Origin of the sequence: Isoptericola sp. NPDC058082 (assembly GCF_042885055.1) — a bacterium.
Lineage (GTDB): Bacteria > Actinomycetota > Actinomycetes > Actinomycetales > Cellulomonadaceae > Isoptericola.
Genome location: NZ_JBHVSQ010000003.1, coordinates 146,719 through 187,230 on the forward strand (window position 1 = coordinate 146,719; position 40,512 = coordinate 187,230).

General features: G+C 74.5%; 36 protein-coding genes. 19 read left to right on the top strand and 17 right to left on the bottom strand.

From position 1 onward, the window contains the following. Positions 1 to 109 precede the first annotated feature (109 nt). From ACFVS0_RS05655 to ACFVS0_RS05665, 3 genes are read left to right on the top strand one after another with little or no spacing between them, the layout of a single operon-like run. A complete protein-coding gene (locus ACFVS0_RS05655) occupies positions 110 to 1,339 on the top strand; it encodes an XdhC family protein (RefSeq protein WP_430587399.1) in 1,230 nt (409 codons plus the stop codon). Then, positions 1,330 to 2,184, top strand: a complete 855-nt coding sequence (locus tag ACFVS0_RS05660) for an FAD binding domain-containing protein (protein ID WP_430587400.1) — start codon at positions 1,330 to 1,332, stop codon at positions 2,182 to 2,184. The genes ACFVS0_RS05655 and ACFVS0_RS05660 overlap by 10 nt, the downstream gene beginning before the upstream one ends. Further along, a complete protein-coding gene (locus tag ACFVS0_RS05665) occupies positions 2,181 to 5,120 on the top strand; it encodes a molybdopterin-dependent oxidoreductase (RefSeq protein ID WP_430587401.1) in 2,940 nt (979 codons plus the stop codon). Before ACFVS0_RS05660 ends, ACFVS0_RS05665 begins: the two co-directional genes overlap by 4 nt. Before the next feature lie 21 nt (positions 5,121 to 5,141). On the opposite strand, the gene ACFVS0_RS05670 is transcribed toward ACFVS0_RS05665, so the two are convergent. After that, on the bottom strand, positions 5,142 to 5,786 hold the full coding sequence (locus tag ACFVS0_RS05670) for an NTP transferase domain-containing protein (RefSeq protein WP_430587402.1): 645 nt from the start codon (positions 5,784 to 5,786) through the stop codon (positions 5,142 to 5,144). A 181-nt stretch (positions 5,787 to 5,967) separates the two neighbouring features. Between ACFVS0_RS05670 and ACFVS0_RS05675 the strand changes: the two genes are divergently transcribed. Together ACFVS0_RS05675 and ACFVS0_RS05680 are read left to right on the top strand one after the other, a co-directional pair. Then, positions 5,968 to 7,128, top strand: coding sequence for an SPFH domain-containing protein (locus ACFVS0_RS05675; protein ID WP_430587403.1), 1,161 nt, complete (start codon positions 5,968 to 5,970; stop codon positions 7,126 to 7,128). After that, a complete protein-coding gene (locus ACFVS0_RS05680; RefSeq protein WP_430587404.1) occupies positions 7,125 to 8,201 on the top strand; it encodes a hypothetical protein in 1,077 nt (358 codons plus the stop codon). Before ACFVS0_RS05675 ends, ACFVS0_RS05680 begins: the two co-directional genes overlap by 4 nt. Positions 8,202 to 8,204: 3 nt before the next feature. Here the strand turns inward: ACFVS0_RS05680 and ACFVS0_RS05685 are convergent, their stop codons facing one another. Continuing rightward, entirely contained in the window at positions 8,205 to 8,642 is a 438-nt protein-coding gene (locus ACFVS0_RS05685; RefSeq protein ID WP_430563906.1) for a winged helix-turn-helix transcriptional regulator, read from the bottom strand. A gap of 158 nt (positions 8,643 to 8,800) precedes the next feature. On the opposite strand from ACFVS0_RS05685, the gene ACFVS0_RS05690 reads away from it, so the two are divergent. The 4 genes from ACFVS0_RS05690 to ACFVS0_RS05705 all read left to right on the top strand — a co-directional run bounded on the left by ACFVS0_RS05690 (position 8,801) and on the right by ACFVS0_RS05705 (position 12,554). Then, positions 8,801 to 9,682, top strand: a complete 882-nt coding sequence (locus tag ACFVS0_RS05690; protein WP_430587405.1) for an SDR family oxidoreductase — start codon at positions 8,801 to 8,803, stop codon at positions 9,680 to 9,682. Between the two features lie 84 nt (positions 9,683 to 9,766). Continuing rightward, positions 9,767 to 10,744 carry a bile acid:sodium symporter family protein gene (locus ACFVS0_RS05695; protein WP_430587406.1) on the top strand — a complete coding sequence of 326 codons (978 nt, stop codon included), beginning with the start codon at positions 9,767 to 9,769 and terminating at the stop codon, positions 10,742 to 10,744. 52 nt (positions 10,745 to 10,796) lie between these two features. After that, positions 10,797 to 11,084: a DUF3175 domain-containing protein gene (locus ACFVS0_RS05700; RefSeq protein WP_430587407.1), complete on the top strand. Its 288-nt coding sequence runs from the start codon at positions 10,797 to 10,799 to the stop codon at positions 11,082 to 11,084. Positions 11,085 to 11,285: 201 nt separating this feature from the next. Next, positions 11,286 to 12,554: a GAF domain-containing protein gene (locus ACFVS0_RS05705; RefSeq protein ID WP_430587408.1), complete on the top strand. Its 1,269-nt coding sequence runs from the start codon at positions 11,286 to 11,288 to the stop codon at positions 12,552 to 12,554. Positions 12,555 to 12,557: 3 nt separating this feature from the next. On the opposite strand, the gene ACFVS0_RS05710 is transcribed toward ACFVS0_RS05705, so the two are convergent. Continuing rightward, positions 12,558 to 12,947: a hypothetical protein gene (locus ACFVS0_RS05710; RefSeq protein ID WP_430587409.1), complete on the bottom strand. Its 390-nt coding sequence runs from the start codon at positions 12,945 to 12,947 to the stop codon at positions 12,558 to 12,560. A 180-nt stretch (positions 12,948 to 13,127) separates the two neighbouring features. On the opposite strand from ACFVS0_RS05710, the gene ACFVS0_RS05715 reads away from it, so the two are divergent. From ACFVS0_RS05715 to ACFVS0_RS05725, 3 genes are all read left to right on the top strand, one after another. Then, positions 13,128 to 14,651: an aldehyde dehydrogenase family protein gene (locus ACFVS0_RS05715; protein WP_430549594.1), complete on the top strand. Its 1,524-nt coding sequence runs from the start codon at positions 13,128 to 13,130 to the stop codon at positions 14,649 to 14,651. A 4-nt stretch (positions 14,652 to 14,655) separates the two neighbouring features. Continuing rightward, positions 14,656 to 15,069: a DUF779 domain-containing protein gene (locus tag ACFVS0_RS05720; protein ID WP_430587410.1), complete on the top strand. Its 414-nt coding sequence runs from the start codon at positions 14,656 to 14,658 to the stop codon at positions 15,067 to 15,069. 106 nt (positions 15,070 to 15,175) lie between these two features. Continuing rightward, positions 15,176 to 16,465, top strand: coding sequence for a YeeE/YedE family protein (locus ACFVS0_RS05725; protein ID WP_430549596.1), 1,290 nt, complete (start codon positions 15,176 to 15,178; stop codon positions 16,463 to 16,465). A gap of 27 nt (positions 16,466 to 16,492) precedes the next feature. On the opposite strand, the gene ACFVS0_RS05730 is transcribed toward ACFVS0_RS05725, so the two are convergent. Then, positions 16,493 to 16,858, bottom strand: coding sequence for a DoxX family protein (locus ACFVS0_RS05730; RefSeq protein WP_430549597.1), 366 nt, complete (start codon positions 16,856 to 16,858; stop codon positions 16,493 to 16,495). Positions 16,859 to 17,030: 172 nt separating this feature from the next. Between ACFVS0_RS05730 and ACFVS0_RS05735 the strand changes: the two genes are divergently transcribed. Continuing rightward, positions 17,031 to 18,023: a hypothetical protein gene (locus ACFVS0_RS05735; RefSeq protein ID WP_430565114.1), complete on the top strand. Its 993-nt coding sequence runs from the start codon at positions 17,031 to 17,033 to the stop codon at positions 18,021 to 18,023. Positions 18,024 to 18,056: 33 nt separating this feature from the next. On the opposite strand, the gene ACFVS0_RS05740 is transcribed toward ACFVS0_RS05735, so the two are convergent. Next, on the bottom strand, positions 18,057 to 18,536 hold the full coding sequence (locus ACFVS0_RS05740) for an HNH endonuclease (RefSeq protein WP_430587411.1): 480 nt from the start codon (positions 18,534 to 18,536) through the stop codon (positions 18,057 to 18,059). 134 nt (positions 18,537 to 18,670) lie between these two features. On the opposite strand from ACFVS0_RS05740, the gene ACFVS0_RS05745 reads away from it, so the two are divergent. After that, positions 18,671 to 19,327 (top strand): dihydrofolate reductase family protein, encoded by a 657-nt coding sequence (locus tag ACFVS0_RS05745; RefSeq protein WP_430587412.1) that lies wholly within the window; start codon positions 18,671 to 18,673, stop codon positions 19,325 to 19,327. 2 nt (positions 19,328 to 19,329) lie between these two features. On the opposite strand, the gene ACFVS0_RS05750 is transcribed toward ACFVS0_RS05745, so the two are convergent. Both ACFVS0_RS05750 and ACFVS0_RS05755 read right to left on the bottom strand, forming a co-directional pair. Further along, positions 19,330 to 19,752 (bottom strand): hypothetical protein, encoded by a 423-nt coding sequence (locus tag ACFVS0_RS05750; protein ID WP_430549601.1) that lies wholly within the window; start codon positions 19,750 to 19,752, stop codon positions 19,330 to 19,332. Positions 19,753 to 19,805: 53 nt separating this feature from the next. Further along, entirely contained in the window at positions 19,806 to 22,406 is a 2,601-nt protein-coding gene (locus ACFVS0_RS05755) for a LuxR C-terminal-related transcriptional regulator (RefSeq protein ID WP_430587413.1), read from the bottom strand. 258 nt (positions 22,407 to 22,664) lie between these two features. On the opposite strand from ACFVS0_RS05755, the gene ACFVS0_RS05760 reads away from it, so the two are divergent. After that, positions 22,665 to 25,796: an Ig-like domain-containing protein gene (locus ACFVS0_RS05760; protein WP_430587414.1), complete on the top strand. Its 3,132-nt coding sequence runs from the start codon at positions 22,665 to 22,667 to the stop codon at positions 25,794 to 25,796. 83 nt (positions 25,797 to 25,879) lie between these two features. Here the strand turns inward: ACFVS0_RS05760 and ACFVS0_RS05765 are convergent, their stop codons facing one another. The 4 genes from ACFVS0_RS05765 to aceA form a co-directional block, all read right to left on the bottom strand. Continuing rightward, positions 25,880 to 26,008 carry a hypothetical protein gene (locus ACFVS0_RS05765; RefSeq protein WP_430587415.1) on the bottom strand — a complete coding sequence of 43 codons (129 nt, stop codon included), beginning with the start codon at positions 26,006 to 26,008 and terminating at the stop codon, positions 25,880 to 25,882. Positions 26,009 to 26,120: 112 nt separating this feature from the next. Beyond that, complete coding sequence (locus ACFVS0_RS05770) at positions 26,121 to 27,047, bottom strand: DinB family protein (protein ID WP_430587416.1); 927 nt, start codon at positions 27,045 to 27,047, stop codon at positions 26,121 to 26,123. A 110-nt stretch (positions 27,048 to 27,157) separates the two neighbouring features. After that, positions 27,158 to 28,897, bottom strand: a complete 1,740-nt coding sequence (aceB, locus tag ACFVS0_RS05775; RefSeq protein WP_430587417.1) for a malate synthase A — start codon at positions 28,895 to 28,897, stop codon at positions 27,158 to 27,160. A gap of 59 nt (positions 28,898 to 28,956) precedes the next feature. After that, positions 28,957 to 30,270, bottom strand: a complete 1,314-nt coding sequence (gene aceA, locus ACFVS0_RS05780) for an isocitrate lyase (RefSeq protein WP_430587418.1) — start codon at positions 30,268 to 30,270, stop codon at positions 28,957 to 28,959. A gap of 150 nt (positions 30,271 to 30,420) precedes the next feature. Between aceA and ACFVS0_RS05785 the strand changes: the two genes are divergently transcribed. Then, the gene (locus ACFVS0_RS05785) at positions 30,421 to 31,920 is read left to right on the top strand and encodes a helix-turn-helix domain-containing protein (protein WP_430587419.1); all 1,500 of its coding nucleotides are present in this window, start codon (positions 30,421 to 30,423) and stop codon (positions 31,918 to 31,920) included. Positions 31,921 to 31,999: 79 nt separating this feature from the next. Here ACFVS0_RS05785 and ACFVS0_RS05790 read toward each other — a convergent pair whose 3' ends face one another. After that, positions 32,000 to 32,692, bottom strand: a complete 693-nt coding sequence (locus ACFVS0_RS05790) for a helix-turn-helix domain-containing protein (RefSeq protein ID WP_430587420.1) — start codon at positions 32,690 to 32,692, stop codon at positions 32,000 to 32,002. A gap of 219 nt (positions 32,693 to 32,911) precedes the next feature. Between ACFVS0_RS05790 and ACFVS0_RS05795 the strand changes: the two genes are divergently transcribed. Beyond that, positions 32,912 to 34,258 (top strand): MFS transporter, encoded by a 1,347-nt coding sequence (locus tag ACFVS0_RS05795; RefSeq protein ID WP_430587421.1) that lies wholly within the window; start codon positions 32,912 to 32,914, stop codon positions 34,256 to 34,258. A gap of 13 nt (positions 34,259 to 34,271) precedes the next feature. On the opposite strand, the gene ACFVS0_RS05800 is transcribed toward ACFVS0_RS05795, so the two are convergent. The 5 genes from ACFVS0_RS05800 to ACFVS0_RS05820 are packed head-to-tail and all read right to left on the bottom strand — an operon-like array spanning position 34,272 to position 38,435. Further along, positions 34,272 to 34,772 carry a hypothetical protein gene (locus tag ACFVS0_RS05800; protein WP_430587422.1) on the bottom strand — a complete coding sequence of 167 codons (501 nt, stop codon included), beginning with the start codon at positions 34,770 to 34,772 and terminating at the stop codon, positions 34,272 to 34,274. Between the two features lie 41 nt (positions 34,773 to 34,813). Beyond that, entirely contained in the window at positions 34,814 to 35,470 is a 657-nt protein-coding gene (locus ACFVS0_RS05805; RefSeq protein WP_430587423.1) for a 3-oxoacid CoA-transferase subunit B, read from the bottom strand. A gap of 3 nt (positions 35,471 to 35,473) precedes the next feature. Then, positions 35,474 to 36,277 (bottom strand): CoA transferase subunit A, encoded by an 804-nt coding sequence (locus tag ACFVS0_RS05810; protein ID WP_430587424.1) that lies wholly within the window; start codon positions 36,275 to 36,277, stop codon positions 35,474 to 35,476. Beyond that, a complete protein-coding gene (locus tag ACFVS0_RS05815; RefSeq protein ID WP_430587425.1) occupies positions 36,274 to 37,053 on the bottom strand; it encodes a 3-hydroxybutyrate dehydrogenase in 780 nt (259 codons plus the stop codon). Before ACFVS0_RS05815 ends, ACFVS0_RS05810 begins: the two co-directional genes overlap by 4 nt. Beyond that, entirely contained in the window at positions 37,050 to 38,435 is a 1,386-nt protein-coding gene (locus tag ACFVS0_RS05820; RefSeq protein ID WP_430549613.1) for an MFS transporter, read from the bottom strand. Before ACFVS0_RS05820 ends, ACFVS0_RS05815 begins: the two co-directional genes overlap by 4 nt. 150 nt (positions 38,436 to 38,585) lie before the next feature. Here ACFVS0_RS05820 and ACFVS0_RS05825 point away from each other — a divergent pair, with 150 nt between their 5' ends. Together ACFVS0_RS05825 and ACFVS0_RS05830 are read left to right on the top strand one after the other, a co-directional pair. Further along, positions 38,586 to 39,503, top strand: a complete 918-nt coding sequence (locus ACFVS0_RS05825) for a LysR family transcriptional regulator (RefSeq protein ID WP_430587426.1) — start codon at positions 38,586 to 38,588, stop codon at positions 39,501 to 39,503. An 85-nt stretch (positions 39,504 to 39,588) separates the two neighbouring features. Next, positions 39,589 to 40,512, top strand: a 924-nt coding sequence (locus tag ACFVS0_RS05830) for a DedA family protein (RefSeq protein WP_430587427.1), incomplete at its 3' end; no start/stop codon positions are given.

Below are 40,512 nucleotides of genomic sequence, written 5' to 3' on the forward strand. Positions count from 1 at the left end.
TGGGTTCGGCTTGGTTGCTCTTTTTCTCGGGGCGTCGTTCGGTAGAGAATGTTTGGTGTCGCCTCCCCCCCCGCCGAGCGCTCCCCCCCGACGGGGAGGGACCCCTGAGATGCTCACCCTGGCTGACCAGCTCGCCGCGTGGCTCGTGCCCGGCGCGGTGCCGTTCGCCGTCGCGACCGTCGTCGGCGCGTCCGGCTCGGTGCCGCGGCCGGTCGGCACCGCGATGGCCGTGCGCGCCGACGGCGCCGTGATCGGCAGCCTCTCCGGCGGCTGCGTGGAGGCGGCCGTGCACGCGGCCGCGCTCGACGCGATCGCCGTCGGCGAGTGCCACCGCGAGACCTTCGGATACTCCGACGACGACGCGTTCGCCGTCGGGCTCACGTGCGGCGGCAGCCTCGAGGTGCACGTGCAGCCCGTGCGCCCTGGCGACGAGGGCGACCCCGCCGCCGTCGCCCTCGCCCGCCTGGCTGGCGCCGGCGGCGACTCCGCCGCGCTCGTGCGCCGGCTCGACGTCGCGCGCCCGACCGCCGTCCTCCTGCGGGACCTGTCAGGGCCAGAGGGCGGTATGCCCGGCGCCGGCCCTGACAGCTCGCTACGAGGGCTGGTCGACGACGGCGCGCTGCCGGCCGTGTCCGCCCAGGTCGCGGCCGTGCTGCGGGCGGGTGGCGCCGCGGCCGTCCACGCGGCGCCCGGCGTGCCCGACGGCGCGTGCGACGACGGCGCCCCGGAGGAGCCCGTGACGCTGCTCGTCGAGACCCGGCTCCCGCCGCCGCGCTTCGTCGTCGTCGGCGCCAACGACTTCGCGGGCGCGCTCGTGCGTGCCGTGCACCTGCTCGGGTACCGCGTGACGCTCGTCGACGCCCGCGAGGTGTTCGCCGCGCCCCGCCGGTTCCCGCAGGCGGACGAGGTGGTCGTGGACTGGCCGGACCGCTACCTCGCCGCCGAGGCCGCGGCCGGGCGGCTCGACGCCCGCACCGCGGTCGCCGTCCTCACCCACGACGTGAAGTTCGACGTCCCGACCCTGCGGCTCGCGCTCGGGCTGCCGCTCGCGTACGTGGGGGCGATGGGCTCGCGCCGCTCGCACTCCCAGCGGCTGCAGGCCCTGCGCGACGAGGGCGTCACGCCCGACCGGCTGGCGCGGCTGCGCTCGCCGATCGGGCTCGACCTCGGCGCCGTGACGCCGGAGGAGGTGGCCGTGTCGGTCGTCGCCGAGCTCGTCGCGGTGCGCTACGGGCGGGACGCCGCCGTCCCTCTCAGCCGCACGGACGGGCCGCTGCACGCGGCCGGCGGCACCACCCCCGGCACGACCCGGAGCAAGGAGCACCCCCGGTGGACATGAACACCGTCACCGACCTGGTCCCCACCGCCGACCCCGCCGACTGGCGCGAGGGCGACGCGTGGCTGGCGGGCGGCACCGTCCTGTTCTCGTACGGCAGCCAGACGCTGCGCCGCCTGCTCGACCTCACGAGCGCCGGCTGGCCGGCGCTCACGGTGACCGACGACGGGCTGGAGATCGCCGCGACCTGCACGGTCGCCGAGCTGTACGCCTTCCCGGCGGCCGCGGCGTCGGCCCCGGTGCGCGCCGCGTGGCCCGCGCTCGCCCTCGTGCGCCCGTGCTGCGACGCGTTCGTCGCGTCGTTCAAGATCTGGAACACGTCGACGGTCGGCGGGAACGTCGTGACGTCGTTGCCCGCGGGGCCGATGACGTCGCTCACCGCGGCCCTGGACGGCGTCGCCGAGGTGTGGGGGCCGGGCGGGGCGCGGCGCACCGAGCCCGTGGCCGAGCTGGTCACCGGCGAGATGCGCAACACCCTGGCACCGGCCGAGCTGCTGCGCGCGATCCGGCTCCCGGCCGCCGCGCTGCGCGCCCGCACCGCTTTCCGGCGGCTGTCGCTGTCGAACCTCGGCCGCTCCGGCGTGCTGCTGATCGGCCGGCTCGACGCGCCCGATGACGGCGGCGCGCTCGTCATCACCGTGACCGCGTCGACCCGCCGGCCGGTCCGGCTGCGGTTCCCCGCCGGCACGCACCCCGACGCCGCGGGACTGGCCGCCGCGATCGACGCCGCCATCCCGTCCGACCTCTACCACGACGACATCCACGGCCTCCCGGCCTGGCGTCGTGACATGACCTACCGGCTCGCGGAGGAGATCCGCGCCGAACTGACCGACGGAGGCCGGCGATGACCGACGCGACCACCCGCCCCACGACCCTCTCCCCGGGCGCCTCGCCCGTGCTCCGGGTGGACGGCCGCGACGTGGACGCCGTGCCGCGCGCCGGCCAGTGCCTGCGCACGTTCCTGCGGGAGCAGGGCTCGCTCGGCGTGAAGAAGGGCTGCGACGGCGGCGACTGCGGCGCGTGCACCGTGCACGTCGACGGGCTGCCCGTGCACAGCTGCGTGTACCCCGCGCGGCGCGCGGCCGGGCGCGAGGTGACCACGATCGCCGGGCTCGCGGCCACGGCCGAGGAGCCCACCGCGGAGGGCCTGCACCCGGTGCAGCAGCAGTTCCACGACGCGCAGGGCTTCCAGTGCGGCTTCTGCACGGCGGGCATGATCATGACGGCCGCCACCTTCGACGACGACCAGCGCGCGAACCTGCCCCGCAACCTCAAGGGCAACCTGTGCCGGTGCACGGGCTACCGGGCGGTCGCCGACGCGGTGCTCGGCGACGACGCGTGCGGCACGGCCCACCCGGCCGGGGCCGCGCCCTGCGACCACGCCCACGACGGGTGGACGCCGCAGCGCTCCCGCGGCGTCGGGGACCGGCCGGCCGGCTCCGCCGCGTCGGGCACTGCGTTCGGCACCTCGGAGCCCGCCCCCGCGAGCCGCGGCGTGGTGACCGGCCAGGTGCGCTACACGCTCGACGTCGACCCGGAGGCGTACCCGGGCCTGCTGCACCTCAAGCTGGCGCGGTCGCCGCACGCGCACGCGCGCATCCTGTCGGTCGACGCCTCCGACGCGCTCGCCGTGCCCGGCGTGCGGGCCGTGCTCACGCACGAGGACGCGCCGTCCGCCCGGTTCAGCACGGCCCAGCACGAGCTGTGGACCGACGACCCGGATGACACCCGGGTCCTCGACGACGTCGTGCGGTACGTCGGGCAGCGGGTGGCCGCCGTCGTCGCGGACTCGGTGGCCGCGGCGGAGGAGGGCGTGCGCCGGCTGCGCGTCGAGTACGACGTGCTGCCGGCGCTGATCGACCCGGAGCAGGCGATGGCGCCCGGGGCCCCGCTCGTGCACCCGGACCTGGACGCCGTCACCGCGCGCGTGTCGCGGCCGGGCGCCAACGTCGTCGCCGAGCTGCACAGCGAGCTGGGCGACGTCGAGGCGGGCCTCGCGGAGGCCGACGTCGTGCACGAGGCGATGTACCGCACCCAGCGCGTGCAGAACGCGGCGCTCGAGACGCACGCCGCGATCGCGTCCTTCGACGACGACGGCCGCCTGGTCGTGCGGTCCTCCACCCAGGTGCCGTTCCTCGCGCGCCGCCACCTCGCGCGCGTGCTGGACCTGCCCATGGACCGCGTGCGCGTGGTGTGCGAGCGCGTGGGCGGAGGCTTCGGCGGCAAGCAGGAGGTGCTCGTCGAGGACGTCGCCGGGCTCGCGGCCCTGAAGCTCGGACGCCCCGTGCAGCTGGAGCTCACGCGCACGGACACGTTCGTCGGCACGACGACGCGGCACCCGTTCCGCATCAAGGTCCGTGCCGGCGCGCGCCGCGACGGGACGCTGACCGCGCTGCACCTGGACGTGCTGAGCAACACGGGCGCGTACGGCAACCACGGGCCGGGCGTGATGTTCCACGGCTGCGGCGAGTCGATCGCCGTCTACTCCTGCGCGAACAAGAAGGTCGACGCGCACTGCGTCTACACGCACACGCTGCCCGCAGGCGCCTTTCGTGGGTACGGGCTGAGCCAGATGATCTTCGCCGTCGAGTCGGCGATGGACGAGCTGGCCCGGCAGCTGGGCATGGACCCGCTGGAGCTGCGGCGCCGCAACGTGGTTCGCCCGGGCGTGCCGATGCTGTCCACCGCGCCCGAGCCCGAGGAGGACGTGCTGTACGGCAGCTACGGCCTCGACCAGTGCATCGAGCTGGCCGACGACGCGCTGGCCCGCGGTCGCGCGCGCGACGTCGCGGCGTACGGTGCTGACCCCGCCGACCCGGCCCGCCCGTGGCTCGGGGCGGAGTGGGGCGTCGGCGAGGGCGCGGCCCTGTCGATGATCGACACCGTGCCGCCGCGCGGCCACGTGTCGCACGCCCGCGCCCGGCTGCGCCCCGACGGCGTGGTGGAGGCCGAGGTCGGCACCGCCGAGTTCGGCAACGGCACCACGACCGTGCACGCGCAGCTCGTGGCCAGCGCGCTGGGGCAGCGGGCGGCCGACGTCGTCGTCCGGCAGTCCGACACCGACCTGGTCGACCACGACACCGGCGCCTTCGGGTCCACCGGCACGGTGGTGGCGGGCAAGGCGTCGCTCGCGGCGGCGACCGAGCTCGCCGAGCGCGTGCGGGTGGTGGCGTCGTCGCTCACGGGCACGCCGTCGGCAGACTGCACGCTGGTGCCCGGCGGGGTCGAGTACGGCGGCGGCTCGGTGGTGCCGCTGGCCGAGGTGGCGCGCCATGCCCGGGCCGCGGGCGTGCGGCTCGAGGCCGAGGGACGCTGGGGCGGCACGCCGCGGTCCGTCGCGTTCAACGTGCACGGCTTCCGCGTGGCCGTGCACCGCGGCACCGGCGAGATCCGCATCCTGCAGAGCGTCCAGGCCGCCGACGCCGGGGAGGTCGTCAACCCGCGCCAGTGCCGCGGCCAGGTGGAGGGTGGCATCGCCCAGGCGCTCGGTGCCGCGCTCTACGAAGACGTCGTGATCGACGACACGGGCCGCGTCACGACCGACATCTTCCGCCAGTACCACCTGCCCACCTTCGCGGACGTGCCGCGCAGCGAGGTGTACTTCGCCGAGACCTCGGACTCCACCGGGCCGATGGGGGCGAAGTCCATGAGCGAGAGCCCGTTCAACCCCGTCGCCCCGGCGCTCGCGAACGCGCTGCGCGCTGCGACCGGGGTGCGGTTCACCGAGCTGCCGCTCGCGCGCGACAAGGTCTACCTGGGCATCAAGGCGGCCGCGGCGTCGTGACCGCCGGGGCCTTGTGGACGGTCAGGCGAGCAGGTCGAGGTCGGCCTCGGTGTCGACGTCGCGCCCGTCGCCGGGGTGCGTGACGACGTCGATCAGGTCGGCGTGCGCGCGCAGGAACGCGCGCGCCCCGGCGTCGCCGACGGCGCTCGCGGCGGCCGGCCCGGCGAGCGCGGCGTCGAGGACGAGCGGGTGCGACCAGCGCGGCCGGTCCCGGTCGGGAGCGTCGGCCCAGCGCGACGCGGTGACGTGGCCGGGGCGGTGCGCGGCCAGCAGGCGCGCGACGTCGTCGGGCGTCACGCCCGGCTGGTCCACGTGCGCGACGACGAGCCGCGCCGGCGGCACGCCGTCCCGCGGCTCCAGCGCGGCCGCGACGCCGGCACGCAGGGACGAGGCCATGCCCGTGGCCCAGCCGGGGTTGAGCACGACGCGGACCCCGGGGCCGTCGAGCGACGCCGCGGCACGCACGCGCTCCGCCCCCGCGCCGAGCACGACGACGACCGCGTCGCACCCGCCGGCGAGCAGGACAGCCGTGACGTGCTCGACGAGCGGGCGGCCGCGATGGGGCAGGAGCGCCTTGGGGCCGCGTCCCAGTCGGGTCCCCGCGCCGGCCGCGAGGAGCACCGCGACGTCGGAGGTCCGGTCCGGGAGCAGAGGCGCGGCAGGCACCCGGCCAGGATAGGTCGCGGGCGGGTGCGCTCGGGCGCCGCCGGGCCGACCCGCGGCGACCTGGGGATTTTGCCGGGACTTGGCCCCGTCATCGGCGGCGGCAGACACCGCTATGCTCAGCGCGGCCCAGCGGCCGCGCGACTCGAACTTCCCCGACCCGCACGACACCGAAGGATTCCGGATGAGCTTCTTGGAGAAGCTGCGTGGACAGCTGATCGACATCGTCGAGTTCCTCGACGAGAGCCGGGACACGATCGTCTGGCGCTTCCCCCGCCAGGGCAACGAGATCAAGAACCAGGCCAGGCTGGTCGTGCGCGAGGGGCAGGCGGCGGTGTTCGTCAGCGAGGGCCGCCTCGCCGACGTCTTCGGCCCGGGCACGTACACGCTGGAGACGAAGAACCTGCCGATCCTGTCCACGCTCCAGGGCTGGAAGCACGGGTTCAGCTCGCCGTTCAAGGCGGAGGTCTACTTCGTCGCGACCCGCCAGTTCACGGACCTCACCTGGGGCACGCAGAACCCGGTGATCCTGCGCGACCCCGAGCTCGGGGCGGTCCGTGTCCGCGCCTTCGGCACCTACGCGCTGCGGGTGGTGGACCCCGCCGCGCTCCTGCGGCAGCTCGTGGGCACCGACCCGCAGTTCCGCACGGACGAGATCGGCGACTACTTCCGCAGCCTCGTCGTGGGCCGGCTCGGCCCGGCGCTGGCCGAGGCGGGCGTCGCCGTGATCGACCTCGCCGCGAACCAGCGCGAGATCGCCGGCCGCCTGGCGGACCAGCTCTCCGAGGACCTGACGGAGTACGGCGTCGCCGTGCCGCGGTTCGTCCTCGAGAACGTCTCGTTCCCGCCGGAGGTCGAGGCGGCGCTCGACAAGCGGACCCGGATGGCCGTCGTCGGTGACCTGGACCAGTACACGAAGTTCCAGGCGGCGGCGGCGATCGAGACCGCCGCCGCCAACCCGGGCGGGGCCGGCGAGGGCCTCGGCTCGGGGATGGGCGTGGGGATGGGCCTGGCGATGGGGCAGCAGATGGCCCAGGCGCTGGCGCCGTCGGCGCCGCCCGCGGCGGCCGCGCCGCCGCCCGCGGGCCCGCCGCCCCTGCCGGTCGCCGAGTCCCCGTGGTTCTGGTCGGCCGCCGGGTCGCAGGCCGGCCCGGGCACCGCGGCGGACCTCGCCGCGCTCGTGGGTACCGGCGACCTCACGCGCGAGACCCTCGTGTGGCAGCAGGGCATGGCCGCGTGGACGCCGGCCGGGCAGGTGCCCGTGCTCGCCCCGCTCCTCGCGGCGACACCGCCCCCGCTGCCGCCGCAGGCGGGGCCGTCGAGCGGGACCGGGGGCCGGTCGTGAGCGACGTGCGGGACGACCTCGTGCGCACGCGCTGCGACGCGTGCGGTTCCCAGCTCGCCTACGTGCCCGGCACGCAGCACTTGCGGTGCGGGGCGTGCGGCGGTGAGGTGGAGATCGTCCACGCGGCGGGCGACGCCGTCGACGAGCACTCGTTCGACGCGTGGGCCGCCGCGCAGGACGCGACGCGCGCGGGCCTCCTGGAGGACCGCCTGCTCACGTGCGACGGGTGCGGCGCGACGACGCGCGGCACGGACCTGTCCGCGGCCTGCCGCTTCTGCGGCGGCCACCTCGTCGCGGTCGCGGAGGCGGACGGGCTCGTGCAGCCGGAAGCGGTCGTCCCGTTCGGCGTGGAGCAGGCGCGGGCACGCGAGGCGTTCCGCCGGTGGGTGCGCTCGCGACCGTTCGCGCCGAGCGAGCTCAAGAAGGTCGGCGACACGGAGTCGCTGCACGGCTCGTACGTGCCCCACTGGACCTTCGACGCCGAGACGTCGTCGTCGTACACGGGTCAGCGCGGCGACGAGTACCACGTCACCGTGAAGGACGGCGACGAGGAGCGCCAGGAGCGGCGGGTGAGCTGGACGCCGGTCTCGGGCCGGGTCGAGCGGTCCTTCGACGACGTCCTGGTCCCGGCCTCGTCCCAGGTGTCCGAGACCGATCTGCGCCGGCTCGGGCCGTGGGCGCTGGAGGACGCCGTGCCGTTCCGGGCGGAGTACCTGGCCGGGTACTCCGCGGCGCGGTACGAGGTGGAGCCCGCCGCCGGCCTCGAGCGGGCCAAGGCGACGATGGCGAAGGCCATCACGGCCGACGTCCGGCGGGACATCGGTGGCGACGAGCAGCGGGTCGGCTCGGTGGCGACGGCGTACACCGACGTGATGTTCAAGCTGGTCCTGCTCCCGCTGTGGATCGCGACCTACGTGTACGCGGGCCGGCAGTGGCAGGTCATGGTCAACGCGAACACGGGGCAGGTGGTCGGGAGGCGGCCGTTCAGCGCGGTGAAGATCACGGTCGCCGTGCTCGTCGTGCTCCTCGTCGTCGTCGCGCTGGTGCTCTGGTACGTGACCTCGCGGACGTGAGGCTCAGGCGTCCCGGCGCGCGTCGTACGCCCGCTGGGCCGCGCTGACCTCGTCGACCGAGCCCTCGAGGACGTCGAGGAGCCCGACGAGCCGGTCGGCGACGCGGCGGCCGAGGTCGGTGAGCGAGTACTCGACGTGCGGGGGGATGGTCGTGCGGACCTCCCGGGCGACCATGCCGTCGCGCTCGAGCGTCTGCAGCGTCTGGGCCAGCATCTTCTCGCTCACACCGTCGATCCGACGGCGCAGCGCGTTGAAGCGCACGGCGCCGTCGCGCAGCCCGGCCACGGTCAGGACGCCCCAGCGGCCGGTGACCGCCTCGAGCGCCTGGCGCGAGGTGCAGCCGCGGGAGAACACGTCGGCGATCATCGCGTCGGTCGGGCCCGGGGCGACGTCGTCGCTGCGGACGCCGTCGAGAGCGGCTGCGGGGGAGTCGGTGGTCACCCGCCCAGGATACGGCGCGGCGCGGAGGCGGGCACTGTGACGATCACCGCACCTGCGGTGGGTTGGCACTTACGAAAAGTAAGTGCATGCTGGCGGGGTCGGCCCGGCACGGGCCGGCCGCGATCCCGACCTGAGCCTGCCTCCGAAGGAGCATCACCATGACCATCGCCGTCACCGGTACCAGCGGCCACCTGGGCCGCCTCGTCGTCGAGTCCCTCCTCGCCCGGGGCGCCGCGCCCGCCGACGTCGTGGCCCTCGCCCGCTCGACGGCGAAGGTCGCCGACCTCGCGGGGCCGGACGGGCCCGGCGTCGTGGTCCGCGAGGCCGACTACGACCGCCCCGAGACCCTGGTCCCCGCACTCGACGGCGTCGAGGTGCTGGTGCTCGTCTCCGGCTCCGAGGTCGGCCGCCGGGTGCCGCAGCACCAGGCCGTGATCGAGGCGGCCAAGGGCGCCGGCGTCCGCCGCGTCGTCTACACGAGCGCCCCGCACGCCGACACCTCGCCCCTGATCCTCGCCCCCGAGCACAAGGCGACCGAGGAGCTGCTCGCGGCCTCGGGCCTGTCCACCACGGTGCTCCGCAACGGCTGGTACACCGAGAACTACCTCGGCGACGTGCAGCAGGCGCGCGAGTCGGGCGAGATCGCGCGCAGCGTCGGGGACGGCCGCGTCGCCAGCGCGAGCCGCGCGGACTACGCCGAGGCCGCGGCCGTCGTCGCCCTCGACGCGCGCCGTGACGGCGCCCACGACGGCGCCGTGTACGAGCTGTCCGGGGACGTGGCGTGGGACTTCGACGAGCTCGCCGCCGCGGCCGCCGAGATCGTCGGCCGGCCCGTGACGTACCGGCGGCTCACCGCCGACGAGCACCGCGAGCAGCTGCTCGCGGCAGGCCTGGACGAGGGCACCGCCGGGTTCGTCGTCGCCCTCGACGGCGACACGCGCGCGGGCCTGCTCGCCGAGACGTCGGGCGACCTCGCCCGCCTGATCGGTCGCCCCACCACGCCGCTCCTCGACGGGCTGCGCCAGGGCCTGGAGGCCTGACCCGGCGGTCGGCGACCGGGGCGCGGCACCCGCACCCCGCGGACGTGTCCGTGCCCCGGGCGCGAGACTCCCTACACTCGCCCGGTGCGTCGTGTGCTGAGCCGTTGGGTGGACCCGTTCGTCGTCACGCTGGTCGTGGTGATGGTGCTGGGGCTGGTGGTGCCCGTCGGCCCGGGCGTGCAGCAGGTCGTCGACGTCGCGGCCGACGTCGCGGTGACGATCCTGTTCCTCGTCTACGGCGCGCGCCTCTCGACCCGTGAGGTGTGGGCGGGCCTGCGCAACTGGCGCCTGCAGGGCGGCATCCTCGTCGCCACGTACGTGCTCTTCCCGGTGCTCGGGCTCGTCGTCGCGTGGGCGATCGCCCCGCTGGTCGGCGCTCCGCTCGCCGCCGGGATGCTCTACCTGTCCCTGCTGCCGTCCACGGTGCAGTCGTCGGTGGCGTTCACGTCCGTGGCGCGCGGCAACGTGGCGGGCGCGATCTGCGGGGCCACGGTGTCGAACGTGCTCGGCATGGTGCTCACGCCGCTGCTGGTGCTGTGGCTCATGACCGACGCGGAGGGCGGGAGCGCCACCGCCGGCCACGGCCTCGACGGGCTGCAGACGGTGCTGCTCCAGCTGCTGCTCCCGTTCGTCGTGGGCCAGCTGCTGCAGCCCTGGGTGGGCGACCGGCTCCGCGCGCGGCGCTGGCTCACCCTGTCGGTCGACCGCGGCACCATCCTCGTCGTGGTGTTCTCCGCCGTGGCGGCGGCGAGCTCCGCGGGCGTGTGGGCCGGCATCTCCGGCTGGGCGATCGTGGCGCTGCTGGTGGTCAGCGGCGTGTTCCTCGCGATCATGCTGGGCCTCACGTGGTGGGGCGGGGCGGCCCTCAAGCTGCCCGCCGAGGACCGGATCGCGCTGCTCATGTGCGGGTCCAAGAAGTCCCTCGCCACCGGCCTGCCCATGGCCAGCGTGCTGTTCCCCGTCGCCGCGGCGGGCGTGATCGCGGTCCCGGTGATCATCTTCCACCAGCTCCAGCTCGTGGTGTGCGCCGTGCTCGCGCGCCGTCTCGCGCTGCGCGACTGAGCGGCGCCGGCGGGGCTGCGAGCATCCTGGCCCCGCGTCTAGCGTCGAGGGCATGACGAAGGGCGACGACGGCGAGCGGTGGTCGCAGGACGTGACCGAGCACTCCGACGCGCTCGACCTCGAGGACGACGTCTTCACCTGGGACGACCCGGCGCGCATCGCGGCATCCCTGAAGCGGTCGGCCGAGGCGAGCGACCGGCGCAAGGGCTCGGCGTACCGCTCGGCCATGTCGATGCTGACGTTCTACGTCAACCGCGCCGGGAAGAACCTCCCCGCCGCGCAGCGCGACGTCCTCGAGCGCGCGAAGGACGAGCTGCGCAAGACGTTCGGGCGCGCCTGACCCCGCCTCGGCCGAACGCGACCCCGGTGAGCTCCTCGGCATCGCCCACGGCCACCTTGGTCGGGGTGAGGTCGTGCGCGCTGCGTGCCATGGGCACCACGCTGCCCACGGCTCGGGGGTGATCCAGGGTCCGGCGATCCGTGGCCGGGCCGTCCGCCCCCTAGACTGGCGGCGCCCGGACGACGACGTCGGGAGGTCGCGATGCAAGGGGACAGCTTCTCCGCGGGGCACGGCCCGCGCGGGGTCGGGGTGCGTCGTGACCCGCGCACCGTGCGCGCCGCGTACGAACGCTTCCTCGGCACGGGCGAGCCGCCCGGCGGCATCGACCCCGTCGTCGCCGACTCCTGGCGCCGCTCCCTGCGCAACGGCGTCGACCCGGACACCCCGCACCCGCAGGTCGCGCTGGCCGACGCCGAGCTCGCCGCCTACCGCGCCGCCCACCCGCTCGCCGCCGTCATGCCGGTCGTGCGGGAGCTCGTCGTCGACGGCGCGGCGGACGACGGCCTGGTCGTCGCCGTCTCCGACGAGATCGGCCGCCTGCTCTGGGTGGAGGGGAACCGTCGCCTCCGCGGCGCGGTCGACCGCGTGGGCTTCGTCGAGGGCGCCGTGTGGGGCGAGGAGAGCGTGGGCACCAACGCGCCGGGCACGGCGCTCGCGACCCGCAGGGCGGTCCAGGTGATCGGCGCCGAGCACTTCTCCCGACCCGTGCAGGAGCTCAGCTGCGCCGCCGCGCCCATCCGCGACCCCGCCACGGGCCGGGTGCTCGGCGTCCTCGACGTCACGGGACGGCGGGCCGCGGCGACGCACGTCGTGCTGTCGCTCGTGCGGGCCACCGTCGCGACCGTGGAGCGCGAGCTCGCGACCCGCGCCGCCGCGGCCGCGCACCCGGCAGGCGTCGGCCCCGTCGACCTCCGCGTGCTCGGGCGGCCCGTGCTGCGGACGCCCGCAGGGGAGCGGTCGTTGTCGCTGCGGCACGCCGAGATCCTGCTGCTGCTCGCGGAGCACCCGTCGGGCCTCGCCGCCGACGAGCTCGCCGTGCTGCTGCACCCCGGGGAACTCTCCGACGTCACCGTGCGGGCCGAGGTCTCCCGGCTGCGGCACGTCGTCGGCGCGCTGCTGGCCGGGTCGCGGCCGTACCGGCTCGCCCGCCCCCTGCGCACCGACGCGGGCGACGTGCGCGCGGCCCTCGCCGACGGCGACGCGCGCGCCGCCGTCGACGCCTACGCGCCACTGCTGCCGCGGTCCGTGGCCCCGGGCGTCGAGCGCCTGCGCGCCGAGCTCTCGGCCGAGGTCCGTGCCGCCGTCCTGGCCGCCGGCGACCCGGACGCCCTGGACGCGTGGGTGCGCGGTGCCGACGGCGCCGACGACCACGCCGCCTGGACCCGCCTGCTCGACGTCGCCCCGGCCGGCAGCCCGCAGGCCGTGCGCGCCCGCGCCCGTGCCGGGCTGCTCGACGCCGAGCTGGGCTGAGGGTCAGCAGCGCTCGAGCGCGCCCTCGAGGTCGTCGCCGGGGCAGACACTGCGGCTCCAGGTGCCCGACCCGTAGGTGTCGCCTGTCGTGTCGCGGAAGATCTCGAGGCCGCCGCCCCCGACGCGGTAGTAGGTGAACGTCGGGTCGCCCTCGGTGGTCGGAGTCATCACCGTGAGCTCGGCCCCGGACTCCCACGCCGCGTCGAGGCAGTCACGCGCGTCGGCAGGGATCCCGCCACCCTGCGCGCCGTGCTCGACCTCGCCGCAGGAGGTGCGCTGCTCCCGGAGGACGAACAGGGATCGGGCGAGCGCGCCCGGCGTGAGCACGAAGGCGCCCACCACCACGGCGAGCACCACTCCCGCGCCGATCAGCAACCGCGACCTGCCGCGCATCGACGCCTCCCGTCCCGTCGCGGGCCGGCTCCTGGCCCTCCGGCGATCCTGCGGTCCGCTCGGGCCAGGGTCCAGCCCGGACCGTCGTGCGGACCGCACTGCAACGGAACTGCAACCCTGCGCCTCCTACCGTCGCGTCCATCGCGGCGCGACGAGGCGCCGCACGTGCGAGGAGGCAGCATGACCGTCTACGCAGCCCCCGGTCAGCCCGGGGCGATCGCCGAGTACCGCGCCCGGTACGACCACTGGATCGGCGGGGAGTATGTCCCGCCGGCGAGCGGGCAGTACTTCGAGAACCCCAGCCCGGTCACGGGGCAGACCTTCACCGAGGTGGCGCGCGGGAACGCCGAGGACATCGAGCGCGCGCTCGACGCCGCCCACGGAGCGGCGCCCGCGTGGGGGCGCACGTCCGTCACGGAGCGGGCGAACGTCCTCAACAGGATCGCCGACCGCATGGAGGCGCACCTCGAGGAGATCGCGGTCGCCGAGACCTGGGAGAACGGCAAGCCCGTCCGCGAGACCCTCGCCGCCGACATCCCGCTCGCCATCGACCACTTCCGCTACTTCGCGGGCGCCATCCGCGCGCAGGAGGGGTCGATCTCGGAGATCGACGAGGACACCGTCGCGTACCACTTCCACGAGCCGCTCGGCGTGGTCGGGCAGATCATCCCGTGGAACTTCCCGATCCTCATGGCCACGTGGAAGCTGGCCCCGGCGCTCGCGGCGGGCAACGCCGTCGTGCTCAAGCCGGCCGAGCAGACCCCGGCGTCGATCCTGTTCCTCATGGACCTCATCGGCGACCTGCTGCCGCCCGGCGTGGTCAACGTCGTCAACGGGTTCGGCGTCGAGGCGGGCAAGCCGCTCGCGTCGAGCTCGCGCATCCGCAAGATCGCGTTCACCGGCGAGACGACGACCGGCCGCCTGATCATGCAGTACGCGTCGCAGAACATCATCCCGGTGACGCTGGAGCTCGGCGGCAAGAGCCCGAACATCTTCTTCTCGGACGTCGCGTCGGCGAAGGACGACTACTACGACAAGGCCCTCGAGGGGTTCACGATGTTCGCCCTCAACCAGGGGGAGGTGTGCACCTGCCCGTCGCGCGCGCTGATCCAGGCCGACATCTACGACCAGTTCCTCGGCGACGCCCTGGAGCGCACGAAGGCCGTGAAGCAGGGCAACCCGCTGGACACCGACACGATGATCGGCGCGCAGGCGAGCAACGACCAGCTCGAGAAGATCCTGTCGTACATCGACATCGGCAAGGCGGAGGGCGCCAAGGTCCTCACGGGCGGGGGTCGCGCGGAGATGGACGGCGACCTGGCGGGCGGCTACTACGTGACGCCCACCGTCTTCGAGGGCAAGAACTCGATGCGGATCTTCCAGGAGGAGATCTTCGGGCCGGTCGTGTCGGTGACGGAGTTCGCGGACTTCGACGACGCCATGAAGATCGCCAACGACACCCTCTACGGGCTCGGCGCGGGCGTCTGGTCCCGGCAGGGCGAGACGGCGTACCGCGCGGGGCGCACCATCGAGGCCGGGCGCGTGTGGACGAACTGCTACCACGCGTACCCGGCGGCCGCGGCGTTCGGCGGGTACAAGGGCTCCGGCGTCGGGCGCGAGAACCACAAGATGATGCTCGACCACTACCAGCAGACGAAGAACCTCCTGGTCAGCTACTCGGGCCAGAAGCTCGGGTTCTTCTAGACCGATGACCGACGACACGATCTCCCGTGTCGCCGTGACGGACGCCGCAGCCGAGCTCCTCGCCCGGCTGCGGCGCCAGCACGGCGAGCTGATGTTCCACCAGTCCGGCGGCTGCTGCGACGGCTCCAGCCCCATGTGCTACCCCGACGGCGACTTCCTCCTCGGGGACGCGGACGTGCACCTCGGGGACCTCGCCGTGACCGACGGGCCGGCGGACGAGCCCGGCGCGACGGGGGAGACCTTCGCCGTGCCGGTCTGGATGAGCCGCGCGCAGTTCGAGTACTGGCGGCACACGCACCTGACGATCGACGTCGTCCCCGGCCGCGGCGCAGGGTTCAGCGTGGAGGCGCCGGAGGGCGTGCGGTTCCTCATCCGGTCGCGGCTGCTCACCGACGCCGAGTGGGGAGCGCTGCGCTGAGCGCGGGCGGTCCCATGATGTGGGACGGCGCGGCCCGGACCTAGAGACCGACGGTTGCCGAGGGGTACGGTCCGACCGTCCGCACCCCCGTCCCGAGGAATCCGTCGTGACCACCGCCGCCCCCGTCCGTCCGCAGCGCTCCCTGCGCGCGCCCGCCCCGACCAGCGTGCCCGCCCCGGCCGCGCCCCCGGCGCCGCCCGTGTCCCGGGTCCCGCTGGCCGTGAGTGCCGTCGTCGGCGTCGCGCTCGTGGCCTGGACCGCGGCGCAGCACGGCGTCAAGCCCGCCGTGCTGCTCCTCCTGGGCATCGGCCTGGGCACGGCGCTCTTCCACTCGCGGTTCGGCTTCACGTCCGCGTGGCGGCGCCTCGTGGCCGTCGGGAACGGCGCCGGGCTGCGCGCGCACACCGTGCTGCTCGGCGCGACGGCGGTGCTGTTCGCCCTGCTCATCGGCTCCGGCGCCGGGCTGTTCGGCTCGGTGCCCGCGCCCAGCGCCGGGACCATCGGCGTGGGCCTGCTGCTCGGCTCGTTCCTTTTCGCGGTCGGGATGCAGGTCGGGGGCGCGTGCGCGTCCGGCACGCTGTTCGCCGTCGGCTCGGGGCAGACGTCGATCGTGCTCACGCTCGGCGGGTTCGTCGTCGGGTCGACGCTCGCCGCCTGGCAGGCGCCGCTCTGGCAGGACCTGCCCGCGCTCGAGCCGGTGCTGTTCGCGGACTGGTTCGGCGGCAGCGGCTGGGCGTGGGCCGGCTCCCTGGCCGTCACGCTGGCGCTGCTGTCGCTGGTGTGGGCCGCGTCGCGCGTCGTGCAGGCCCGCCGCACGCCGCCGCCCGAGGGTGCCGTCCCGTCCGCCCGCACGCCGTGGGCGCGCGTCGTGCGCGGGTCGTGGCCGCTGGTCGTGGGCGCCCTCGTGCTCGCCGTGCTGGGCGGGCTGGTGATGCTCGTCTCCGGGGGTGCGTGGGGCATCACCAGCGCGTTCGCGCTGTGGGGCTCGAAGCTCGTGGGGCTGCTCGGCGGCAACCCCGAGGCCTGGGCCTACTTCCAGCCGGAGCCGCAGGCCGCTGCGCTCGCCGGCCCGGTGCTCACCGACAAGACGAGCCTGACCGACATCGGCATCATCGTGGGCGCGGCGCTCGCGGCGTCCGCGGCCGGCGTGTGGAAGCTGCACACCCGCGTGCCCGCCCGGCTGGCGCTCGGCGCGGTCCTGGGCGGCATCGCGATGGGGATCGGCGCGCGCATCGCCGGTGGCTGCAACATCGGCGCCTATCTCGCCGGCATCGCGTCCGGGTCGGCGCACGGCTGGATCTGGGGCGCGGTCGCGCTCCTCGGCACCTGGGTGGGGCTCCGCCTGCGGCCCCTGTTCGGTCTCGGGGTGCCGGCGCCGCGCGACAGCGTCTGCTGACGGCCGGGGCCCGGCGGCGCACGGCTCCTACCAGCCGGCGAACCGCCCCACGGCCACGAACGCCGCGGCGAGCAGCAGGAGCACGTTGACCCACAGCTGCGCTAGCTCGCCACGGCGGACGTGCACCGAGATCGCCAACGCCTGCAGCACGACGAGGCAGGTCGCGGCGGTCGCGGTGAGCCACGGCTGGACGTCGGCGGCCAGGGGGAGGATCAGGCCCAGCGCGCCGGCGATCTCCGCCAGGCCGATGAAGCGCACCACGACGACCGGGAAGTCCTCCACCCACCCCATGGACGCGCGCAGGCGCTCGCGGCCGCGGGTCAGCTTGACGAAGCCCACCGCCAGGTAGAGCAGGGCCAGCAGCCCGGCGGCGACCCACAGTCCGATGTTCATCCGTGCCTCCTCGCGGCAGAAGCTCGTCGGCGGGGCGGCGGCGGTGCCTGGTGTCGTGCACGGTGCGGAGCGGCGACGCCGTCGTGCCTGCTGGGAACCTAGCGCGGGGACGTCGCGACCGGAACGACCATGCCCGTGGTGTCGGAGGGTCGGCGCCCGATATGTTCTCCCGGTGACCCGAGAGACCCTCCCCTCCCTGTCGGCGCTGCCCGCGTGGCTCGTGCCGTCCGTGTTCCTGCACTGGTCGGCCGACTGGCTGACGGAGTCCGTCGCGATCGCGACCCGCTCGCCCGAGCACCGGCTGCCGGCCGGCCCGGACGGTCCGCAGCGCGGGGACGTGGTCGTCACGGTGCTCGGCGATGCCGGTGTGGTCGCCGCCGTCGAGCTCATGGGCGCCAGCGACGGCGAGAGCTGGGTGAGCGACGACCTGTTCGGCCCGGACCGGCCGATCGTCTGGGCCGACCTGTTCGAGGGCGCCGACACCTACACGGGCACGTCCGGCTGGCTGCCGCCCGAGCACGCGCGCCTCGTGCTCGACGGTGTCGCGGACCAGTTCCGCGGCGGGCCTGTCCACACGCTGGACCCGGGCGACTGCGGAGCCGGCGCCACCGCGCCCGACGTGCACGCCCTGCGCATCCTCGGCCACCGGGCGGTGACGGGCTGGTCGATGCGCCGCGAGGAGCGCTGCGCCACCTGCGAGCGGTTCGTCGACGTGCACCGCATGCAGGCCCACGACGACGGCGCCGTCCGCCTCGGCACCACCACTGCCGGCGGGCGCACCCTCGAGCAGCTCGTGCGCGACGTGCACCTGCTGTGCGGGCAGTGCCACGACCTGCTGCACGCGCACACCGTGGCGTCGCAGCGCGCGCGGATGCGGCCCCAGTGCCCGGGCTGCGGCGCGCGCGGCAAGACCAAGCGGATCGTGTGGGGCATGACGTTCCAGGACGACGTGATGAACGCCGAGCCGGACGTCGTGTACGGCGGCTTCGAGGTGCCCGTGCCCACGCCCGAGTGGTACTGCACCGAGTGCCACGCGAACTTCGCGAGCAGCGTCATCGCGTCCCGTGCCCTCACCCCGGCGGACCACGGCGGCGCGAACGCGCTGCCCGCCACCGGGTCGCTCACGGTGGTGCCGGACCTGCCGGACGACGCCCCCGCGGCCTGACGGCCCGCCGACGCCCCGGCTGGTGCCGGGGCGTCAGGCCGCCGCGGTCACGGCGGTGCGCCGTCGACGGCGCACGATCCCGTGCTCCGCGGGCGGGACGAACGGCGCGAGCAGCAGCGGCATGCCGGCCTCCAGCGGCGTGCGGTCGGCCTTGCGCCCGTTGCACGCCTCGCAGGCGGCGACGAGGTTCAGCCACGACGAGTCGCCACCGCGGGAGCGGGGGATCACGTGGTCCACGGTCTCCGCCGGGCCGCCGCAGTAGGCGCACGCCCCGTCGCGACGCTTCACGCCGTCCTTGGTGACCGCCGGCCGGCCGGCGCTGCGGTACCGCCAGCGCATCGCGACGTACCGCACCAGGCGCAGCACGCGGGGCATCGGGTACGGGCCGAAACGGTGGCCCTCGACCGCCTCCTCGATGACCGCGACCTCGCGGACCAGCATCGTGATGGCGTGCTTGACCGACACGCGGTGCAGGGGCTCGTAGCCCGCGTTGAGCACCAGCACGTCGGCCACGGCCCGGCTCCCTCCTCGACGGTCCGGTAGCGTGTGTGAATCCGGTCACAGCATGCTGCCGAGGTGAAAGTATGCCGCCGAGGCGCGGAAGTCCAGGGCAAAGGCCGGCCGGGTGGTCGATGACGGAGGATCCCATGCGGCTCAGCGTCAACATCTTCACGTCGCTCGACGGGGTGGTGCAGGGTCCGGGCGGGCCCGAGGAGGACACCCGCGGCGGCTTCACCGAGGGCGGCTGGTTCGTCCCGTTCACCACGGACCCGGTGTTCGGGGAGGTCGTGGACGGCTGGTTCGCCGAGGTCGACGCCTTCCTGCTCGGCCGCACCACCTACGACATGTTCTGGGCGTCGTGGGGGCAGGTCACCGACCCGGACGACGCCCTCGCCGCCCGCATCGACGCCGGGCCGCGCTATGTCGTGTCCTCGACCCTGCGCGACCCGGCGTGGGCGGGGACGACCGTCATCGACCCCGCCGGCGACGCCTCGCTGGCCGCCCAGGTGCAGGCCCTCAAGGACGGGCGCGACGGCGAGCTGCAGGTGCACGGCAGCGCGCGTCTCGCGAGCACCCTGCACGACCTGGGGCTCGTCGACGTCTGGCGCCTCGTCGTCGCGCCCGTCGTCGTCGGCTCCGGCGCGCGCCTGTTCGACGCCGGCGCCGCGCCGTCCGGGTTCGCCGTCACGTGGTCGCGCATCGGCGACAGCGGGCTGGTGTTCCTGGAGCTCGAGCCGCGGCCGCTGCGGCACGGCACCGCCGACGTCGTCGACGGCAGCCAGTCGGTCCGCGTCGAGGACTGAGGTCACGCGTCGTCGAGCGCCAGCGGCCGCACCTGGCCGCCGGCGGCGACGAAGAACCCGCGCAGCCGCACGCCCTGGGCGTCGGCCTGCTCGCGCAGGTCGCGGTTCCAGGCGCGGTCGTCGACGGTGAGCGTCGCGTCGCCGGGGCGCTCCAGCACGACGACGGCGCAACCGCCGGGCGCCTCGTCGTCGACGACGCTGCGTAGCACGGTGCCCAGACCGACGAGGGCCGCGGCGTCGGGGCGCAGCGGAACGTCCTCGATCGGCAGGGCGAGGCCGAGGAGCCGGTCGTCGGCGTCGAGCCAGGTCACGGTGAGCGTGCGCCCCCGGGGGTGGACGCCTCCCGCGAGGAAGTGGGCGAGCTCCAGCAGCTCGGCGTCGTCGGCGACCTCGTCGCCCGGGCGGAACGGGGTGATGGTGTCCATGCCTGGCCACCCTGCCGGAGCCGACGAGGGCTCCGCTGCCGTTATCCACAGGCTCAGGTGCCCAGCAGGTCCGGGGTGAGCTCGTTGCGGCTGTCCACGCCGAGCTTCGCGACGACCCGGCCGAGCGTGTTCTGCACGGTGCGGACGCTGAGGTGCAGCTGGCGCGCGATCTCCTCGTTCGAGGTGCCGGCGGAGACGAGCGAGGCGAGCTGCCGCTCGCGGGGCGTGAGCCCCACGGCGCGGTCCACCGGCCGCACGATCGCCCCGGGCTCGCCCCCGTGCCTGCGCACCAGCTCGCGGGCCTCGGCGAGGGTCCGGCGCACTGCGGTCGCGTCCCCGGTGTCCTGCACGCGGCCGGCGGCGTGCGCGAAGGCGCGGGCGCCGAGGAGGACCTGCCCTTCGGTGACCAGCTGGCGTCCGATGTCGAAGGCCTCCTCCGCGGTCGCGTCCGACGCGTGCGCGAGCTGCACCAGCGCCGACACCAGACCGGAGCTCGTCGAGGAGCGCAGCGAGTCGAGGGTGGCGAGCCGCTCGGCGTCCACGGCGAAGTCCACGGCGAGGCTCCCGGCGACGCTGCCCGCCAGGATCGCGCCACGGCCGAACAAGGTCTGGGCCTCCGCCCACAGGTCGTCCGCGGCACGACGGCGGGAATCGGTGGACTCGCCGTGAGCCCGGGTGTCCAGCAGCCCCGCCGCCCAGGTGGGCGTCGTGAAGGGGTAGGGGCCGAGCGTGCCGTGCTGTTGGTACGCCTGCTGCACGAGCACGCTCGCGGACTCCCTCCGCCCTTCCATGGCGGCGAGCGCTGCTGCGACGGACCGGTTCCCGGCCTCGAACTGCCGGTGCAGCGTGGGACGCAGCCCCGTGGAGAGCACCGTCCCGAGATGGGTGTGCAGCTCGCTCATGCGCGCGCCCAGGAAGAGGGCAAGCGACACCACGTAGCCGTGCCCGTGGATCACGTCGGGGTCCAGCTCGGCCCGACCTCGTTCGAGGAGGGCCCGCGAGACCTTCAGGGCCTCGTCGTGCCGGCCGGCCGCGACGAGGGCGACCCCGCGGACGACGCCGGACCACACGGTCTGCTCGACGTCCTGTCCAGGGGCCGAGGCCGCGTCCCAGGCGAGCGCCCCCACGGCGTCGGCGGACGCGAGCCGGCGCTGGGTCTCGACCCGCTCCACCGTCTGGCGTGCCACCTCGGGCACCGCTGGGGCGTCCAGCTCCTGGGCGCCGAAGGGCACCCGGTCGTGCAGGATCCGCAGCCGGCGCTCCTCGGCCTCGAGCCACGGGGCGAGGTCGCCCGCCGTCGCCCGCGCCACGGCGAGGGTCGCAAGAGCGCCCGACAGGTCGTCGTCCACCTCGGCCGCGACGTTCGCGCACCAGATGGTCCATCGGGTGCGCCAGACCGGGTCGTCGCCCGGGGGCGTCGCGTCGATGACGGCGTGGACGGAGGCGGAGTCCGCAGCCCCGATCACCAGCGTGCGGATGTAGGGGATCGCCGTCTTCGGGGACGGGCCCGCCTCCCACTCGTGCCGGCGGGTGAGCGTCGAGCGGTACCACTCCTCGGCGAAGAGCCGGTTGAGCACCGTGCCCGCCTCCTCAGGTCCCTCGTCCGAGAGGAACGGGTCGACGAGGGTCGAGGGGAGCGGAAGGCGCACCGGCAGCGGGCGGTCTATCGGGGCCGGGCGGCCCTCGGGACGCACGGCCCCCAGCCGCTCGTCGAGCTCGAAGCGGCGGATGCGTGGCAGGACGTGGCGGAGGTACTCGGCGACGGCGTGCGGGAAGAGGCCGACGACGAGATCCTCGCCCCGGGTCCCGTACCGGAGCAGGCCGGCTGCCTCGAGCTCCGCCAGGGCTTCCGTGGACGTGAGATCTCGAGCAGTGGCGACCGGCAGCGTGCCGGCGACCGCGAGAGTCTCGATCGCGGAGCGGGCGTGGGCGCCGAGCCCGTCGAGGAAAGGCTCGAGCGCAGGTGCCAGCTCGAGCGAGAACAGGTCGCCGTCGAGGTGCCAGGTCCCGTGATCCTGCCGCACGTCGCCTCGCCGCTGGGCGATCGACAGCATCGCCAGCGCGAGCCGCGGCAGGCCGCCCGACATGGTGAACAGCCTTCCCGTGAGCGACGCGGACACGGAGCCGGGCAGCACGCCGGCGACGAGGTCCTGCAGCGCGTCCAGGCCGAGGGCCGACAGGGTGACCCGGGTCGCCGGCTGGAGGTCGACCCCGGGAATGAGGTGCGCGCCGCGGCGGGGGCGTGAGGTCGTCAGGATCGGGAACGCGTGGCGCGCGTGCGTCGCCGCGACGACACCCGCCGACGTCTCGTCGATCGCGTCGACGTCGTCGATGACGAGGACCGCGCGGTGCGGTGCGAGCGCCGCCTCGAGCTGCGCGGACGCCACGGCCACGGCAGAGCTGCTGCGCGCGTCCGAGCGGGGGACCAGACCGGCGAGGGCGAGCACCTCGAGCGGGCGGTTCTGGAGCACACGGACCCCGTAGACGCGCAGCACCGTCCAGCCGGCGTCCTCCAGCGCGGCGGCGACCGCGCCGGCGAGAGTGCTGCGGCCCGAGCCCGGAAGGCCCACGATCTCGACGCTCGTGCCCGCCTGCAGCTGTCTGACGATGCCGTCGCGCATCCCCCGGTGCAGCAGTTCGGGTCCGGTGGCCACGGCCACACGCTAGCCGCGGCGGGACGGCACGGCGCGGGGAGGCTCGCACGCCCGGCCTGCACGAGTCGGCCCCACGGCGCACGGCGGCGTCGCTCGGCGCACGACCAGGTGGCCATCGAGGCACGTGCTGCGAGCAACCGGTCGTGCATCGCGCATCGGCGCTTTGAATCGATTCGAGGCCGCGACCCCGAACGCGAGGGCAGCAGGCCGCCGCAGACGTCGCGAGGGAGAGCCCTCGCAGGACAGGAAGAGAACACCATGTCGAACAGAACGACGCGTCCGGTCCGCAACGGCCGGCGCATGGCACGTGCGGCGGGAAGCTCGTTCGTCGCAGCAAGCATCGCGCTCTCCGGCGCCGCGCTCGGGAGCATCCCGGCGCAGGCCGACGAGGGCGTCACGCAGGACGACGTCGTCGCGACGTCGACGGAAGACGGCGCCGGCTCCGACGACTCGGCCGGCTCCGACGACTCGGCCGGATCCGAGGACTCGGCCGGATCGGACGATTCCGGAGACGGCGCTGAGACGTCCGAGAGCTCCGAGAGCCCGGCCACCGGCGCGGACGAGGGCTCGGCGGCCGACAGCGGCGCGACCGAGCAGAAGGCCCAGCGCTCCAGCTCGCAGAAGACCGAGGACCCCCAGACCCAGGAGAAGGAAGCCCGGGTCTCTGCCTCCGTCTCCGTCAGCAGCGTGACGGTCGAGGAGGGAAAGTCGGTCGTCGTCACCGGGACGACCACTCGGGCCGGGCTCGGCTTCAAGACCGTCGTGACGGTGAACGGCAAGTCCAAGGAGGTCAACTCGAAGAACTGGTCCGCCGACTTCGGCACGCTCAAGGCGGGCACGTACACGGTGAAGGCCGTGACTTACCAGAGCGCGCTCCTCGTGTGGGTCCCGATCGGCCAGGACACCGGCACTGTCAAGGTCAACGCGGTGCAGGTCCCGCCGACGCTCGGCGCGCCTAGCGTGACGTCGACCAGCTCGAACGACGGCGGCCACTACACGGACGAGTCCATCACGGTCTCCGCGAACGTGACCAAGGGCTCGTCGGCCATCAGCAGCGTGACGCTCCAGCTGAACGGCACGTCGTACCCGATGACGGCGTCCTACGGCTCCTCCACCTACAAGGCGAGCCTGGGCAAGCTGCAGGCGGGCACGTACTCCGGCACGATCACGGCGACCGGCAAGGACGGGCAGAGGTCGACTCAGCAGGTCGCGTTCGAGATCCTGAAGGTCGAGAAGCCCGCGATCGAGATCGGCAAGATCGCGGAGATCACCGAGGGTGACACCGCCACCATCTCCGGCACCTCGACGCAGGGCCGGGACGGCAGGGGCGTGACCGTCGTCCTGTCGAAGGCGGGATCCTCGCCCAAGACCCTCCAGCCCAAGGTCGGGGCGGACGGCTCCTGGTCGGTCCAGGCCTCCGGCCTGAGCGCGGGTACCTGGACCGTCACGGCGAAGGTCGTCGGCACGCAGGCCGCCGACACCGGGACGCTCGTGGTGTCGAAGCTGGTGAAGCCCACGGCCGGCAGCCCCGTCGTGACCTCGGCTGGTGCGGACGACGTGCACTGGACCGACGAGAAGGTCACCTTCTCGGGCACGGTCATCCAGGGCTCCCACGCCGTGGACCACGTCCTGGTGAGCATCGACCGTGGCAAGTCGCAGAAGGTCGCTGTCAGCGGCGGTGCATGGACCCTGACCAAGGATGGCCTCTCGGCCGGCAAGCACACCGTGTCCGTCACGGCGGTCGACGTCAAGGGCAACGAGTCGTCGGCCAAGAGCACGCCGTTCGAGGTCAAGAAGTACACGGCGCCCCAGGTCTCCGTGAACGGTGGCCAGGTGTTCGAGGGCAGCTCCACCGTGATCACCGGCTCGGTGTCCGGGGACGTGAAGCCCCGGACCCAGGCGACCGTCACCCTGTCGCGGGGCGGCGTCGTCGTCGCGACCCTGACTGCGAACATCACCAAGGGCGGCTTCTCGGTCACGACTCCGACGGACCTGGAGCCGGGCAGGTACGACGCCGTCGCTTCGGTGACGGACGTCCGTGGCGGCACGGTGAAGTCCAGGTCTGCGAAGCTCGAGGTCGTCGCGAAGGCGACCCTCGCGGCGAGTGCGAAGGTCGTCGCGAACGAGGGCAAGGAGACCGTGTCCGTGGAGGGCACCGTCACCTACACCGGCCCGGACGGCGCCACCGTCGTCATCGTCAACCCGTTCGGTCGGGACAAGGTGGTGAAGGGCGTCAAGAACGGCGACGTGCTGGAGTACTCGTTCGACTCGGGCAAGGCCTGGGTCTCCGCCGGGACGATCGACGTGGTCGCGTCGGTGGGCAACAAGCCGATGGGGCAGCGCGTCACGGCCAAGGCCCCCTACGAGTCGGGCCACGCGGTCAAGGTGACCGGCATGGTGGTCGCGGAGTCGTCGCTGGACGCGCACGGCGAGGTCATCCTCGCGGGCACGTTCACCAACACGAGCTCGGGTGCGGTCAAGGCCGTGCTGAGACTTCCGGACGGCACGACGATCGACCTCGGCGTGGTCCGCGCCGGCGAGGAGGTGCCCTGGCAGAAGCTGCTGACGGGGATCCGCAGCGTCGAGGCGGGTGACGTGACGGTCGACATGACCCGCGTGGTCCGCGACGGCCGCCAGGTGCAGAAGTTCACCGGTACGGCCTCGGGTGCGTACGCGGCGATCGGGTACGTGGCCCCGCAGATCCAGATCACCACCCCGAAGCACGGCGCGACGTTCACCACGGACGACGCGGTGCAGGTCGGCTCGGCCCTCACCAAGGGATCCCACGGGATCCAGTCCGTGACCATCACGGCGGTACGGGACTCCGGCGAGCAGTTCGTGCAGAGCCTGAAGGTCGCCGAGACCGACAGCCCGGTCGCCCGGGCCGCGGCACAGGCGACGACCTACGACGCCCTGTTCCGTGACCTGCCGGTGGGTTCGTACGAGGTGACGGCCACGGCCGTCGACTCGACGGGCGAGGTGGTCGACAACTCGGTGACCATCGAGGTCACCCGGGCGAAGGTTCCGGGTGGTGACGACGGCACCGACGGCACCGACGGCACCGACGGCACCAACGGCGCTGACGGTGAGAACGGCACCGACGGCACCGACGGTGCTGGTAGCGCCGGTGGCACGGACGGATCGAGCGCCGGCACGGTCGGATCGAGCGCCGGCTCGGGTCTCGGTTCGGGCGGCTCGGACGGCGGCTCCGGTGCGGTGGAGTCCGGTGTCGTGGGCTCCGGCTCGCAGGACGCGACCACCGGCACCAGCGGGACGCTGCCGCGGACCGGAATGGACACCGGGGGCCTGCTGGCCCTGGTCGGTGCGCTGCTCGCCTCGGGCCTGGCGGCCCTGGGCATCCGGCGCCGCAAGGGCCACACCGAGGCATGACCCTCGGAGGATCTGAGCACATCGGCTGAGACCCATCTGCGAAGCCCCCGCCACGGGAGACCGTGGCGGGGGCTTCGTGCTGCTCACGCCTCGTCGAGCGCCAGCGGCCGCACCTGGCCGCCCGCCGCGACGAAGAACCCGCGCAGCCGTACGCCCTGGGCGTCGGCCTGCTCGCGCAGGTCGCGGTTCCAGGCGCCGTCACCCTGCCGCACCGGAGAGGCCGCCCGCCGTGGTGATCCACAGGCCACACCACCCCCCCGCTGCCGAGCATGCGGTGGCGCACGTTCTGAGCGCTCAGAAGGTGCGCCACCGCATGCTCGGCGGTCAGGGGGTGAGCACCTCGGCCAGCTCCGTGCGGCCGAGGAATCCCGCCCAGCCGGCCGGCGTCGTCCCGAAGCGGCCGTCGACGGCCGCGGGGTCGGCGCCGTGGTCGAGCAGCCGCCGGGCGTCGCCCGGGGTGCCGGTGGTGGCCGCGAAGTGCAGTGCCGTGGCGCCGTCGTCGGCCGCGACCGTGACCGGGAAGCCGCGCTCCACGAGCGACCGGACCGCGTCCCAGCGGCCCAGCCCGGCCAGCTCGACGACCAGAGTCGGGTGCCGGTCGGGCAGGTCGCCCAGCCCGCCGTCGAGCCGGAGCATCCGCTCGAGGTCGGCCGCGCTGCCGCCGAGCGCCGTCGCGACGAGGGGGTCGCGGCGCTGACTCTGCGCGCGGTAGAGGTCGCGCAGCAGGCAGATCTCGGCGCCGTGCGCCATCGCCTCGCGGTTGAGGTGCACGACGAGGGCGGCGAGCGAGTCCTCCGCGTACGGCCCGCCGCGGGGCCCGAGCGGCGCGGCGAGCGCGTCGTCGTCGAGCCGCGAGAGGTGATCGCGCCACAGCTCGTACCCCTCGCGCAGGAGGTCGAGGCCGCCGCCGGCGGTCAGTGGGAGGGGCTCCGGCCAGTGCCGTGCGTCGAACATGTCGGCGTCCGCGGGGGCGGGCGTGGGGCCGAAGAGCGCGCGGCCCCGCTTGCCCCAGACGTCGCGCCCCAGGTGCGCGCAGCGCCACGCGATCGTCGTCACCGGCGGCACGGGCGGGTCCACCGGCGTCAGCTCGATCCGGACGGTGCCGCCGTCGTCGCGCCGCAGGCTCCACGCGCCGTCGACCGGCTCCCAGAGGTACTCGTCATCCGTCAGGCCATGCAGCCGCGGCCACAGGTGCACGTCCCAGTAGAACTCGACCTGGCCCAGCAGGAGCTCGCGCAGCGTCGTCGTCATCCCTCGATCCTGCCCGAGGCAACGCCGAACAGGCGGTTGCCACCGTTGTCGGCCCCGCTGGGTCGCGATCACGGTGTCAACCGCCTGTTCGACGACAGACGGCAGGGCGCTCAGCCGGCCAGGTAGCGGGCGTACGCGCCGGTGGTGAGGAACGGCGGGAACTCCTCGCCCAGGGCCACCTCGCGGAACAGTGCCGCGGCGTCCTCGAAGCGGTCGCCGGCGAACCGGGGCAGGCCGCGCAGGACGTCGCGCAGCACGGCCTCGCAGCGCACGCGGGTGATGGGCAGGCCGTCGTCCGTGGTCGTGCCCGACGCGACCCACTGCCACACCTGCGACCGGGAGATCTCGGCCGTGGCCGCGTCCTCCATGAGGTGGTCGATCGCCGCCGCGCCGGTGCCGCGCAGCCACGACTCGATGTACCGCAGCCCCACGGACACGTTGGTGCGCAGCCCGCCCGCCGTCACGGTGGCGCCCCCGCGCCGGGCGGAGGCGACGTCGAGCAGCTCCGCCTGCCCCACCTCGACGTCGTCGCGCAGGCGGTCGGTCTGGTTCTCGCGGTCGCCGAGCACCTCGTCGAAGGCCCCGCGCGCCACCTCGACCAGGTCCGGGTGGGCCACCCAGGTGCCGTCGAAGCCGTCGTGGGCCTCGCGCGTCTTGTCGGCCCACACCTGCTCGACGGCGCGCTCGGTCACCTCGGGGGAGCGGCGGTCGGGGATGAAGGCGCTCATGCCGCCGATGGCGTGCGCCCCGCGCTTGTGGCACGTGGCGACCAGCAGCTCCGTGTACGCCCGCATGAACGGCGCGGTCATCGTCACCTGCCCCCGGTCGGGCAGCACGTACGACGACCCCCGCTTCCGGAAGCACTTGATCACGCTGAACAGGTAGTCCCAGCGTCCCGCGTTGAGGCCGGCGCAGTGGTCGCGCAGCTCGTAGAGGATCTCCTCCATCTCGAACGCGGCCGGCAGCGTCTCGATGAGGACGGTCGCGCGGATGGTGCCGCGCGGGAGGCCGAGCGCCTCCTGCGCCGCCTCGAAGACCTCGTTCCACAGCCGCGCCTCGCGGTAGCCCTCGAGCTTCGGCAGGTAGAAGTACGGGCCCCGACCCCGGGAGACCAGCTCGTGCGCGTTGTGGAACAGGTACAGGCCGAAGTCCACCAGCGAGCCCGACGCCGGCTGGGTCGAGCCGTCCGGCCCGGTGTACGCCAGGTGCGACTCGAACAGGTGCCAACCGCGCGGGCGGAACACGATCGTCGGCAGCTCGGTGAGGTCGGTGGAGCGCAGCGCGTACTGCTTGCCCGCCGGGTTGGTGAACGTCAGCGTGCCGCGGATCGCGTCGCGCAGGGCGAGCTGCCCCTCCACCACGTTGCGCCACGTCGGGGACTGCGCGTCCTCGGCGTCGGCCAGCCAGCACCGGGCGCCCGAGTTCAGCGCGTTGATCGTCATCTTCGGGTCCGTCGGGCCCGTGATCTCGACCCGTCGGTCGCTCAGCCCCGGCGCCCCGGCCGCGCCCGCGACCCGCCAGGACGGGTCGTCGCGCACGGGCCGGGTGGCGGGGTTGAAGTCCGGGTCCTCGCCGTCCGCGACGCGTCGCATCCGCCGCTGCCGCTCCAGCAGCAGCCCGGTGCGGTCGTCGGCGAACCGGTCGTGCAGCATCGCCAGGAACGCCAGCGCCTCCGGGGTGAGGATCTCCTCGTCGCGCGCCTCCAGCGGGGCGGTGACGGTGAGGTGCCCCTCCGCGAGCGACGTCCCGCCCCAGACGAACGGGTCGGTCGCGGTGTCGGCGAGGGGGGTGCCGACGGCGGGCGCGACGGCGGGCACCGGGGCGGTGGTCGGGGACGTGAGCGTGGTCATGGCGTGCCTCCGGTCTGTCGGGGCTGAGCGGGTGGGGGAGGTTCAGAGCCTCGCGGCTCTCAGAACTGCGCGGCCTCGGTGGAGCCGGCGAGCGCGAGGGTGGCGGCGTCGGGGTTGAGCGCCGTCGACACGCGGTCGAAGTAGCCGGTGCCGACCTCGCGCTGGTGCCTGGTCGCGGTGTAGCCGCGCTCCTCGGCGGCGAACTCGGCCTCCTGGAGCCGCACGTAGGCGGACATCTGCTCGCGGGCGTAGCCGTGGGCGAGGTCGAACATCGAGTAGTTGAGGGCGTGGAAGCCGGCCAGCGTGATGAACTGGAACCGGAAACCCATCGCACCGAGCTCGCGCTGGAACTTCGCGATCGTGTCGTCGTCCAGGTGCTTCTTCCAGTTGAACGACGGCGAGCAGTTGTAGGCCAGCATCTGGTCCGGGAAGTCGGCCTTGACGGCCTCGGCGAACTTCCGCGCGAGCTCGAGGTCGGGGGTGCCCGTCTCCATCCAGATGAGGTCGGCGTACGGGGCGTAGGCCTTGGCCCGGGCGACGCACGGCTCGACGCCGTTGCGCACCTCGTAGAAGCCCTCGCCCGTGCGGCCGCCGGTGAGGAAGGGGCGGTCGCGCTCGTCGACGTCGGAGGTGATCAGGGTGGCGGCCTCGGCGTCGGTGCGGGCGATCACCACGGACGGCACGTCGGAGACGTCCGCCGCGAGGCGCGCGGCGTTGAGGGTGCGCACGTGCTGCTGGGTCGGGATGAGCACCTTGCCGCCCAGGTGGCCGCACTTCTTCTCGCTGGCGAGCTGGTCCTCCCAGTGCACGCCCGCGGCGCCCGACGCGATCATCGACCGCATCAGCTCGTACGCGTTGAGCGGCCCGCCGAACCCGGCCTCGGCGTCCGCCACGATCGGGGCGAGCCAGTCGCGCGTCGGGGCGCCGTTCTCGGAGACGTCGATCTGGTCGGCGCGCAGCAGGGCGTTGTTGATGCGGCGCACGACGGCGGGCACGGAGTTCGCCGGGTAGAGCGACTGGTCGGGGTAGGTCTGGCCCGCCAGGTTCGCGTCGCCGGCCACCTGCCAACCGGAGAGGTAGATCGCCTGCAGGCCCGCCTTGACCTGCTGCACGGCCTGGTTGCCGGTCAGCGCGCCGAGCGCGTTGATGAAGTCCTCCTCGTGCAGCTGGCGCCACAGCCGCTCGGCGCCGCGCCGGGCCAGCGTGAACTCCTCGCCGACCGACCCGCGCAGCGCGACGACGTCCTCCGCGGTGTAGTCGCGGCTGATGCCGTCCCAGCGCGGGTCGGTGGCCCACTGCTCGGCGAGCTGCGTGGCCGTCTGGGCCTGGTCGCCGGCGCGGGTGGTGCTGCGGGAGTCGAGGATGGCGGTCATGTCGAGCCTCTTTCGTGTGTCTCGGTCGTCGGTGGCGGTGCCGATGACCACGACCCTCGCGTGCCGTGCCACCCCGCGGCCAGGAATTCTGAGGAGAAATTCCGGGGTTCTTCTCCTGGACGGAAGGTGTGGCACGTGTCACCCTCGAGCATGGCCATCTCGACCGACCCCCGGCCCGGTACCCGGGACGACGCGACGCTGCCGATCGACCAGGAGGCCGACGCCCTGACGATCGGCCGCCGCATCCGGCACCTGCGCACCCGCCGCGGCATGACCCTGGAGCAGCTCGGAGAGGCCATCGGACGTGCGCCGTCGCAGGTCTCGATGCTCGAGAACGGCAAGCGCGAGCCCACGATCGCGCGCCTGCAGGCGGTGGCCCGCGCCCTCGGCGCGAGCGTGGAGGACCTGCTCTCCGCCCAGGCGCCGTCGCACCGGGACGCGCTCGAGATCGAGCTGGAGCGCGTGCAAAGGGGGTCGCTCTTCTCCGCGCTCGGCGTGCACCCTGTGAAGGTCGGCAAGTCCCTCCCGACCGACGCGCTCGAGGCGATCGTGGGCCTGCAACGCGAGCTGGAGCGGCTGCACTCCGAGCGCGCGTTGACCCCGGAGGAGGCGCGCCGGGCGAACACGGAGCTGCGCGCCGACATGCGCGCGCAGGACAACTACTTCCCCGACCTGGAGATCGTCGCGCGCGGCCTGCTCGACGACGTCGGGCACGGTCGCGGCCCGCTGCCGCAGCGGGCGGTGGGGGAGCTCGCCGCCCACCTCGGCTTCTCGATCCACTACGAGCCGGACCTGCCGCAGTCCACGCGCGCCGTCATCGACCAGCTCCACCGGCGCGTCTACCTGCCGAGCAACGGGATCCGCGGACGGTCGGAGGCGCGCTCCGCGGTGCTGCAGGCGCTCGCGTCGCACGTGCTGGAGCACGCCGAGCCGCGCGACTACCGCGAGTTCCTGCGCCAGCGCGTCGAGGCCAACTACCTGTGCGCGGCGCTGCTGGTGCCCGAGCGTGACGCGGTCAAGCAGCTGCGCGAGGCGAAGGAGCGGCGGTCGATCTCGCTGGAGGACCTGCGAGACGCGTTCGCCGTCTCCTACGAGACGGTGGCGCACCGCTTCACGAACCTGGCGACCCGGCACCTGGGCATCCCGGTGCACTTCATGAAGGTCCACGAGTCGGGGGCGATCCACAAGGCGTACGAGAACGACGGCGTGCGGTTTCCTGCCGACCCGCTGGGCACCGTGGAGGGGCAGCACGTGTGCCGACACTGGACGGCGCGGGTGGTGTTCGGTATCGCCGACCGGCTCAGCCCGTACTACCAGTACACGGACACCCCGACCGGCACGTACTGGTGCACCTCCCGGGTGCAGGACACACCCGACGGGCGGTTCTCCGTGAGCGTCGGCGTGCCGTACGCGCAGGTCAAGTGGTTCCTGGGGCGGGAGACGACGGCGCGCAGCACGTCGCGCTGCCCGGACGAGAGCTGCTGCCGGCGGCCGGCCGAGCCGCTCGCCCGCCGCTGGGGCGGGCACGCGTTCCCGAGCGCCCGCCCGCACGCGTCGATGCTGGCGGCGATGCCTTCCGGCGCGTTCCCCGGCGTGGACACGACCGAGGTCTACGAGTTCCTGGAGCGGCACGCGCCCGGGGACGAATGACGCCGACCATGCGGTTGCGCACGTTCTGAGCAGGCATTCCGTGCGCAACCGCCTGCTCGGCGCACGGCCGTGGTGGCGCTCAGTCGTGCCAGGCGCCGACCCACTCGTCCCAGCTCGGGCCGTCGCCGATCCCGGCGCCATCGAGGCCGGCGTCCTCGCCCGCCCGGGAGCGCAGCCCGGCCAGGACGAGCCGGAGGTAGCGCAGGTGCAGGGCGTCCGCCTCGGCGCGGGGGAAGGGGAGCGTGGGGCGCAGGTGCAGCAGGAGCTGCATGACGTCCGCGGTGGTGAACCCGGTCGGCAGCAGGCCTGCGGTGCGGTCGTACGCGACCAGCCGCTCGAGCCCGACGCGCAGGTCGCGCGTCGCGGCGGCCAGGTCGTCGGGAAGCGGCCCGCCCGCCCCCGGCGGCCGCAGCAGCGGGCCCGTCGCGCCCGTGATCTGCCGCGAGAGGAACGTGCCGACGGCGCCGCCGTCGGGCCCGGGAACGACCTCGAACTCGTCGGCGACCTCGGTGGCCAGGCGAGCCGCCTCGCGGACGGCCTGCACGCGCAGCGCCTCGACCAGCGCCTCCTTGGTGGGGTAGCGGCGGTACACCGAGCCGACGCCGACGCCGGCGTGCCGCGCGACGTCGGCCATGGACGCGCCGTGCCCCTGGGCCGCGAACACCTCGCGGGCGGCGGCCAGCACCGCCGAGTCGTTGGCGCGGGCCTCGCGCTTCCGGCCGGGCAGCGGCCGGTCGGCGCGCTCGTCGACGGGCTCGTCGGGGGAGGGCATGGGCACACGGTAGCCCGTGACACGATGCTAGGGTGAATCGGAACGATGATTCCGTTCCGATTCATCTCTTCCGCCCATCGGCCCGCGCGACGAGGCGCAGCCACCCTCACCACGAGAGCGAGCCCACCCGTGCCTCCGACCCGCCCTGCCCCTGAGCGTGCACCCGAGCATGCGCCCGACCAGCCGGCCGACGGCACTGTCGTCCGCCACCCCGGCCGCGTGACCTTCGCGCTGAGCGCCGCCGTGCTGGCGTTCTCGCTGATGCAGACGCTCGTCGTGCCCGCCCTGCCGACCCTGGGCCGGGAGCTCGGCGCCAGCGCCCAGGGGACCGGCTGGATCCTCACCGCGTTCCTGCTCGCCGGGGCGGTCTTCGCGCCCGTCGTCGGCAACTTCGGCGACCGGTTCGGCCACCGGCGCGTGCTGCTCGGCACGATCGTCGTGTTCGCGGCGGCGACGCTCCTGGCGGCCGCCGCGCCGACGCTCGGCGTGCTGCTCGTGGCGCGCGTGGTGCAGGGCGTGAGCACCGCGACGTTCCCGCTCGCCCTGGCGATCGCGCGGTCCGCGCTGGCGGGCCCGCGGCTCGCGGCCGCGTTCGGCTGGATCCCCGGCATGATCGGCCTCGGAGCGGGCGCGGCCCTCGTGGTGGGCGGCGTGGTCGTCGACGCCCTGGGCTGGCGCTGGCTGTTCGTCCTCGGCGCCGTGCTGATCCTCGGCTCGGGCGCGCTGGTCGCCGCGTGGGTACCGCGTGGGGACGCGCCCGCCGTGCAGCGCCGGACGGACTGGCCCGGCATCGCGCTCCTCGCGGGCGGCCTCGTGGGCGTGCTGCTCGCCGTCTCGCAGGGCGGCTCGTGGGGCTGGACCTCGGCACCGACGGTCGTCGTCGGCGTGGCAGGCCTCGCGCTGCTCGCCGTGCTCGTCCTCGTCGAGCGGCGCACGGACGCGCCCGTGGTCGACGTGCGCACCTTCCGCCACGGGCCGATCGTGCTCGTCAGCCTGTTGACCGTGGCCGTGGGCTTCGTGCCCTACGTCTGCTACGTCGCACTGCCGCTGCTCATGCAGGCGCCCGCCGGAACCGGGTACGGCCACGGGATGACCGTGACCGTCTCCGGCCTGGCGATGCTCCCCAGCGCCGTCCTGGTCTTCCTCGGCGGTCGCGCGACGCCGGCGCTCGTGCGCCGGGTGGGCCCGGGCGGCACGGGAGCGGTCGCCGCGGCCGTGATGCTCGTCGGCGCCGTCGGGCTGGCGCTGTGGCCGGCGACGCCGTGGGCCGTCGTGGTGGCCTTCTCCGTGCTCGGCCTCGGCAACGGGATCGGGTACGCCATCTGCGCCCAGCTCGTCGTCTCCTGGTCGCCGCCCACCGAGACCGGCGCCGCGACCGGCCTGAACAGCGTGGTGCGCACCGTCGGCTCCGCGGCCGCCGCCCCGGTGGTCACCGCGCTCCTCGCGGCCGGCACGGCCGATCCCGCCGACGCCTTCTCCGCCGCGTTCTGGGTCGCGGCGGCGGCGAGCGTCGTCGGCGTGCTGGTCGCCCTCGTGCTGGTCGCGCGCTCCCGCCGGGCCGCCTGAGCCGGAGGACCGCTCACGCCTGGTGCCGTGACTCGGCCGGGCGGGACGCCCTGCGGTACCAGCGCAGGAGCCGGAGCGTCGTCACGGCCGCCGCGCCCGCGAGGCCCAGCGCGACCGCGAGCGGCAGCCACCACCTGTCGCCCGGCAGGTGGACCACCGCGGGGTCCGTGCTGCCGCCGAAGAGTGCCGGTGTCACCGGGGGAGGCGGTTCGTCCCCGCGTCGCGTCCTGAGGGAGTGGTCGAGCAGGACCTCGTCCAGGACGACGCTGCCGTCGTCCGCCGTGAACGTGCCGTACCAGCTGCAGTGCCACGGGGACCACGGGCGTCGCTGGTGGCACGACTGCCGCTCGGGGACGAACGTGCCCTCGGTGCCGAGCCCGTGCGTCGCGCGGTAGGCGTCCGCGGTGCCGCTGGCGACGGATGCGACGGCGACGGGGGTCAGGAGCGCGATCAGCAGGAGGCCGGCGGCCAGGCCGACCCGTGCGCGGACCAGGCGGACCTCGGGGGACGTCACGGCCGGAGCATAGCGACCCGCCCCGGCGGCGGCCGGGCCGGTCAGACCTCCGCCGGCACCGCGTCGAGGGCGAGCGTGACGGGCGCGCCCGTCGCCGCCACGACGTCGTCGACGGTGACGCCCGGCGCGAGCTCGCGCAGCACGAAGCCGTCGGGCGTGACGTCGAGCACGGCCAGGTCGGTGATGATCCGGTCGACCACGCCGCGCCCGGTCAGCGGGAGGGTGCACTCGGGCAGCAGCTTGGGGGAGCCGTCCTTGGCGGTGTGGTCCATGAGGACGACGACGCGCCGCGCGCCGTGCACCAGGTCCATCGCCCCGCCGGGTCCCTTGACCATCTTGCCGGGGATCATCCAGTTGGCCAGGTCGCCGGCGGCCGACACCTGCATGCCGCCGAGGATCGCCGCGTCGATCTTGCCGCCGCGGATCATGCCGAAGCTGGTCGCGGAGTCGAACACGGAGGCGCCGGGCAGCAGGGTGACGGTCTCCTTGCCGGCGTTGATCAGGTCGGGATCGACGTCGGCCTCGGCGGGGTAGGGGCCGACGCCGAGCAGGCCGTTCTCGGACTGGAGCACGAGGTGGCGGCCGGCGGGCACGTGGTTCGGCACGAGCGTCGGCAGGCCGATGCCCAGGTTCACGTACCAGCCGTCGGCCAGCTCCGCCGCGGCGCGCGCGGCCATCTCGTCGCGGGTGAGCGGCACGGCTCAGCCCTCCTCTCGGCCCGACGTCGCGGTGGACGTCGGGGTGGTGGTGCGCTTCTCGATCCGCTTCTCGCCGCCGGGCACGTGCACCACGCGGTGCACGTACACGCCGGGCAGGTGCACGTCGTCGGGGTCGATCTCGCCGGGCTCCACCAGCTCCTCGACCTGCGCCACGCACAGGCGCCCCGCCATCGCGGCGAGGGGGGAGAAGTTGCGGGCCGAGCGGTGGAACACGAGGTTGCCGTGCCGGTCGCCCCGCGCCGCGTGCACGAGGGCGTAGTCGGTGGTGATCGCCTCCTCGAGCACGAACTCGGCGTCGGTGCCGTCGCCGGAGGCGAAGGTGCGGACCTCCTTGCGCGGCGAGGCCACCGCGACGCCGCCCGCGCCGTCGTACCGGCGCGGCAGGCCGCCGTCGGCCACCTGCGTGCCCACGCCGGTGCGGGTCCAGAACCCGGCGATCCCGGCGCCGCCCGCCCGCAGCTGTTCGGCGAGCGTGCCCTGCGGGGTGAGCACCAGCTCGAGCTCGCCGGCGAGGAACTGCCGCTCGAACTCCTTGTTCTCGCCCACGTACGAGCTGGTCATCCTCCGGATGCGCCCGGCGCCCAGCAGCAGGCCGAGGCCCCAGTCGTCGACGCCGCAGTTGTTGCTCACCACGGACAAGCCGGTGGTGCCCTGGGCGAGCAGCGCCTCGATCAGGGCGACCGGGTTGCCGCAGAGACCGAAGCCGCCGACGGCGAGCGAGGCGCCGTCCGGCACGTCGGCGACGGCCTGGGCCGCCGTCGCGACCACCTTGTCGAGCCCGGTCATCGCGCGCTCCATCCGCCGTCGATCGTCCACGAGGCGCCGGTGACCATCGACGCGTCCGGCCCGGTGAGCCACCCCACCAGCGACGCGACCTCCTCCGGCTCCACGAGGCGCTTCACCGCCGGCTCGGCCAGGATCACCCGGGCCAGCACCTCCTCCTCGGGGATCCCGTGCGCGCCGGCCTGGTCGGAGATCTGCGCCTCCACGAGCGGGGTGCGCACGTAGCCGGGGTTCACGCAGACGCTGGTGACGCCGTGCGGCCCGCCCTCGAGCGCGACCGTCTTGGACAGCCCCTCGAGGCCGTGCTTGGCGGAGACGTACGCGGCCTTGAACGGCGAGGCGACGAGCCCGTGCACCGACGAGACGTTGACGACCCGCCCCCACCCGCGGGCGTACATGCGGGGCAGGGCCGCACGTACCAGCAGGAACGGTGCCTCGAGCATGAGGCGGTGGACGAGCCGGAAGTCGTCGGGCGGGAAGTCCTGCACCGGGCTCACGCGCTGGATCCCGGCGTTGTTCACCAGGACGTCGACGTCGAGACGCAGGTCGTCGAGGGCGCGGGTGTCCGCGAGGTCGACGACCCACGCCTCGCCGCCGAGCTCGTCGGCGAGGCGCTTCGCGCCGTCGGGCTCCACGTCCGCGACGACCACCTCGGCGCCGCGCGCGGCGAGCTCCCGCGCGCAGGCCGCGCCGATGCCGGAGGCGCCGCCGGTGACCAGGGCCCGACGCCCGGCGAGCGTGCGCTCGCCGGGCGACGGGCGGGTGGAGCCGCCCGTCATGCCGCCGCCCCGGCGGTCTCGCGGTCGCGGGCGTCGAGGTCGCGCAGGGAGATGCCGCGGGTCTCGCGCATGCTCAGCACGGCCACGGTGGTGATCGCGCCGGCCACGAGCAGGTAGACGGCGGTGGGCCACCACGAGCCGGTGGTCTTGAGCCAGGTCGTGGCGAGGATCGGGGCCAGCGAGCCGGCGACGATCGACGTCACCTGGTAGGAGATCGACACCCCCGAGTACCGCATCCGGGTCGGGAACATCTCGGCCATGATGGCGGGCTGCCCGGCGTACATGAGCGCGTGGAACAGCAGGCCGACCATGATGACGACGAGCGCCACGACGGTGCTCCTCGTGCCGAACGCGGGGAACGCCCACAGGCCCCAGGTGCCGCCCAGGATCGCGCCGGCGAGGTACACGGGCTTGCGGCCGAGGCGGTCGGCCAGGCGCCCGACCCACAGGATCACGACGAAGTGGAAGGCGTGGGCGATCGCGACGACGCCGAGGATCGACGCCGTGTCCATCCCAAGCCCGGTGCCGAGGTAGACGATCGAGAAGCTCACCACCAGGTAGTACATGATGTTCTCCGCGAACCGCAGGCCCATGCCGGTGAGCACGCCGCGCGGGTACCGCCGGACGACGTCGCGGACGCCGTAGCCCGACGTCGTGCCCTCCTCGAGCTCGGCCTTCGCCTCCTCGAAGATGGGGGCGTCGGTGATGGTGGTGCGGATCCAGTAGCCGACCAGCACGACGACGGCCGACAGCCAGAAGGCGACGCGCCAGCCCCAGGAGAGGAACGCGGCGTCGGACAGCGTGGTGGACATGATCCACAGCACGGCGGTCGCGAGCAGGTTGCCCACCGGCACGGCGGCCTGCGGCCACGCGGCCCACTGGGCGCGGCTGCGGTCCGGCGCGTGCTCCGCGACGAGCAGCACGGCGCCGCCCCACTCGCCGCCGAGCGCGATGCCCTGCACGAAGCGCAGCAGCACGAGCAGGGCGGGCGCCGCGAGGCCGATCGCGTCGTAGCTCGGCAGGCAGCCCATGAGCACGGTCGCGGCGCCGATCATCATGATCGTGACCTGGAGGGTGTGCTTGCGGCCCAGCCTGTCGCCGAGGTGCCCGAAGATCACGCCGCCCAGCGGACGGGCCAGGAAGCCGATCGCGTACGTGACGAAGGCGGCGATGATGCCGTCGTACTGGTTGCCCATGGCGGGCATCAGCACCTTGTCGAACACGAGCGCCGCGGCGGTCGCGTAGAGGAAGAAGTCGTACCACTCGACGACCGTGCCGGCCATCGAGGCGGACACGATCCTGGTGAGCAACGAGCGGTCGCTGCCGCCGTCGCCCGTGCCGTGCGTCGCGCCGTCCGGCGCCGTGCTCTGGCCCGCGGCCATGGTTCCTCCGTGTCGTCGTTGACACCGTGGCGTCGTCGCCACCTGACGCCGAGGATGCTGCCGGTCCCGGCCGTGTGCGCGCAACGCCCAACCGAGCACGCGTGGTGTGCACGGATGCACAGCGGGTGCGGCGGGCAGTAGGGTGCCGGCGTGCCGACGACGCCGCCCTCGCCCGACCAGCTCCTCGTGCTGCTCGAGGTCGCCCGCACCGGCCGGCACACCACCGCGGCCGAGGTGCTCGGCGTCAACCACACGACCGTCGCCCGCAACGTGGCCGCGCTCGAGCGCGCGCTCGGCGGCCGGGTGCTGGTGCGCGGCGCCGACGGCTGGGAGCTGACGCGGCTGGGGGAGCGGGCCGCGCGCGCCGCCGAGGCGGTCGCCGCGGCCGTCTCCGGTCTCGCCACGCCGGACGGCGAGCCGGACCCGGTCACCGGCGTCGTGCGGATGACGGCGACCGACGGGTTCAGCGCCTACGTCGCGTCGCCCGCGGTGGCCGCGCTGCGCAACCGCCACCCGGATCTGTCCGTCGAGCTCGTCACCGTCACCCGGCACGCCATGCAGCACCGCTCCGGCGTGGACGTGGAGGTCGTGGTGGGCGAGCCGCAGGTGGGTCGCGCCAAGGCCGTGCGGCTCGGCGACTACGAGCTCGGCATGTACGCGTCGCGGGACTACCTCGCGCGTCACGGCGCCCCGGCGACGGTGGCGGACCTCGCGGACCACGGGCTGGTCTACTTCGTGAACTCGATGCTGCAGGTGGACGCGCTCGACGCCCCGCGGCGGCTGGTACCCGGGATGCGCGACGCGCTCACGTCGACCAACGTCTTCGTGCACGTCGAGGCCACCCGGGCGGGCGCGGGCGTCGGGTTCCTGCCGTGCTTCATGGCTGACCGGCACGCCGACCTGGTGCGCCTGCTCCCGGGCGAGGTGCGCGACCGGCTGCCCTACTGGGCGGTGGTGCACCCGGAGTCGTGGCGGCGACCCGCCGTCGCGGCGCTGCTCGAGGCCCTGCGCGACCAGGTGGCACGGAGCCGCGAGGCGCTCCTCGGCGTCGGCGGCCGGCCGGGCTGACCGGGGCGCCTCAGGGTTCCCCCAGGGTCGAACCGGGGGCACACCCCATGGTCGCGGACAGGCCCGGCGCCGCAGGGTGGGAGGCATGATCGACGCGATCGCCACCGGGTTGGCCCAGGTCTGGGGACAGCTGGAGAGCACGCTGTTCGCGCTCGTGTCCTCCGCCTGGGCGTTCCCCGCCCTCTTCGGGGCGACCGCGGCGGACGGCTTCTTCCCGCCCGTGCCCGGCGAGACCGTGATCATCATGATGGCGGTGGGCGCCGAGACCGGACAGGGCGTGAATCTCGCGCTCGTGGTCCTCGTCGCGGCCCTCGGCGCCTGGTGCGGCGACCAGGTGGCCTACGCGCTCGGGCGGGCCCTGGGCACGTCGCGCGTCCCGTTCCTGCGCGGCCCGCGCGGGCAGCGCGCCGTCGCCTGGGCGGCCCGCTCCTTCGAGCGGCGCGGCGCGTCCGTCGTCCTCGGGGCGCGCTTCGTGCCGGTCGGGCGGACGGCGGTCAACGTCACCGCGGGCGCGGTCGGGTTCTCGCGGCGCCGTTTCATGGGCCTGTCGGCCGTCGCGTCCCTGGCGTGGGCGACGTGGTCCGTGCTGCTCGGGGTGGTGGCCGCCCAGCCGTTGGGCGACCACCCGCTGCTCGCCGTCGCCGTCGGGATCGTCGTGGGCACGCTGCTCGGCTTCGTCGTCGACCGCGTCCTCACGGCCTGGGCCGTCCGCGGCCGTCGTGCCGCGCCCGCGCCGCGGACGGCATCGGGGGCAGCCGTCGTGGCGCAGCGGGAGCCGGCGCTCGCGGGCGGCACCGGGGGGGGGGGGGGGGGCGGGGAGGGGGGGGGGCCGCCCTGGACCCCGCACAGACGCCCCGTCGCCGCAACTGCGCACCCGCACACCGCTTCCTGCACGTCATGTCGCCGTTACCGGCCATTCAGACGCGCTTGCAACCCTCTCAGGATGCAGCCAGCTGTGCCGACCCCCCGCAACGGGAAAATTCCCGGCAGAGACCGTGCGATTCCCGCG

Coding starts and splice junctions, on each gene's coding strand:
- ACFVS0_RS05785 (WP_430587419.1), top strand. CDS start 30,421: ATGGCCATCTCGACCGACCCCCGGCCCGGTACCCGGGACGACGCGACG.
- ACFVS0_RS05810 (WP_430587424.1), bottom strand. CDS start 36,277: ATGACCGGGCTCGACAAGGTGGTCGCGACGGCGGCCCAGGCCGTCGCC.
- ACFVS0_RS05710 (WP_430587409.1), bottom strand. CDS start 12,947: ATGCGCGGCAGGTCGCGGTTGCTGATCGGCGCGGGAGTGGTGCTCGCC.
- ACFVS0_RS05770 (WP_430587416.1), bottom strand. CDS start 27,047: ATGACGACGACGCTGCGCGAGCTCCTGCTGGGCCAGGTCGAGTTCTAC.
- ACFVS0_RS05745 (WP_430587412.1), top strand. CDS start 18,671: ATGCGGCTCAGCGTCAACATCTTCACGTCGCTCGACGGGGTGGTGCAG.
- ACFVS0_RS05760 (WP_430587414.1), top strand. CDS start 22,665: ATGTCGAACAGAACGACGCGTCCGGTCCGCAACGGCCGGCGCATGGCA.
- ACFVS0_RS05675 (WP_430587403.1), top strand. CDS start 5,968: ATGAGCTTCTTGGAGAAGCTGCGTGGACAGCTGATCGACATCGTCGAG.
- aceB (WP_430587417.1), bottom strand. CDS start 28,897: ATGACCACGCTCACGTCCCCGACCACCGCCCCGGTGCCCGCCGTCGCG.
- aceA (WP_430587418.1), bottom strand. CDS start 30,270: ATGACCGCCATCCTCGACTCCCGCAGCACCACCCGCGCCGGCGACCAG.
- ACFVS0_RS05820 (WP_430549613.1), bottom strand. CDS start 38,435: ATGGCCGCGGGCCAGAGCACGGCGCCGGACGGCGCGACGCACGGCACG.
- ACFVS0_RS05750 (WP_430549601.1), bottom strand. CDS start 19,752: ATGGACACCATCACCCCGTTCCGCCCGGGCGACGAGGTCGCCGACGAC.
- ACFVS0_RS05665 (WP_430587401.1), top strand. CDS start 2,181: ATGACCGACGCGACCACCCGCCCCACGACCCTCTCCCCGGGCGCCTCG.
- ACFVS0_RS05705 (WP_430587408.1), top strand. CDS start 11,286: ATGCAAGGGGACAGCTTCTCCGCGGGGCACGGCCCGCGCGGGGTCGGG.
- ACFVS0_RS05720 (WP_430587410.1), top strand. CDS start 14,656: ATGACCGACGACACGATCTCCCGTGTCGCCGTGACGGACGCCGCAGCC.
- ACFVS0_RS05715 (WP_430549594.1), top strand. CDS start 13,128: ATGACCGTCTACGCAGCCCCCGGTCAGCCCGGGGCGATCGCCGAGTAC.
- ACFVS0_RS05815 (WP_430587425.1), bottom strand. CDS start 37,053: ATGACGGGCGGCTCCACCCGCCCGTCGCCCGGCGAGCGCACGCTCGCC.
- ACFVS0_RS05690 (WP_430587405.1), top strand. CDS start 8,801: ATGACCATCGCCGTCACCGGTACCAGCGGCCACCTGGGCCGCCTCGTC.
- ACFVS0_RS05655 (WP_430587399.1), top strand. CDS start 110: ATGCTCACCCTGGCTGACCAGCTCGCCGCGTGGCTCGTGCCCGGCGCG.
- ACFVS0_RS05730 (WP_430549597.1), bottom strand. CDS start 16,858: ATGAACATCGGACTGTGGGTCGCCGCCGGGCTGCTGGCCCTGCTCTAC.
- ACFVS0_RS05700 (WP_430587407.1), top strand. CDS start 10,797: ATGACGAAGGGCGACGACGGCGAGCGGTGGTCGCAGGACGTGACCGAG.
- ACFVS0_RS05790 (WP_430587420.1), bottom strand. CDS start 32,692: ATGCCCTCCCCCGACGAGCCCGTCGACGAGCGCGCCGACCGGCCGCTG.